The 56,557-nt window shown below is 62.1% G+C and carries 51 protein-coding genes (2 of these 51 only partly in view); 22 read left to right on the forward strand and 29 right to left on the reverse strand.

Features of this window, described 5'->3' with window-relative positions:
• The 4 genes from ACELLULO517_RS15140 to ACELLULO517_RS15155 all read left to right on the forward strand — a co-directional run.
• Window positions 1-3,583 carry the 3' portion of a glycosyltransferase gene (locus ACELLULO517_RS15140; protein ID WP_227308250.1) on the forward strand. The gene continues 197 nt to the left of window position 1, outside the view, so 3,583 of the gene's 3,780 nt are visible here — the last part of the coding sequence; its start codon lies beyond the left edge, outside the window; its stop codon occupies window positions 3,581-3,583.
• A gap of 33 nt (window positions 3,584-3,616) precedes the next feature.
• On the forward strand, window positions 3,617-4,816 hold the full coding sequence (locus ACELLULO517_RS15145; protein ID WP_227308251.1) for a low temperature requirement protein A: 1,200 nt from the start codon (window positions 3,617-3,619) through the stop codon (window positions 4,814-4,816).
• A gap of 190 nt (window positions 4,817-5,006) precedes the next feature.
• The gene (locus ACELLULO517_RS15150; protein WP_227308252.1) at window positions 5,007-5,729 is read left to right on the forward strand and encodes a glucosamine-6-phosphate deaminase; all 723 of its coding nucleotides are present in this window, start codon (window positions 5,007-5,009) and stop codon (window positions 5,727-5,729) included.
• Window positions 5,726-6,184, forward strand: a complete 459-nt coding sequence (locus ACELLULO517_RS15155; protein ID WP_227308253.1) for a hypothetical protein — start codon at window positions 5,726-5,728, stop codon at window positions 6,182-6,184. Before ACELLULO517_RS15150 ends, ACELLULO517_RS15155 begins: the two co-directional genes overlap by 4 nt.
• A 3-nt stretch (window positions 6,185-6,187) precedes the next feature.
• Here ACELLULO517_RS15155 and ACELLULO517_RS15160 read toward each other — a convergent pair whose 3' ends face one another.
• Window positions 6,188-6,634: a hypothetical protein gene (locus ACELLULO517_RS15160; RefSeq protein ID WP_227308254.1), complete on the reverse strand. Its 447-nt coding sequence runs from the start codon at window positions 6,632-6,634 to the stop codon at window positions 6,188-6,190.
• A gap of 154 nt (window positions 6,635-6,788) precedes the next feature.
• On the opposite strand from ACELLULO517_RS15160, the gene ACELLULO517_RS28915 reads away from it, so the two are divergent.
• A complete protein-coding gene (locus ACELLULO517_RS28915) occupies window positions 6,789-8,561 on the forward strand; it encodes a GGDEF domain-containing protein (protein WP_227308255.1) in 1,773 nt (590 codons plus the stop codon).
• A 46-nt stretch (window positions 8,562-8,607) separates the two neighbouring features.
• Here the strand turns inward: ACELLULO517_RS28915 and ACELLULO517_RS15170 are convergent, their stop codons facing one another.
• The 12 genes from ACELLULO517_RS15170 to ACELLULO517_RS15225 are packed head-to-tail and all read right to left on the reverse strand — an operon-like array spanning window position 8,608 to window position 20,256.
• On the reverse strand, window positions 8,608-10,080 hold the full coding sequence (locus ACELLULO517_RS15170; RefSeq protein ID WP_227308256.1) for a protein adenylyltransferase SelO: 1,473 nt from the start codon (window positions 10,078-10,080) through the stop codon (window positions 8,608-8,610).
• A gap of 30 nt (window positions 10,081-10,110) precedes the next feature.
• Window positions 10,111-10,944 (reverse strand): class I SAM-dependent methyltransferase, encoded by an 834-nt coding sequence (locus ACELLULO517_RS15175; RefSeq protein ID WP_227308257.1) that lies wholly within the window; start codon window positions 10,942-10,944, stop codon window positions 10,111-10,113.
• 51 nt (window positions 10,945-10,995) lie between these two features.
• The gene (locus ACELLULO517_RS15180) at window positions 10,996-11,775 is read right to left on the reverse strand and encodes a cysteine hydrolase family protein (protein WP_227308258.1); all 780 of its coding nucleotides are present in this window, start codon (window positions 11,773-11,775) and stop codon (window positions 10,996-10,998) included.
• Window positions 11,772-12,200 (reverse strand): cupin domain-containing protein, encoded by a 429-nt coding sequence (locus tag ACELLULO517_RS15185; protein WP_227308259.1) that lies wholly within the window; start codon window positions 12,198-12,200, stop codon window positions 11,772-11,774. The genes ACELLULO517_RS15180 and ACELLULO517_RS15185 overlap by 4 nt, the downstream gene beginning before the upstream one ends.
• A complete protein-coding gene (locus ACELLULO517_RS15190; RefSeq protein WP_227308260.1) occupies window positions 12,197-13,861 on the reverse strand; it encodes a CocE/NonD family hydrolase in 1,665 nt (554 codons plus the stop codon). The genes ACELLULO517_RS15185 and ACELLULO517_RS15190 overlap by 4 nt, the downstream gene beginning before the upstream one ends.
• Window positions 13,858-14,874, reverse strand: coding sequence for an LLM class flavin-dependent oxidoreductase (locus ACELLULO517_RS15195; RefSeq protein WP_227308261.1), 1,017 nt, complete (start codon window positions 14,872-14,874; stop codon window positions 13,858-13,860). The genes ACELLULO517_RS15190 and ACELLULO517_RS15195 overlap by 4 nt, the downstream gene beginning before the upstream one ends.
• Complete coding sequence (locus ACELLULO517_RS15200; RefSeq protein ID WP_227308262.1) at window positions 14,871-15,638, reverse strand: ABC transporter permease; 768 nt, start codon at window positions 15,636-15,638, stop codon at window positions 14,871-14,873. Before ACELLULO517_RS15200 ends, ACELLULO517_RS15195 begins: the two co-directional genes overlap by 4 nt.
• A complete protein-coding gene (locus tag ACELLULO517_RS15205; protein ID WP_227308263.1) occupies window positions 15,635-16,399 on the reverse strand; it encodes an ABC transporter permease in 765 nt (254 codons plus the stop codon). Before ACELLULO517_RS15205 ends, ACELLULO517_RS15200 begins: the two co-directional genes overlap by 4 nt.
• A complete protein-coding gene (locus ACELLULO517_RS15210; RefSeq protein WP_227308264.1) occupies window positions 16,396-17,796 on the reverse strand; it encodes an amidohydrolase family protein in 1,401 nt (466 codons plus the stop codon). The genes ACELLULO517_RS15205 and ACELLULO517_RS15210 overlap by 4 nt, the downstream gene beginning before the upstream one ends.
• Before the next feature lie 11 nt (window positions 17,797-17,807).
• On the reverse strand, window positions 17,808-18,836 hold the full coding sequence (locus ACELLULO517_RS15215) for an ABC transporter substrate-binding protein (RefSeq protein ID WP_227308265.1): 1,029 nt from the start codon (window positions 18,834-18,836) through the stop codon (window positions 17,808-17,810).
• 50 nt (window positions 18,837-18,886) lie between these two features.
• Window positions 18,887-19,708 (reverse strand): ABC transporter ATP-binding protein, encoded by an 822-nt coding sequence (locus ACELLULO517_RS15220; protein ID WP_227308266.1) that lies wholly within the window; start codon window positions 19,706-19,708, stop codon window positions 18,887-18,889.
• The gene (locus ACELLULO517_RS15225) at window positions 19,705-20,256 is read right to left on the reverse strand and encodes an ureidoglycolate lyase (protein ID WP_227308267.1); all 552 of its coding nucleotides are present in this window, start codon (window positions 20,254-20,256) and stop codon (window positions 19,705-19,707) included. The genes ACELLULO517_RS15220 and ACELLULO517_RS15225 overlap by 4 nt, the downstream gene beginning before the upstream one ends.
• A 174-nt stretch (window positions 20,257-20,430) precedes the next feature.
• Between ACELLULO517_RS15225 and ACELLULO517_RS15230 the strand changes: the two genes are divergently transcribed.
• On the forward strand, window positions 20,431-21,249 hold the full coding sequence (locus ACELLULO517_RS15230; protein WP_227308268.1) for a creatininase family protein: 819 nt from the start codon (window positions 20,431-20,433) through the stop codon (window positions 21,247-21,249).
• Window positions 21,250-21,444: 195 nt separating this feature from the next.
• Here the strand turns inward: ACELLULO517_RS15230 and ACELLULO517_RS15235 are convergent, their stop codons facing one another.
• Window positions 21,445-22,350, reverse strand: a complete 906-nt coding sequence (locus ACELLULO517_RS15235) for a LysR family transcriptional regulator (protein ID WP_227308269.1) — start codon at window positions 22,348-22,350, stop codon at window positions 21,445-21,447.
• 143 nt (window positions 22,351-22,493) lie between these two features.
• Between ACELLULO517_RS15235 and ACELLULO517_RS15240 the strand changes: the two genes are divergently transcribed.
• Window positions 22,494-23,528 carry an aromatic ring-hydroxylating dioxygenase subunit alpha gene (locus tag ACELLULO517_RS15240; RefSeq protein ID WP_227308270.1) on the forward strand — a complete coding sequence of 345 codons (1,035 nt, stop codon included), beginning with the start codon at window positions 22,494-22,496 and terminating at the stop codon, window positions 23,526-23,528.
• A 1-nt stretch (window position 23,529) separates the two neighbouring features.
• The gene (locus tag ACELLULO517_RS15245; RefSeq protein WP_227308271.1) at window positions 23,530-24,894 is read left to right on the forward strand and encodes a cytosine deaminase; all 1,365 of its coding nucleotides are present in this window, start codon (window positions 23,530-23,532) and stop codon (window positions 24,892-24,894) included.
• Window positions 24,895-24,897: 3 nt separating this feature from the next.
• Here ACELLULO517_RS15245 and ACELLULO517_RS15250 read toward each other — a convergent pair whose 3' ends face one another.
• The 6 genes from ACELLULO517_RS15250 to ACELLULO517_RS15275 form a co-directional block, all read right to left on the reverse strand.
• Window positions 24,898-25,221 carry an EthD family reductase gene (locus ACELLULO517_RS15250; protein WP_227308272.1) on the reverse strand — a complete coding sequence of 108 codons (324 nt, stop codon included), beginning with the start codon at window positions 25,219-25,221 and terminating at the stop codon, window positions 24,898-24,900.
• A gap of 109 nt (window positions 25,222-25,330) precedes the next feature.
• Window positions 25,331-25,912: an NAD(P)H-dependent oxidoreductase gene (locus ACELLULO517_RS15255; protein WP_227308273.1), complete on the reverse strand. Its 582-nt coding sequence runs from the start codon at window positions 25,910-25,912 to the stop codon at window positions 25,331-25,333.
• Entirely contained in the window at window positions 25,912-27,318 is a 1,407-nt protein-coding gene (locus ACELLULO517_RS15260; protein ID WP_227308274.1) for an FAD-binding oxidoreductase, read from the reverse strand. The genes ACELLULO517_RS15255 and ACELLULO517_RS15260 overlap by 1 nt, the downstream gene beginning before the upstream one ends.
• Before the next feature lie 13 nt (window positions 27,319-27,331).
• Complete coding sequence (locus tag ACELLULO517_RS15265) at window positions 27,332-28,153, reverse strand: ABC transporter permease (RefSeq protein ID WP_227308275.1); 822 nt, start codon at window positions 28,151-28,153, stop codon at window positions 27,332-27,334.
• On the reverse strand, window positions 28,150-28,959 hold the full coding sequence (locus ACELLULO517_RS15270; RefSeq protein ID WP_227308276.1) for an ABC transporter ATP-binding protein: 810 nt from the start codon (window positions 28,957-28,959) through the stop codon (window positions 28,150-28,152). The genes ACELLULO517_RS15265 and ACELLULO517_RS15270 overlap by 4 nt, the downstream gene beginning before the upstream one ends.
• Window positions 28,959-29,969, reverse strand: a complete 1,011-nt coding sequence (locus ACELLULO517_RS15275) for an ABC transporter substrate-binding protein (RefSeq protein ID WP_227308277.1) — start codon at window positions 29,967-29,969, stop codon at window positions 28,959-28,961. The genes ACELLULO517_RS15270 and ACELLULO517_RS15275 overlap by 1 nt, the downstream gene beginning before the upstream one ends.
• 356 nt (window positions 29,970-30,325) lie before the next feature.
• Between ACELLULO517_RS15275 and ACELLULO517_RS15280 the strand changes: the two genes are divergently transcribed.
• Genes ACELLULO517_RS15280 through ACELLULO517_RS15300 form a run of 5 tightly spaced genes read left to right on the forward strand, consistent with a single transcriptional unit; the run spans window position 30,326 to window position 37,428 of the window.
• Window positions 30,326-31,885, forward strand: a complete 1,560-nt coding sequence (locus ACELLULO517_RS15280) for an ABC transporter substrate-binding protein (RefSeq protein ID WP_227308278.1) — start codon at window positions 30,326-30,328, stop codon at window positions 31,883-31,885.
• Between the two features lie 21 nt (window positions 31,886-31,906).
• The gene (locus tag ACELLULO517_RS15285) at window positions 31,907-32,866 is read left to right on the forward strand and encodes an ABC transporter permease (RefSeq protein WP_227308279.1); all 960 of its coding nucleotides are present in this window, start codon (window positions 31,907-31,909) and stop codon (window positions 32,864-32,866) included.
• Window positions 32,867-32,879: 13 nt separating this feature from the next.
• Complete coding sequence (locus ACELLULO517_RS15290; protein WP_227308280.1) at window positions 32,880-33,713, forward strand: ABC transporter permease; 834 nt, start codon at window positions 32,880-32,882, stop codon at window positions 33,711-33,713.
• A gap of 3 nt (window positions 33,714-33,716) precedes the next feature.
• A complete protein-coding gene (locus tag ACELLULO517_RS15295) occupies window positions 33,717-35,363 on the forward strand; it encodes an ABC transporter ATP-binding protein (protein ID WP_227308281.1) in 1,647 nt (548 codons plus the stop codon).
• Between the two features lie 58 nt (window positions 35,364-35,421).
• On the forward strand, window positions 35,422-37,428 hold the full coding sequence (locus ACELLULO517_RS15300) for a CocE/NonD family hydrolase (RefSeq protein WP_227308282.1): 2,007 nt from the start codon (window positions 35,422-35,424) through the stop codon (window positions 37,426-37,428).
• Window positions 37,429-37,432: 4 nt separating this feature from the next.
• Here the strand turns inward: ACELLULO517_RS15300 and ACELLULO517_RS15305 are convergent, their stop codons facing one another.
• Window positions 37,433-38,110 (reverse strand): pyridoxamine 5'-phosphate oxidase family protein, encoded by a 678-nt coding sequence (locus ACELLULO517_RS15305; protein WP_227308283.1) that lies wholly within the window; start codon window positions 38,108-38,110, stop codon window positions 37,433-37,435.
• Between the two features lie 82 nt (window positions 38,111-38,192).
• On the opposite strand from ACELLULO517_RS15305, the gene pdxR reads away from it, so the two are divergent.
• Both pdxR and ACELLULO517_RS28920 read left to right on the forward strand, forming a co-directional pair.
• A complete protein-coding gene (gene pdxR, locus ACELLULO517_RS15310; protein ID WP_227308284.1) occupies window positions 38,193-39,632 on the forward strand; it encodes a MocR-like pyridoxine biosynthesis transcription factor PdxR in 1,440 nt (479 codons plus the stop codon).
• 333 nt (window positions 39,633-39,965) lie between these two features.
• Window positions 39,966-40,973, forward strand: a complete 1,008-nt coding sequence (locus ACELLULO517_RS28920) for a Hint domain-containing protein (RefSeq protein ID WP_227308696.1) — start codon at window positions 39,966-39,968, stop codon at window positions 40,971-40,973.
• On the opposite strand, the gene ACELLULO517_RS15320 is transcribed toward ACELLULO517_RS28920, so the two are convergent.
• On the reverse strand, window positions 40,958-41,554 hold the full coding sequence (locus ACELLULO517_RS15320) for a TetR/AcrR family transcriptional regulator (protein WP_227308285.1): 597 nt from the start codon (window positions 41,552-41,554) through the stop codon (window positions 40,958-40,960). The two genes, ACELLULO517_RS28920 and ACELLULO517_RS15320, sit on opposite strands and share 16 nt — an antisense overlap.
• Before the next feature lie 167 nt (window positions 41,555-41,721).
• Between ACELLULO517_RS15320 and ACELLULO517_RS15325 the strand changes: the two genes are divergently transcribed.
• The 3 genes from ACELLULO517_RS15325 to ACELLULO517_RS15335 all read left to right on the forward strand — a co-directional run bounded on the left by ACELLULO517_RS15325 (window position 41,722) and on the right by ACELLULO517_RS15335 (window position 43,669).
• Window positions 41,722-42,663, forward strand: coding sequence for an SDR family NAD(P)-dependent oxidoreductase (locus ACELLULO517_RS15325; protein ID WP_227308286.1), 942 nt, complete (start codon window positions 41,722-41,724; stop codon window positions 42,661-42,663).
• 211 nt (window positions 42,664-42,874) lie between these two features.
• Complete coding sequence (locus ACELLULO517_RS15330; RefSeq protein ID WP_227308287.1) at window positions 42,875-43,342, forward strand: FkbM family methyltransferase; 468 nt, start codon at window positions 42,875-42,877, stop codon at window positions 43,340-43,342.
• A gap of 9 nt (window positions 43,343-43,351) precedes the next feature.
• A complete protein-coding gene (locus tag ACELLULO517_RS15335) occupies window positions 43,352-43,669 on the forward strand; it encodes an FkbM family methyltransferase (protein WP_227308288.1) in 318 nt (105 codons plus the stop codon).
• A 44-nt stretch (window positions 43,670-43,713) separates the two neighbouring features.
• Here the strand turns inward: ACELLULO517_RS15335 and ACELLULO517_RS15340 are convergent, their stop codons facing one another.
• Entirely contained in the window at window positions 43,714-44,964 is a 1,251-nt protein-coding gene (locus ACELLULO517_RS15340) for a D-amino acid dehydrogenase (RefSeq protein ID WP_227308289.1), read from the reverse strand.
• A gap of 22 nt (window positions 44,965-44,986) precedes the next feature.
• Entirely contained in the window at window positions 44,987-46,114 is a 1,128-nt protein-coding gene (gene alr, locus ACELLULO517_RS15345; RefSeq protein WP_227308290.1) for an alanine racemase, read from the reverse strand.
• 142 nt (window positions 46,115-46,256) lie between these two features.
• On the opposite strand from alr, the gene ACELLULO517_RS15350 reads away from it, so the two are divergent.
• Window positions 46,257-46,721 (forward strand): Lrp/AsnC family transcriptional regulator, encoded by a 465-nt coding sequence (locus ACELLULO517_RS15350; RefSeq protein ID WP_227308291.1) that lies wholly within the window; start codon window positions 46,257-46,259, stop codon window positions 46,719-46,721.
• A 79-nt stretch (window positions 46,722-46,800) separates the two neighbouring features.
• Here ACELLULO517_RS15350 and ACELLULO517_RS15355 read toward each other — a convergent pair whose 3' ends face one another.
• Entirely contained in the window at window positions 46,801-47,247 is a 447-nt protein-coding gene (locus ACELLULO517_RS15355; RefSeq protein ID WP_227308292.1) for a GNAT family N-acetyltransferase, read from the reverse strand.
• A gap of 54 nt (window positions 47,248-47,301) precedes the next feature.
• Window positions 47,302-48,633, reverse strand: coding sequence for an aspartate aminotransferase family protein (locus ACELLULO517_RS15360; protein ID WP_227308293.1), 1,332 nt, complete (start codon window positions 48,631-48,633; stop codon window positions 47,302-47,304).
• Window positions 48,634-48,779: 146 nt separating this feature from the next.
• Here ACELLULO517_RS15360 and ACELLULO517_RS15365 point away from each other — a divergent pair, with 146 nt between their 5' ends.
• The 3 genes from ACELLULO517_RS15365 (at window position 48,780) to ACELLULO517_RS15375 (ending at window position 52,339) form a co-directional block, all read left to right on the forward strand.
• The gene (locus ACELLULO517_RS15365; protein ID WP_227308294.1) at window positions 48,780-49,328 is read left to right on the forward strand and encodes a cupin domain-containing protein; all 549 of its coding nucleotides are present in this window, start codon (window positions 48,780-48,782) and stop codon (window positions 49,326-49,328) included.
• 738 nt (window positions 49,329-50,066) lie between these two features.
• On the forward strand, window positions 50,067-51,482 hold the full coding sequence (locus ACELLULO517_RS15370; RefSeq protein WP_227308295.1) for an AAA family ATPase: 1,416 nt from the start codon (window positions 50,067-50,069) through the stop codon (window positions 51,480-51,482).
• Window positions 51,479-52,339 carry a DUF4435 domain-containing protein gene (locus ACELLULO517_RS15375; RefSeq protein ID WP_227308296.1) on the forward strand — a complete coding sequence of 287 codons (861 nt, stop codon included), beginning with the start codon at window positions 51,479-51,481 and terminating at the stop codon, window positions 52,337-52,339. Before ACELLULO517_RS15370 ends, ACELLULO517_RS15375 begins: the two co-directional genes overlap by 4 nt.
• A 520-nt stretch (window positions 52,340-52,859) precedes the next feature.
• Here the strand turns inward: ACELLULO517_RS15375 and ACELLULO517_RS15380 are convergent.
• The 3 genes in view from ACELLULO517_RS15380 to ACELLULO517_RS15390 are tightly spaced (at most 58 nt apart) and all read right to left on the reverse strand, a layout consistent with a single transcriptional unit that may run on beyond the window.
• The gene (locus tag ACELLULO517_RS15380) at window positions 52,860-53,249 is read right to left on the reverse strand and encodes a RidA family protein (RefSeq protein ID WP_227308297.1); all 390 of its coding nucleotides are present in this window, start codon (window positions 53,247-53,249) and stop codon (window positions 52,860-52,862) included.
• A gap of 17 nt (window positions 53,250-53,266) precedes the next feature.
• Window positions 53,267-54,769 carry a glycosyltransferase family protein gene (locus tag ACELLULO517_RS15385; RefSeq protein ID WP_227308298.1) on the reverse strand — a complete coding sequence of 501 codons (1,503 nt, stop codon included), beginning with the start codon at window positions 54,767-54,769 and terminating at the stop codon, window positions 53,267-53,269.
• Window positions 54,770-54,827: 58 nt separating this feature from the next.
• Window positions 54,828-56,557 carry the 3' portion of an NADH:flavin oxidoreductase gene (locus ACELLULO517_RS15390; protein WP_264481525.1) on the reverse strand. The gene runs 319 nt beyond the window's last position, so 1,730 of the gene's 2,049 nt are visible here — the last part of the coding sequence; its start codon lies off the right edge, out of view; it ends in the stop codon at window positions 54,828-54,830.

Raw genomic sequence — 56,557 nt, forward strand, 5'->3', positions numbered from 1 at the left:
CCTGCATCACTACGCGACCTTCGGCGCGCAGGAGGGGCGTGACCCGCATCCGCATTTCGATGTCAATTTCTACGCCAGTCAGGTGCCGGAAGCGGCTGAGGAGCCACTCCTTTATCATCTGCACGTCGGTCAGGCGCTGGGCCTGCCGACCCGACGCCCTTTCTCCATCACCCAGGCCATGCCGTCGCGCGGTGTCTTCCACGAGCCGCCGGCCGAGGTCGCGGTCGATATCGTCATCCCCGTCTATCGTGGGCTTGAGGAAACGCGCAATTGCCTGCGCAGCGTGTTGCGGGACCGTCGTCCCGGACGTCCGGGGCTGCTTCACCGCATCGTCGTCATCGACGATGCTTCTCCTGAACCCGAACTCTCGCGCTATCTCGATCGCCTCGCCGCGCGGCGTTTCATCCATCTACTGCGCAACCCGCGCAATCGCGGATTTGTCGCTTCGGCCAATCGCGGCATCAAGGAAGCGGGCAACCGCGATGTCGTGCTGCTCAACGCCGACGCGGCGGTACCATCCGGCTGGCTGAGCCGCCTGGCGGGGCAGGCCTATAGCCATCCCAAGGTCGCCAGCGTCTCGCCCTTGTCGAACAATGCGACGCTCTGCTCCTACCCCGGTGTGCCCGGTGGGCCGCTACCCTTTGGCGAAAGCCTGGAGGCGATCGACGACGCCTGTGCCGCGGCCAATGCCGGCCGTGCCGTCCCCGTGCCGACGACGGTCGGCTTCTGCATGTATCTCCGCCGCGATGCGCTGAACGAGCTGGGGGTGCTGGACGCCAAGACCTTCGGACGCGGTTACGGCGAGGAAAGCGATTACTGCATGCGCGCCAATGCCGCCGGCTGGCGGCATCTGCTGGCCTGCGACCTCTTCGTCTATCATCGCGGCGAGGTGAGTTTCGGGGAGCATGTACCCGAACGCGCGGCCAATGCGGCGCTGCTGCATGCGCGCTGGCCTGACTATCAGCGTCGCGTCGGTCTGCATTTGCGGTTGGATGAGGCGCTGCCTTTCCGCGTTGCGACCACGCTGCAGCTTTTCGCGACCAATGGCCTGCCGACCGTCTTGATGGTGCAGCACATCTATGACGGCGGCATCGGCCAATATATCCGCGATCTGACCTTGCGCTGCCTGGGGCGCGCCAATGTTCTGGTTGTGCGCGCCACGACCGATGGGCGCGGCGTAGCGCTGGCCGTACCGGCCGCGGCCGATCATCCGGAATACGTCATTCCGCTGCCGAAGACCGAGATCGAAGATCCCGATCTGGCGGACCTTGCCGCCCAGGATGCGGTGCTGAAGGATGTGCTGTCGCTGCTGGCGCCCTTACGCATCGCCCGCGTTCACGTGCAACACTGGATCAATCTGAAGCTTGATCTGCGCGCATTGATCCGCGCGCTCGACGTGCCGTTCGATGTCACGGTGCATGATTGGTTCGGCATTTGCCCGCGGATCAATCTGCTGCCTATGGCGGATGGGCCAAGCTGCGGCGAACCTGCCGCCGCTGTCTGCAACCGCTGCATCCAGACCCGCGATGATACGGCCGCGCATGATATTGCGGGCTGGCGGGCGGAACATGCCTGGCTGTTCCGGCTCGCGGATCGCGTGCTCTGCGCGACCGAGGACAGCATCGAAAGGCTGGCGAAATATGGCCTCGCCAGCCGCGCCGTGCTGGCGCCGCTGGAAGCGATGCCCGAGCTTGTGCCGCCATGCCCGACCGCCAAGCCTGAACCGAAGCCCATCCGGGCCCGTGCGGCGACCCGGCCTCTGCGTGTCGCCGTGCTCGGCGTGCTTGCCGACCATAAGGGCGCGCAAAACGTTTTGGCGGTGGCGGAACTGGCCTCCGCCGACCGTCTCGCCATCACCCTGATCGGCAAGTCCGAACGCGGTATTCCTGAGGCCGCGCGCGCGGTGCTGAGCGAAACCGGCGCTTACGAGGCCGACGAACTGCCGGCGCTGATCGACCGGGTCGACCCGGATGTGATCTGGTTTCCGGCGACCTGGCCTGAGACCTGGAGCTATACGCTGACCCAGGCCATCCTGTCCGGCCGGTCGATCCTGGCGTCAGACATAGGCGCGTTTCGCCCGCGTCTGGCAGGCCATCCCCGCGCGCGGATGATCGCACCCGATACGATGCCCGAGCAGGTGATCGCTGCCTTGTCGACCCTGGCCAGGGTGAGCCAGGCCCCGCGCGGGCGGACGGATGATCGGCAGGCGCCACCCGCGCCGCTAAGGCCGAGCTATTACGATGGTGCCTATCAGGCGCCGCTTTCGGCCCCGGCCATACGCGCGTCCAAGTCGCGCATGCCGGTCGATTTGCGGCGGGATGGCAAGCTTTCGGTAGTGCTGGTGCCGGAACGGCTTGATATCGGCGTGCTGAGCGGTTGCACTTATATTCGCGGCCTCTTGCCGCTGACGCATGCGGCGGCGGGACGGGATATCGAGGTAACCTTGGCCTCGGCCGAGGAAGCGCTCGGTCTCAAATCCGATATCCTGATGGCGCAGCGCTTCGCCGTGCCGGATCAGGAATCTGCACGGCGGCTGCTGGTCCATGCCCGCAATAGCAGGACGCCACTGCTCTATGATCTGGACGACGATCTTGTGGATCTCCCCGCCGACCATCCCGAAGCAGAGCGACTGAGGCCCCTGGCGGCCGGCATTGCCACGCTTCTGTCCGGGGTGAGCCGCGTGCATGTCTCGACCGCCCGCCTGGCGGAGCGGCTGGTGTCGCTGGTGCCGGGGGGAAGGGCTGCGATCGATATCGTTCCGAACGGTCTGGATGAAGAGCTCTGGTCGCTCGGGCTGGGGGACCAAGGCAAGCCGGAGATGGCGGCTCTCGCGGCGGCCGGCGTGCAGATGGGGCCGGTGCGCATCCTGTATATGGGCACGGCGACCCATGGCGCGGATCTCGACCTCATTCTGCCGGTGCTTCGACGTCTGCATGAGACTTTCGGGGACCGGATCGCGGTCGACCTTGTCGGCGTCACAGGTCCGGGAGAGCTGCCGTCCTTCGTCAACCGGGTGGTCGTGCCACGCCGGGCCGGCCTCTCCTATCCGGCCTTCGTCGGCTGGCTGATGGAGCGGCATCGGCGCGAGCCCTGGGCCATCGGTCTCGCCCCATTGGTCGATACGCCGTTCAATCGCTGCAAATCCTCGATCAAGATGCTGGACTACGCGGCGCTGGGCCTGCCGACGGTCGCGTCCGATATGGCGGCCTATCATTCTGGCGAGGGCCTGCCGCTGGCGCAGCCGCTGAGCCTTGAGGGCATCGAAGCCGGCGGCTTTCTCGCCGCCGATGAGGCGCAGTGGTACCACGCCTTGGCCCAGCTTATTCGGCGCCCGGATTTGCGGCTGGCGATGGCAACGCAAGGGCGAGAGGCGCTGCTGCGCGACGGCGTGCTGGCGGCCCAGGCCGGGTCGCGCCGCGCTGGGCTGGAGGCCATCGCCGCTTCGCAGGCGACCTGGGGCCAGGCCAGTTCAGGCAATCCCAGACCGAGCAAGGCAATCTCGCCGCCGCAAGAGCAAGATGCGGAGAGTTTACCCGTCAAGCCAACCTCCAAGAGGCGTGTGCTTTCCTCCGGCCGGGCTTAAACTTGCTCCGGTTCCGACACCGGAGTTTAGGTATTGCTGCAAGCTTTGACCAAACGCTTCCTTGCCCCGCGCGAGGATCTCTCTCGCCGCCGGGATAATCCGGCCGGTCAGAGGGTGACGAATATCGAGCTTTTCTTCGATCTCGTTTTCGTCTTTGCCGTGACCCAATTGTCCCACAGCTTGCTGCCTGAGCCCACCGGCACGAAGGCCCTGCACACGCTGCTGCTGTTCGGAGCCATCTGGTGGATCTGGATCGACACCAGCTGGGTCACGAACTGGCTGGACCCGGACCGGCCGCCCGTGCGCCTGATGCTGCTGGCGCTGATGCTGGGCGGGCTTGTGCTGGCGGCGTCCATTCCCGATGCCTTCGGCGCGCGCGGTCTTGTCTTCGCATTGTGCTACGCCGTCATGCAGGTCGGGCGTTCGCTCTTCATGCTCTGGGCGCTGTATGGCCGCAGCCGCAGCAATTTCCGAAATTTTCTGCGCATCACCATCTGGATGGCGGCGACCGCGGTGTTGTGGATCGCGGGCGGCCTGGCGGGCGGCGATCTGCGTTTTGTGCTTTGGCTGCTGGCGCTCGCCCTCGATCTCGGTTCCGCCTGGGCCGGATTTTGGGTCCCGGTGCTGGGCCGGTCCGTCACATCGGACTGGGATATCGACGGCGCGCATCTGGCGGAACGCTGTGCAGGCTTCGTGCTGATCGCGCTCGGTGAGTCGATCACCGTGACGGGCGCGACGTTTTTTGAAACCGCCTGGTCGCCCGCCGTGCTGTGGAGCTTTCTCGCGGCCTTCCTGGCGACGGCCGCCATGTGGTGGATCTATTTCGATACCGGGGCCGAGCGCGGTAGCGAGCATATCGCGCGTGCCGAGGATCCGGGGCGCATCGCGCGCGTCCTCTATACCTATGTTCATGCGATTATCGTCGCGGCCGTTATTCTGGGGGCTGTCGGAGACGAGATGACCCTGGCCGAAGCCAGCAAGCCCGCCGGTGCGCCGGCGCTGCTTGTCCTGCTCGGCGCACCCATCCTGTTTCTGATGGGCAATATCGCATTCAAACAGGCGCTTATCGGGCGGCTACCACTGTCGCATCTGGTCGGCCTTGCTCTCATGATCGTGGTCGCTTTGTGGTCGGCGGGGCAGAGCATGCTGGCCGTCAATCTGGCGACCAGCGGTGTGCTGATCGTCGTCGCGATCTGGGAAAGCCGGTCCTACCGCCGGCCGATGTCGCGCTGAGACAAGCCGGCGCGGTTTGATGAGGCGGCCCGGCATCGCTAGAGCAGATCACAGTCAGATGGAATCATCTGACTGTGTGAAGATGCTCGCAAAAACAATAATCTAGAGCGGTATCTGCGAGTGTAAGCGAGCAGGAAACGCTCTAGAAGACGCGCTATCGGATGCCATCGGATTTTTGGGACGGGATTTTATGCAGATCGAATGGACGGCAGGACCAGAGGAATTTGCCGCGCGGGCGGCGGCCCATGTGGTTGATTGTCTGGCCGAAATCGACACACCGGCGATCGCGCTCCCGACCGGCATGACGCCCGTCGGGCTCTATCGGCAGTTGCTTGCCCTGCAAGCGGAAGGCGAGGTCGATCTCGGCCAGGGCTATTACTTCAATCTCGATGAATATGTCGGTGTCGCGCAGGCCGACAGCCACAGCTTTGCGACGTTTCTAGGCCGGTATTTTCTCGACGCATCCCTGATTCCGGCGGACCATATCCGCCTGCTGCAAGGTGACGCAGGCGATATCGCGGCCGAGGCCCGCGCCCATGACGCGGCGGTTGCCGCGCGTGGCGGGCTGGACCTGGCGATCCTGGGCCTTGGCGGCAATGGTCATATCGCCTTCAACGAGCCGGGCGTCGCCTGGACCGACGGCACCCATATCGTGCCGCTGACGGACGAGACGCGGGCCGCCAACGCTGCCTATTTCGAGGACGGATTCACGGTGCCGAGCCAGGGCGTGACCATGGGTATCGGCATGCTGCGCTCGGCGAGGCGTATTCTGCTGATGGTCTCGGGCGCCGCGAAGGCGGAAGCGCTCACCATGCTGCTTGCCGGCAAAACGGATCCGGCCTGGCCGGTGACGGCGCTATGCGGCCATCCCGATCTGATCCTGGTGGCGGATGAGGCCTTGCGCCCGGCATGAAACCGATGGTTGCGGCGGTCGGCTTTCTGCTGCTGAGCGCCATGCCGGCGCTGGCCGCCAATATGGCGCTCTGCGGTCCGACCGAGACCGATGCGGCGCCGCGACCGCTGCCGCAAAGGCTGATCGACATGGCGCGCACAAGCTTCGGCTATACGCAGATGCCGGCTGATGTCGTCACCCGCATGACGGTTTTCCGCTGTGCGGCAGGGCAGCCATTGCTCTGCAGCCTGGGCGCTAATCTTCCCTGCGGCAAGGCGAATGCGGCCAGCAGCCTGCCGGCCGTCACTCAATATTGCGCGGCCAACCCGCAATCGGATGTCGTACCGGCCTATGTGGCCGGCCATGACAGCCTCTACCAATGGCGCTGCGCTGACGGCCGCGCCCTGGCCAGCAGCCCGGCCGCCTTAGACGCCCAGGGCTATTTTGCCGAGTATTGGAAAGCAGTTAACCCGTGAGGGTTACTCGGCCGGCGGCGTCATCGGGCCGCAGAGCTTAGCCAGCTCCTCGTCGGGATCGTAATAGGGTGCATCGACACCTTTGGTGTGATGGGACGTCCATTCCACAAAGAAGGGGCGCCAGGCGGTCTGAGTATTGTGCTTGTCGCGATAGGTCACGAATCCGCAGAGCGCCACGCTTTTGCCGTCCGATTCGAACGCGCCGGTGAATTTGGCGCTGCTCGGATGCGCGACTGAACTCGCGATATAGGCTTCGGCCAGATCCTGCACCTTGCCATGCGGCGGCGTCACGATCGTGCGCGCCTTGAAGGCGGCCTGGCTCTCGGGCGTTACCTGAACGGCGGTGGCCTTGCTGATATAGGGCTGGGGATAGACCTGCGGGCCAGAACCGGCGCAGGCAGCGAGTGGGCCAGCAAGCAGAGCGAGCATTGCGATCGGACGGTAGTTCATGACGCGCTTCCCCAGAAAGCCGATAGAGTGAATCGAACTTCTTATCGAGCTTTGCTCCATAAGGGATCGCTGTGCCTAGCCCAAGACTCAGCTTTCTTGTTTATTCCCCCCGCGATTGGGCTATAGGAGCATCCGTCCTAAGCGAGTAGGTCTGGTGGCCGTTACTGACCCAGAGATTATTATCCGTCTGACGAAAACCCTGCCCAAAGCCCTTACGGCAGGGCTAGGTTTCGTGCGGCACCGTCTCGCTATTTTCATCATTGCCCTCATTGCCGTTATGGGTGCCTCGACCCTCGTCGCTTTCTTCGTCAGCCGCGACGATCAGGCTCAGCTGCGCGACTATATCTGGACGACCCGCGACATCCGGATGTTGCAATTCGCGCTGCTCGATACCCAAAGCGGTGTCAGTGGCGTTGTCCTGTCAGGCAGCCAGTCCACGGCCTTCGCCACATTCGTCCGCGGTATGAGCGAGCTCAACGCCGTCGATGCCGGTGTTTTTCAGGTCGTCGACGATCATGCTTTCCATAGTGGCGGCGGTGGCCAGACCCCGCACCCGGTGACGGATCGCGTCAACACCTTGCGGGATGCCTGGGCGACCGCCGTCATGCTCGGCATGGACCATCAGCAGGCCGCTGCCCAAGCGGTGCTGGACAAGGCCCATACCGCGCAGGTGATGACTGAGCTGCAAATGATCATGCGGTCCTATCTCGGCTACCGGAGCGACAAGGTCGATGCGGAATGGGACCGGATTGCCGAAGGTGAGGCGCTTGTTCTGCTGATCAATCTCCTCGGCGCGATGATTGCGATTGCCGCCACCTCCTTCGCCTTTGCGTCCAGCCGGCGGGAGGCAAAGGGGCGCGAAGCCGCGATCAGTGCCAGCCTGTTGGCGCGGCGGGAGGTCGAGACCTTGTTCGGCATGACGGAAATCCTGCAAAGTGCGGCGAGCAGCGAGGATGCCTACGCCGTGCTGCGGGCAACGGCGCTGGATCTTCTGGGCGATTTCGGCGGTGCGCTATACGTCTTCAACAATTCCCGCGACCGGCTTGATTTCGCGACCGAATGGGGGCCGTCGGCCGCCGATACGCCGCCGCTTCATATTGCGCCGGACAGCTGCTGGGCGCTGAAGCGCGGCAAGCCGCATCTGAACGGGCGCGGGGAGCAGGCGCTGCGATGCGCGCATACCGATTGTTCCAGCATCGCCTTCGAAATCCCCATCGTCGCGCGCGGTGAGATTCACGGCCTTCTGGTGCTGCGGGGCGACGGGCTTCGGGATGCCGAGACGCTGAAGCGTATTCAGCCCATCGCCATCGCGTTGGCCGACGCCATGTCGCTTGCGCTGTCGAACATCGTGCTCAGAGAGCGGTTGCGGAACCAGGCCCTGCGCGATCCCTTGACCAGTCTTTATAATCGCCGCTTCCTCGAAGAAATGCTGGAGCGTTTGACGACGGATGCCGAGCGGCGTCGGGCGCCGGTCGCGGCTATCATGATGGACCTTGACCACTTCAAGAACCTCAATGACCGCTACGGCCATGCCGCCGGCGATCTGGCGCTGCGCGACACCGCAAGCGTGGTTCTGGCGTCTCTCCGGCCAGCCGATATCGCCTGCCGCTACGGTGGTGAGGAATTGGCGATCCTGCTGCCCGATACGACGCTGGATGTGGCGATGGCCCGTGCCGAGCAGATCCGCGTCGCGATCAGTGCGACGACCTCCAACGGCATCACGGTCACGGCCTCCTTCGGCGTCGCCTCAATGCCCGAGAATTGCAGCCGCGCGAGTGAGCTGCTGCCGACGGCGGACAAGGCGCTTTACCGCGCCAAGGACGAAGGGCGGGATCGGGTGGTGGGCGCGCCCTTGCGGCCGTCCGCCGAGATTCTGCAGCTTACCCATGCCGGCTGGAACCTGGACGGCAAGCGCGCCGGGGACTGAGCGGCGACTATTCTGTCGGACAAAGCGCGCGGGGTCTTCGGTCGCGTTAAGTCCCGCAGAAGGTCTGCAGCACGCGCTCATCCGTGACGGGCGGTAGGGTGTAGTCCTCCTGGCCGGGTTGATCATCATAAGGCTTAGCCAGAACCGTCAGGAAACGTTCGAAGGGGCCGAAATCCTGTGTCTCAACAGCTGCGGCGATGACACGCTCCATCTGATGATTGCGGGGAATGAAGGCCGGGTTGACGGCGCGCATTGATTCCCGAACTTCGGCCGGGTCGCGACCGTCGGCTTCCTGCAACTGGCGCCAGCGCGGCAGCCAGCTATCCAGCGCTCCGGCATTCTCACCAAACAGAGCGCGCAGCGCCGCATCCTCGCCCATCACCACATCACCGAGCGCCCGGAAGGTGAGCGTGAAATCGGCCGCGTGTTGTGACATCAGCGTCAGCAGGGCATGGGCGCAGGAGACATGCTCCTCCCGATCCGGCGAGAGGCCGATCTTGCGGCAGAGCCCGGCATCATAGGCGGATTGAAAACGCGGCACATAGACGCCCAAAGCGTCCTTGGCTTCGGCGAGGCCCGTTTCCTCGTCTGCGCCCAGCAGCGGGATCAGCGCTTCGGCCAGCCGGGTCAGGTTCCAGAACCCGATATTGGGCTGGTTGCCATAGGCGTAGCGGCCCTGATGGTCGATGGAACTCAGCACACGCCGGCTGTCATATTCGTCCATGAAGGCGCAGGGGCCAAAATCGATCGTCTCGCCCGAGATCGTGGTATTGTCCGTATTCATCACGCCATGGATGAAGCCGATATGCAGCCAGCGGGCGATGAGATCGGCCTGCGCCAGACAAACGCTTTCCAGTAGGGCGCGATAGGCATTGTCGGCCAAAGCGGCCTGCGGATAGTGGCGGGCGATGGCGTAATCGGCCAGGATCTTCAACGCTTCGGTGTCACCCTGTGCCGCGAAATACTGAAAGGTGCCGACGCGCAGATGGCTGGCGGCGACGCGCGTGAAAATGGCGCCGGGCAGAAGCCGTTCCCGCCGCACCGTTTCACCTGTCAGGACAGCCGCGAGTGCCCGCGTCGTTGGCAGGCCGAGCGCGGCCATGGCCTCGCTCACCACATATTCGCGCAAAACCGGCCCGAGGGCCGCGCGCCCGTCACCCCGGCGGGAGAAGGGGGTCGGGCCTGACCCTTTAAGCTGGATGTCCCGTCGACCGTCGCGCCCGACCACTTCACCCAGCAGCATGGCGCGGCCGTCACCCAATTGCGGAGAGAAGCCGCCGAATTGATGTCCGGCATAGGCCTGGGCCAAAGGCTCCGACCCCTTCGCCACCGCATTGCCGGCGAGGATGGCAATACCCTCCGGGCTTTCCAGCTGCGCCGGGTCAAGCCCCAGGCTTTCCGCCAGCGCGTGGTTGATGCGGATCAGGCGCGGGGCAGGCACAGGCTCTGGCACCATCTTCACATAGAAGCGGTCCGGCAGACGGGCATAGGTATTGTCGAAGGGGATCTGCACGGACATGGACCGAACTCCGGTAACGGGCGATAAGGCCTAGGCATTGGCCGCACTGACGACCCAGACCGCAGCCGGCATCATCACGCCCTCCGCTGTCAGATAGGCGGACAGAGCCTCGCGGACAACGTGCTGCACAGGACCGGCAAGGTCCGGATTTTCGCGCAGCACGGCGGCCAGCGGCCCGACGCGGCCGGTCAGCGCCAGGGTTTCATCCAACCCGCCGCTGCCGATCAGCGTATCGAAGGGCGTGATAGTGATGGCGCTGAAACCTGCATCGGACAGAATGCCGCGCACGCGATCCGGGTTGGCGAAGGCAAAGGGGCCGGGGGCCAGCGGATCACGCTCCGGCTGCGGCGGCAGCAGGGGGAGTGCGGCCTGAAACGGTACGCTCATCCATGGGTTTTCCGTCGCAGGGCGCCAGCAGACGAATGTGATGCGCCCACCCGGTTTGAGCATACGGCGGATATTGGCGAAGGCGGCGGTTGGGTCGTTAAAGAACATGACGCCGAAACGGGAGAAGGCAGCATCGAAGCGGGCTTCCCCCAGGTCCGCCGTCTGCGCATCGGCCAAGGTAAAGACTGGCGCGGCTGGGCTGTCCGCCGCGCGGGAGCGGGCAACCGCCAGCATGGGCTCGGAAATATCGAGGCCGAGGACGGAGCCTGTTTCGCCGACGGCGCCAGCGAGAGCGAAACTGGTATCGCCGCAGCCACAGCCGATATCCAGCACCGCCTCGCCCGGCTGGGGTGAGAGGACCTGCATGCCGGCCGCGCCCAAGGGCCGCAACTGCCGGTCAAGCTGGGCCTGATGTTCTGCCCAGGTCAGCCCAGCGACCGTGTTCCAGAATTCGGTCTGGGCCGCATTATCGCTCATGTCTCATCCCGCTCCGCTTTGCCGGTGCAGGATGGCACGCTGCACGATGCGTTACGAGGCTGCCGCCTCCGTCAGAAATTCCGAGGATTGCGCCACGAAGCCGAAGCACTGTTTCACGTTATAGACGGTTGCGGCAAAGCAGTAGTCGGGCGAGGTGGTCGCACTGCAATCTTCCAGAAGAATGCAGTCATAGCCGAGGCAACTGGCGTCCAGCAGCGTGCCCAGCACGCATTGATCGACATTCACGCCCGCGAATAGCAACGTGGTGACAGCGAGATTGCGCAGAATGCTGTCGAGTTCCGTATCCCAAAAGCCCGACATGCGGAATTTGGCGACATGGATGTCGCCCGGTTCGGGTGCCAGTTCATCGACCACGGCGGCGGACCAACTGCCGTCTTCCAGCACATGCGCGCCGGAACCGGGCAAAGGGTCGCCGATGCCGGTGCCGATGCCGGTCGGCTTATAGACATGCAGCAGCTTGGGCGGCAGGTTGAGCCGATCCGGCCGGTTGCCCCAGTTAAGCCAGAGCACAGGCACATCGGCCTTGCGCAAGGCGGGCAGAAGCTTCGCCAGATGCGGGATGGGCGCCCGCGCGGGTGTGACATCAACCCCGATATGGCCAAGCCAGCCTTCCGGGTGGCAGAAGTCATTCTGCATATCCACGACGATGATGGCGGTTTTTGTCAGATCGAGCGTCAGACGCTGGGGTGCTGCCTCGATCCGCAATGGACGCTCTGCCATCGGCGTGCGGCGAAGATCGACCTCGGTGGCCGAGACGCGCCACTGGTTGCGCGGGCTTGACCCGAGCGGGATCAGGGTCGCGTCACTCACGGGACGGAGCCTCCGAGCACGGCGAGGTCTTCCGCGTCCAGTTCAACCGGCGAACCGCTGCGAATAAGCTCCGCAAAACCCTCGTTCGGCGTCATCACCGTCAGGCAATAGAGTTTTGCAGTGCCGGTGTTGTGAACGATGTGTTCATTGCCCGGATGCAGCAGCAAAGCGTCGCCCTTCTTTAGCGGTGTTTCCTGGTCACCGCAGCGGGCAATGCCTTCGCCGGACAGGACATAGAAAAATTCATCGGCATGGGAATGTTCGTTGGGCGGCGTGGCGCCGCCGGGCGTGAAGATTTCGATGACGAAGACGTTCTTGATGGAGTCCTTCTCGGGGTCGAACAGGACCGCGAAATAATTGGTATCATTGGGGCCGATGCGAAAGGCTTTCGCGGTTGCTGCTGCTTCCTTGCCGAAAGTCATCATTGTTTGAGGCTCCTTAAAGGGGCGGTCGAAAGATCGGATCTTGCCTTGGTCCAAGGCAGGATGATGTGGGACGGCGTCTCACCGCCATGGGCGACGCTCAGCGTGATCACCTGTGCTTCGTCGATCCGCGCCGTCGCGGGCGGTGCGCCGGTGCCGGGGTTGACCGGATGCGCCGGATAGCTGGCCCCCGCCAGCGACAGACGCAGAGCGGCGCCGGGCTTTATCGTGGCGCAGATGGCGCGGAGCGATATGCGGATGGGCAAAGCTTCCCCGCTCGTCACGCGGCGATAGCCTTGCGTCAGCACCACGGCCCGACCCTCCGGTGTCACTTCCGACAAAACCGCGGAGACATCGAATGATAGCGCATCGGCGGTGACGAACAGATCCAGATCGACCGCGCCGACCAGCAGCCCTTCCGCGACGAAGGGGGCGGACGTGTAGCAGGCAACATCGGCGCGCTGGTCGACGGCGGTACGATCCTGTCGGCCCATCGGCGCCGCGTCATGCCCGCCGAGGGAGGGCACCGGCCGCCAGGGATCATGCACGATATCATCCTGTGCGGTGTCTCCCGGCTTGTCGGACAAAGCCCCGTCCAGCACGGTTGCCACCGCAAGGCCCGTGCTGCCGAGGTGGAAAGATCGCGTGTCACCGGGCCAGTCCGGAAAATGCCGCCAGCCCTTTGCCGTGACATCGAACAGATCGAGCCCTGCGGCGATCGTGCCTTTATCTTTCAGGAATGCATCAAACCAGTCGCGTTGTAATTCGTCGATGGCGCCATCCGCCGCCGGGCCCATATCGCCACCCGAGGCGCGGCCCCAGGGCAGATGCGGCCAAGGCCCGACAACCAGACGCTGGGGCTTGTCGGAGGTCGCGAGCGCGGTCGCATGACCGTCCAGCGTGCCCATCAGCATCGTGTCATACCAGCCGCCGATATGGAGCATCGGCACATCCATGCGGCGGCCCGCGAGAGCCCCGCGCGGGGAGATGCCTTGCCAATAGGGGGCGTCTGCGCTGTCATGCTCCACCCAATCGGCGAAATGCCCGAGCGTGCGATAGCGGCGCAGAATATCGGGGAAGGATGGCGTGTCATCCGTCAGCGGCAGGGACTTGGCGGCGCGAGACAGCGCCTTGAAGGCTTCCGTTTCACCATCATGGCTCGCACGGATGGCAGCCATCTGAATGCCCCAGCCGATGCTATCGGACAGGCGAAACGCGCCGCCCTCATAGGCCCAGTCGCCGTGCACGTCCCAGCCAATCATGACCGGACAAAGCGCGCCGAGCTTCGCGCCACCGGCGAGTGCGAGCAGTTGTGTCATGCCCTGATAGGAAAACCCATACATGCCGACAAGGCCTGAGGAATTGGGCAGCGCTGCCGCCCAGGCCACCGTCTCGGCGCCATCCGCCTGTTCCGTCTCGAAGGCGCGGAAGCGACCTTCCGAGGTACCGGTGCCGCGCACATCCTGAATGACGACGATATAGCCCTGCGCCGCATACCAGCGCGGATGCGCGAAAACGACGGTGGAGGCGATGCGCCGCCCGTAAGGTTGGCGCATGAGCAGAACCGGATAAGGCCCGCCTTCGCTGGGACAATAGATATCGGCGTCCAACCGCACGCCATCGGCAAGTGTCAGGCTTTGCGTGATGGGCCCTTCGATTGTCATGCCGCTTCTCGCTTTTCGGGGAACCGCAGGCGCGGCCGGACCTCGGTCGCGATCAGGCGCAGGGATCGTGCCACGGCCTCCGTGCGGATGCCGGGCAATTGCGGCATCACATCCAGCCTGTCGATCCCGGTCAGCGCGATATGGTCATTGAGCATCTGGGCCACATCATCCGGCGTGCCGGCCAGGAAATCGACCTGCCGGCGCTTTTCGGCCGGGCTGTCGGCGGTCTCGGGCAGCAGACCGGCCGTGATCCCGTCCGCATGATAGCCCTTGTAGCCGAGCAGGCCGAAGTAAAGCTCGGTCGCTTCCGCGCATTCGGCCTCGGCCTCGGCACGGGTTTCGGCCACGAAGACCAGCCGCACGCCACGCGCTTCGCCGCGCCCCCCGGCAGCCCGATAGCGCTGCACGAAGCGGGATTGCGCGATGCCGTTCTCGGCCTGACCGACCACGAAATTCAGCCCCTGGGCGGCGGCGAAATCGATGCTCGCGTCATCCCGCGCGGCGACCCAGATGCGCTGGGCCAGATCCGGCGCGGGCGCCAGCGATAGCGGTTTCTCTCCCACGCGCACGACGCCGCGAAGATGGTCGAGCAACGCGGTCATCTGCGCACGAAACCGCAGCGCCTTCTCGGTGCGGGTCTCGGTGCTGTCCGGCAAGGTCGGGCCCTGGCCGATACCGAATTCCACACGATCGGGCGCCAGGAGGTTGAGGGTCATCATCTCCTCCGCCGCACGCCGCGCATCGGTCGCGAAGAGTTTGACTCCGGTGCCGAGGCCGATGCGCCGCAGGCGGCCGGAGAGGTGCCCTAGAAACACTTCCGCCGCCGGCACGCGCCCGTAGAAGCCGCCGGTGCCGGGCGGCAGATGATGTTCGCCGATCCAGATGGAGGCGAAGCCGAGCGCCTCGGCCAGCACCATCTCCTCGATCGCGGTGTTCAGGATCGTGGCGTCGGCAACGCCGGCTTGTCCCCACATCTGATTGAAGATGCCCAGCGGGCGCGGGTGATCCATCATGTCAGGCCCTCCGTCGGATCATTCGCCCAGGGCATCACCCGGCGCTCCAGCAGCACGACGAGACCGACCAGGATCATGCTGCTCAGCGTGCCGATCAGCACCGCCGCCCAAACCTCGTCAGACCGGTATTGCGATCCAGCGAAAACGATGAGGTAGCCGAGGCCCTTATTGGCCGCGACCCATTCCGCGACGATGGCCGCGACGAAGGAGGAGCAGGCCGAGAATTTCAGCGCCGTGAAGATGAAGGGCAGGGCGGCCGGCAGCCGCACCATCCACAGCCGCTGCCACGCGCTGGCATCCAGGCTGTGCATCAACTCGCCGACTTCGGCATCCGCGCTGCGCAATCCGCGCATGCCGTTCACCAGCATCGGGAAGAAGACGAGGAAGGTCGCGACCAGGATCTTCGGCTCCATCCCGTCGCCAAAACCGATGATCAGTGCGGGGGTGACGGCGACGATCGGCACGGCTTGCGCTGCCATGGCCAGCGGCAGCACGGCGCGGCGGCCGGACGCGGAACTGACGAAGATGATCGCGAGCAGCAGCCCGCAGGCATTGCCGAGGATGAGGCCGATGATGGCTTCGGTCGCCGTAATGCCGGCATTGGTCGCCATCAGCCAAGGCTGGTTCCAGAACACGCCGAAGACAGCGACGGGCGAGGGCAGAACCAGCGGATCGACCCAGCCGAGACCGGTAACGAGCGCCCAGAGCGCGAGCAGGCTGAGCAGAACGCCCGTCGGGCCGCCGATGCGCCAGGCGCGGCTCATGACCCATGCTCCGTCGCCGCCCAAGGCGTCATCACACGTTCCATCACGGCCACGATGCCGACCAGGATCAGCGTCAAAGCTGCCGTCACCACGATCGCGGCCCAAAGCGTCGGCATCTTGAAATACTGGCCGGATATGACGACGAGATAGCCGAGGCCGATATTGGAGCCGATCCATTCACCGACGATGGCGTTGATGAAACAGGCGGTCGCGGCCACGCGCAGGGCGGCGAACAGGTAAGGAAACGCGCCCGGCAATTCGACGATGGCCAGTCTCTGCAAACGGCTGGCTGACAGACTGTGCAGTAGCTCATGATAGCCGCGATCGGCGACACGCAGGCCCCGCGTCATATTGATCAGCATCGGGAAAAAGGCCGTGATGGAAACCAGCGTCAGGATCGCCGGCATGCCGCGCCCCATGACAAGGACGATCAGCGGTGTCACGGCGATGATGGGAATGGCCTGGGTCGCCAGCGCCAGCGGGAAAAAGCAGGCGCGCAACCGGCGGGAAAAGGACAGCACGACGGCCGCCAGCAGGCCCAGCACGCTGCCGATGACATAGCCGCTCAGCGCTTCCTCCGTCGTCGCCAGACCATGGCGCAGCAGAACGGAGCGGTCCCCCACCAAGGCGCCGGCCAGCTTGCCGGGTGAAGGCAGCAGATAATTCGGGATCATGCCTTGCGCGCTCATCCAGCCCCAGAGGGCGATGGTGGTGCCGAGCAGGATCACCGGCGGTAGCACGAGGGCAGCGAGCTGTTTCATGACCGGGAGACCCCGACCGAGCGCCAGGGGCGGCTGCCCAGATGCGCGATGCCGGCGCGGGTCGCCAGCGCATCGGCCGCCGCGCGGGACCGCGCGCGGACGGCACGTTCATCGACAGACGTCACCACGCTGTCCCGCATAACGACGCGCCCGTCGATGATGACGGTCGAAACCTCATGCCCCAGCGCGGAATAGACGAGTGCCGAGACCGGGTGATGAACCGGCGCGATGGCGAAGCTATCGGTATCGATGACGGCGATATCGGCCTTCTTGCCGATTTCGATGGAGCCGATCTCTTTGTCCAACCCGATGGCGCGCGCACCGTCGATGGTCGCCATTTCCAGCGCCTTTTCGGCGGTGATGATGGTGGGATCGCGGTGATAGCCTTTCTGGATGAGGGCCGCGAATTTCATCGCCTGAAACAGGCTGTGATTATTGCTGCTCGCCGGCCCGTCCGATCCCAATCCGACTGTCACCCCGGCCGCCAGCATTTCCGAAATCGGCGGCACGCCGGAGGCCAGATATAGATTGCTGCAGGGGTTGTGGGACACGCGGGTATCGTGGCGGCGCAGCAGGTCGATATCGGTCTTGCCGCATTGCACGCAATGAACGGCGAGGACATCGGGGCCCAGGAAACCGATCTCGCTCAGCAATTCCGTATCTGTGCATTGAAAGCGCGATTGCGACTGCTCAATCTCGAATGCGGTCTCGGCCACATGCGTGGTGATAAAAGCGCCTTCCTCATCCGCGAGCTTGCGCGTCGCGCGCAAAGTCTCAGGGTCCAGCGCCCAGATCATGCTGGGGGCGAGCCCCACCTGCACGCGCCCGCCCGGCCGGTTATTGGCGCGGATCACGGCGCGCGCGTCACCCAGCGCCTGTTCCGGCGTTTCAATCAGCGGCACGGGAATATCGAATTCGGCACCGGTTGTCAGAAACCCACGACAGACGCGGCCACGGATGCCGCTCGCCTGAAAGGCATCGACCACAGGCTGCGTCAGGCCAGGGCGCGGATGCGCATACATGAAATCGACCAGGGAGGTCACGCCGGAGCGGATACTCTCCACGCAACCATGCAGCGCGGCGGCCGAGACATCTTCTTTCGTCAGTTCCACGGCGGCCGGACCGGTCATGCAGGTGAACCAGTCCTTCAGCACGCGGTCATCGCCCAGACCCTTCAACAGGGTCTGGAACAGATGCGTATGGGTATTGACCATGCCGGGGATGACGATCTTGCCCTTACAATCGATCACCTCCGCCATCGGCTGCGCGGCGGCAAGCATCGCCCGGCTGCCGATGGCCGCGATGCGGTCACCGCGCAGGAGGATGCTGGCCTGTTCCAGCACCTCCCGCTTGGGGTTCATGGTTACGACCCAAGCGTCCGCGAGGATGATCGTCATCACTTTAGTCCTCAGAACTTCGGCATATCGGCTTGTTCGAGAATGGAGGTCGTCAGCAACCCGTCCAGCGGCACGAGGGATTTGTTGACGCCTGCCGCGACCAGATTGGCGTCGGTCTCAGCCCAGATCTTCGGATCAAGCCAGAAGATGCCCTTCTCGGCGGTCAGCGGGCTTTTCATGAACTTCACCTGCTGCTCGGCCTGGAAGACCTGCTGCGTGCGGTCCAGACCGTCCACGAAATTGCCGTCTATGATCCAGTTCGCCGCCGCCTTCGGGTCCTTGTAGAAGCTGACCCAGCCTTTGGCGGTCGCGCGCATGAACTTCACCAGAACGGCCTCATTGCCGGGCTTGGAGAAGAAGGTGTCCTTCACGAAGAAGGAATCGACCTGGGAGTTGAGGCCGTAATCGCCAAGCGGCAGAACCGTGGTCGGCACGCCGGCCTGCTGCACGATCAGCGGCTCGTTGAAGGCAAAAGTGGTGATCTCGCAAGCGATACGCCCGGCGATGAGCAGCGAAACATCGTTCGGCCCGATCGTCGTTGTTTTTACCTTATCAGCCGGCACGCCGTTCTTGGACAGGAACAGCTTGAAATAGGGATCGGCATTCACCTTCACGCCGACGGTCTTGCCGACGAGATCGGCGGGTTTGGTGACGCCGCTATCCTTGCGGCAGGTCATGGCGATCGGCTGGGTCTGAAACTGCCCTGCGAAAACCTTGAACTTTTCGCCTTGGCCGATGCCGGCCAGAATCTGTTCGGGATTGGCGATGCCGATCTGCGCGATGCCGGCGGCCACCATCTGGATCTGATCGACGCCCTGGCCAGCCGGGATCAGTGTCACGTTCAGGCCCTCGGCCTTATAGTAACCCTGTTTCAACGCGTATTCCGGGCCATACATCTCAACGTCCGGGATATAGCCCAGCACGACGTTCAGCTTGGTCATGCCGGCCGCATGGGCGGTGCCCGCACCCAAGCCCAGAATGGGGCCCAGCATGGCCGCACCCGCGAGCAGCGAGTTCATCCAGAATTTGCGCAAACGCATGTCAATTCCTCATGTGATAAAAGGGCAGGCCCAATTCTTAGAAATAATCTTCAGTGATGCTCATCGCCCATGCTGTGACCCAGCGCGTGGCGAAGTTCGGATTCCAGCCGGCCGAAACGTGGATCGTCGCGTATGGCGGGGCTGCGGTTATGGCCGAAATCGATGTCGATTTCCTGGGTGATGCGGCCCGGGCGCGGTGACATGACAACCACCTTGTCGGACAGGATGATCGCTTCCGAAATCGAATGCGTGACGAGCAGCAGCGTCGCCTTCGTTTCTTCCAGAATACGGAGGAGTTCGAAGTTCAGCCGGTCGCGCAGCAGCTCGTCCAGCGCGCCGAAAGGCTCATCCATCAGCAGATAGGCGGGTTTCAGCGTCAGCGCGCGGGCGATGGCGGCGCGCTGGCGCATACCGCCTGAGAGTTCCGACGGATAGGCGCGCTCAAACCCGCGCAGCCCGACCATTTCGATCGCTTCCTCCGCGCGGCGCCGACGCTCAGCCTTTGGCACGCGGGCCACTTCCAGCCCCAATTCGACATTGGCCAGAACCTTGCGCCAGGGCAGCATGACGGCGTGTTGGGACACCAGGGCGAAACGCCGCTCGGCCCGCGCCTCCGTCGGCGTCAATCCGCCCAGCAGCGCCTGACCGGAGGTCGGCTGCACGATATCCGACAAAATGCGCAACAGCGTCGACTTGCCGCAGCCGGAGGCACCGATGAGCGAGACCCAGGATCCGGCTGGAATTTCCAGATTGCAACCGGCGAGCGCTGTCGTGGTCTGGACGCCACGGCGATAGACCATCTGCACGTCACGGATGGAAATGCCGTCGGCACGGGCGCGCAAGGGCGGCTGGTTGGCAAGCGCAGCGCTCATGCGGCCGGGCGCAGGTCGAAGGTCAGACCGAATTGCGCGGCCAGGTCGCAGGTGTCGTGATCCACGATATTGGTGTCTTCAAGTTCGAGATTGAAGAAACTCATCTCGGCCGTTGAGAAATAGGGTCCGGCGTGCCAGGTGCCGCGATCAAGCAGAACCGCGACATGGCCGGGGACGGTGAAGGCGCGGATGGCGGCGGGGTCTGGCGCATTGCTCGCGGCATTGCCGGGCGCGACCGCGAGCAACCAGGGCAGGCCGCCGACAGCAGCCAGAACCTGCGTCGCCTGGGCATGGCGCGTGATGCCCGAGACGGTGAGCGGCCGATGCGTCAGCGCCATGATATAGAAGCGCGGACGCCCACCCGAGAGGTCCAGCGCATGGTCGATCTCACCGGCCGGGGTGCCGTCTGCCGTCGGTTCCACCAGCTTGCCGAAGGGCGCGAAATTCGCGGCCGTGATCGGTTCAGCGATGAGTATACGTACGTCAATTGATGAATAATTAGGCATATGAACCGGTTCGGGGATCGCCTGCGCCATCGCTTGCCTCATATTTCTGCCTAGTTGAGTGGCGAAGACTGGTATGCTGACCCAGTGTGATGAAAAAAGGAACAACCTTTTTGCGTGCGTTGTGATGCCTATTTGGCAGCGGTCAGACCCGAAAAAGCATCGTATGGAGGTGCGGTCGCGGGCCGCTTCGCCCGCCCTAGATGGAAGGCCTGATCGATGACCTTGCTCCCTTCGCATTGGTGGTGGGACCTCTCCACCCGGGACTTCGCTGGTCTGGATATGAGCGAGATTGTTGCCATCCTGCCGGTGGGCGCGGTGGAACAGCACGGACCGCATCTGCCGGTAAAGGTGGACGCGGCGATCAATGCCGGCATCGTCGCGCGCGCGATGGAGCTGATGGCGCCCGATTTCCCGGCCCTCGTGCTACCCATGATGCCGGTCGGCAAATCGAACGAGCACACGGCTTTCCCCGGCACGCTGACGCTGCCCTATGACCTGCTGACGCGGCTGTGGTTCGAGGTCGCCAAAAGTGCATGGCGCGCCGGCGTACGCAAAATCATCCTGTTCAACTCCCATGGCGGCCAGCCGCAGGTGATGGAAATCGTCTGTCGGGAGCTGCGCGTGGAACTGGGCATGTTCGCGGTCGGCGCCAGCTGGTTCCGCACCATCGACAGCAGCGATCTCTATTCGGCCGGCGAGTTGCAGCACGGCATTCATGGTGGCGAGTCCGAGACCTCCGTCATGCTGCATCTTCACCCCGATCAGGTTCACATGGAGCATGCCCAGGATTTCGTCTCGCGCTCGGTCGCCATGGAACAGACGAACACATGGCTGACGCCGGAAGGCGGCGTCGGTTTCGGCTGGCAGGCGCAGGATCTGCATCCGGCGGGCGCCTGCGGCAATGCGGCGGCGGCGGACGCCGCGCGTGGCGCCACACAGGTGGAACGCGCCGCGAAGGCTTTGATCGGCCTGATCGCGGAGGTCCATGCCTATCCGATGGAAGCCGTGACGGCGAAGACCGCGTTTAACGCTTAAATTATCTGACCCGGCTTCTCTGTCGTCGCCCGCGGGCTCGTCCCGCGGGTCTACCCGTTCGGACAATCTGACGGCGTTTGGGCGCCTGGCTGGCCGCGCCACAACGGGTAGGTGCGCGCAACGAGTGCGCGCATGACGATTAGAAACTGCGCGGGCGACTAAAAGAAGGAGCCGGCGGGCGACAGGAAAGCGGGTTTAACCCCCCGCAGTCGTGGTGATGGCGGCTTTGATCTGCTCGGCCATCAGGCTGGTCAGCGCATCGACGCCGCGATCCCGCCCGATCAGCATCAGCGTCTGCACGCGGCCGCGCAGCTCATGCACCGGCACATAGGCCAGCCGGCCGGCGCGCTTTTCCCATTCGATATCGAAGGGCGTGAGGAAGGTAATGGCCTGATCCAGCATCGCCGCGTGGCGCATCACCTCGATGGAATTCGTCTCCAGCGCCGGCTCTACCTGCAGCTGAATGGCCGAGAAGGCTTCGTTCAGATAGGGGCGGATCGCCATGCCCTCCTCGGCGATGATCAGCGGATAATCGGCGCAATCGCTCAGCCGCAGCTGGTTGTGGCTGGCCAGCGGATGGTCCGGCGCCATTACCGCACCCAGCCGCCCGACGCCGGAGGCCAGCACGCGCAGGCTGGGGTCGCGCGGAAAGTCGAAGCCGAGACCAAGATCGGCCTCACCGGCCGAGACCGCCGCCATGATATCCTGCCCCGAGGGCAGCAGCCGCATGGTCAGCTTCACGCGGGGGGAATTGCGGCGGAAATCGACCGCGATGCGCGGCACCATATTGGCGGCAAGGCCGCTCATGATCGCGAGCGTAATCTCGCCCCGCCGCAACCCTTTCAACTCCTCGATACGGCTCTGCACCCGCTCCATATCTTTCAGCACCTGCCGGACATGGCGGATGACGATCTCCCCCGCCGTCGTCGGCATCAGCTTGCGCGGCAGGCGCAGAAACAGCGGTGTGCCGAGTTCGGCCTCCAGCGCCAAAATCTGGCGATTGATGGCGGAGGACGCGACATTCAGCCGGGCGGAGGCCTTTCGCATCGAGCCGGTGCGCGCCACTTCGTCCAGATAATGCAGCAGGCGGTTATGCAGCATGGGACCTCGGTCAGGCAGCGGATGATCGGCAACCGCTCTCATTAAGGCAGCGGTGCGGACTGCATTCAATGCTTTTCCCGGGCTTTTGCTTCCGCTTCTATGGCAAGAGGTTGCTATCCTCTTTTTGTGGGAGTGCTGGGCCGATGTTGACGACGAAGCAAAAGACCCTGCGGCATTTCTGGTATCCGACTCTGAGGTTGGATGAGGTCGCATCCGGCCCGAAATCCTTCCGGCTGATGGGGGAGGATATCGTGGTTTTCGTCACTGCGGATGGAACCCCGGCGGCGCTGGAAGATCGCTGTTGCCACCGCACGGCCAAGCTGTCCAAGGGCTGGTGCGATGAAAGCCTGATCGTTTGCGGCTATCACGGCTGGGCCTTTCAGGCGGACGGCCAGCTTGCCCGCATTCCGCAATTCGATCCCGAGACGCCTTTCCCCAAGCATCGCGTGAAGTCCTATCACGCGGCGGCAAAATACGGTTATCTATGGGTCGCGCTGGATGACCCGATCGCGCCGATTTTCGATATACCGGAGGAGGATGATCCCGGTTTTCGCCGCATCTTCCAATTCTATGAAAGCTGGGACACGGCGCCTTTGCGGCTGATGGAAAACTCCTTCGACAATGCGCATTTCGCCTTTGTCCATGCCGGCACCTTCGGGGACATCAAGCAGCCGAAACCCAAGGTCTATTCCATCGAGGAGACCGATTACGGTTTCAAGGCGACGACGGTGGTGGATATCCTCAACCCGCCGGCGGCCCATGCCGTGACGGGCACGACGGACCCCACCACGACGCGCAGCATGGTCAACCACTGGTATCTGCCGTTTTCGCGGCGGATGGATATGACCTACCCGAGTGGCATTCGGCATATCATCATCAATGTCGCGACACCGGTGGAGGACGGTAAAATTCAGCTCATCCAGCTGCTATACCGCAATGACCGGGAAGAAGATTGCTCAACCGAAAAGCTCATCGCCTGGGACGCGACCATTGTGCATGAAGATCGGGAGGTGCTGGAATCGACCAGCCCGGACGCGATCCTGGATGTGCAAAGGCGGATCGAGGCGCATATGCCGTCAGATCGGCCGGGCCTGATCATGCGCAAACGCCTGCTGTCGCTGTTGCATGCGCATGGCGAGCAGGAAGTGACATATGACTATCCGGCTCATGGAGTGTGAGATGACAGGTTTTGCCATTCCGACCACCAGCACCTTTTGGCTGCGCCGCGCCGCCATTCCTGCCGGCACGCTCTCGGTCGATGCCGCTGCCAGCCTCGGCGAGCCTCGCCACGGCTATCTGTATGACGCCGATATCCTTATCGAGAATGGCCGCATCGCGGCGATCGAACCGGCCGGGACGGTGGGGGAGGGGACGGATCTGCAAAGCCGCATCGTCTTTCCGACCTTCGTCGATATGCACACGCATCTCGATAAGGGCCATGTCGTGGCCCGCACACCCAACCCGGACGGCAGCTTCACCGGCGCGCTGACTGCGACGGGGGCGGATCGTGCGGCCTATTGGACGGCGGAAGACATCGCGCTGCGCATGGATTTCGGCCTGCGCTGCGCCTTTGCCCATGGCGTCGGCGCCATCCGCACGCATCTCGACAGCTTCGCCGAACAGGCCGAGATTTCCTGGGGCGTGTTCCGGGATATGCGCGCGCGTTGGCAAGGCAAGATCGCTCTTCAGGCTGTCGCGCTGACCACCATCGACCAGTATGACACGCCCTTCGGCGCAGACCTCGCAGCACTTGTCGCCCGGTCAGGGGGCATCCTCGGCGCGGTAACGCGAATGTCGGGTGTCGATCACGGTGCGATCGTGGAAATCGACCGATTGCTCGATCTGCTCTTCGCCCAGGCCAAGCGTTACGGTTTGGATGTCGATCTGCATGTCGATGAAACCGATGATGTCGCGGCCTTCACGCTGCCGCGGATTGCCGCGGCTATCGAGCGCAATGACTTCACCGGCAAGGTCACCTGCGGCCATTGCTGCAACCTCGCTTTGCAGCCGGACAGCGTGGCGGCCGAGACCATCGCGCATCTGGCGCGGCTGGGCGTCACTGTCGTGTCACTGCCCTCGGCCAATATGTATCTGCAGGATCGGCATGCCGGGCGCACGCCGCGCTGGCGCGGGGTGACCTTGGCGCATGAGCTGAAGGCCGCCGGCGTTCCCTTCGCCTTCGCCACAGACAATTGCCGCGACGCCTTCGTGCCTTACGGGGACCATGACACGCTGGACAGTTTCCGCTTCGCGCTGCGCGTGTCTCACCTCGATCACCCTTACGGCGATTGGGCGGGCGCCATTACCCAGGTGCCGGCGACGACGATGGGCCTGACGGATTGCGGCCTGATCGCGGTCGCGCGCACCGCCGATCTGGTGCTGACGCGGGCGCGCAGCTTCGACGAAATCACCTCTCGTCCGCAGGCGGACCGGGTCGTGCTGCGCGGAGGTAAGGTTATTGACCAGACCTTGCCGGACTATGCGGAGCTTGACGGGCTGACGGAGGCCGCACCCCGCACGCTGGCGGGGCCGAGTGCCGCCTGACGGTCAGACCCGCTTGCCTCGGATATGGACCGGCATGATGTCCGTGAAATTGCCGACATCGGCGGCAATGCCGGGCATGCCGGCTGAGGTCATGCAGGCGGTGAAGGCGTCTTCGTCGCGGTAGCGGCATTCGCAGATGGCGATGGTGCCGGTGCCTTGTGTCGGCGGAAAGAAGACCTCGGCGCTGGTCAGTCCCAAGGCCCCGAACAGCCGGCGCAGCATCGGCAAATGCCGCTCCACATAATAGCTGCGGTCGAAGCGGGATTCCGCGCTGCCCTGATAGGTGACGAACATGATCACCTCGCCGTTCCGGCCGTATTCCGTCATATTCCTGTCCTTCGGGCTTAAGTAGCCCGCATGCGGCCTACTTCCATCGCTTGAGCCTGGACCAGTTATGCGGCTCTTTGAAGGCGGGGCCAGAGCGCGGCTGACCCGGTCAGAACGCTGAGATCCGCCGCTCGACCCTGGCCAGATGCGCCGTCAGCTGGGCCTCCGTCGCCCGGTTCATGTCATAGAAGGCGAGGTGTTCCACCGTCGCGCCGGGCTTGATGGTGACGCGCAACACGCGCGTCACCATCTTGCGGGGCGGATCGCCGGCCAGAAAGGCGCGCGTGCGATTGCCGCCATAGGTCAAGCAGGCCGTCAGCTTGCCGATATTATGCAGCATCGTGGCGACCTTGCCGTCCACCATGTCGAAGGAGACGCCGGGCAGGAACACGCGGTCGAAATAGCCTTTCAGTATCGCCGGGAAGCCGAAATTCCAGACCGGGGAGACGATCACCAAAGCCTCCGCCGCCTGCAGCCGCGCCACATAGTCGGCCACCGGAGCGCGATTGGCCGGACTGTCGTGATAGGCGAGCCGCTCCGCCCGCGTCAGCACCGGCTGAAACCCTTCGGCGTAGAGGTCGCAGTTATCGATCGTGTGACCGGCGCGGCGCAGGCCTTTCAAGGCGGCCTGATGTACTGCCGCATTGAAACTGGTCTCGACCGGATGGGCGTAGAGGACCAGGACTTTCATCAGGCGGCCGGCTGGCTGAACAGATAGGGGCGGGGGTCGGAAAAGTCGAAATCGGGATTGTCCCAGGCGATCATCTTGCCGGGGTTGAGCAGGCCTTTGGGGTCGACCTCCCGCTTGAAGGCAAGCTGCCCAAGGTCCGAGCGCTTCATGCCGCCCTCTTCCAGCGTATAACGATGCGGATTGAAGACGAGGCAGCCATTGTCTTCGAAGATGCGAATGATCTCGTCCAGCCGCTCCTCGGTCGTGAAGCGGATCAGCGGCAGGCCGGAACAAACGATGTTGCTGTCGAAGCGGATGAATTCCAGATGATCCATCATCTCATCGCCGATCAGCCTGCCCATTTTCGCCACGGCCGCCACGTGATCGGGGTAGGGATAGAGGGTCTGCAGATAGGTCAGCGCCGGCTCGACGCGGCGTGCCACCAGCGTCGTATGGTTCCAGGTCAGTTCGAACAGCGGCGGCAGGGACTTGGCTGTCTCGGCGTCGATAAGGTCTGACCGAAACACCGTCTCGCCGCGATGGCGTCGGGTGAAGGCCTCCAGCGCGGAGGCGGAATGGGGCGCGACCATGATCAGCACGGCCGCCTGATCGGCGGTGAGGAAACGTCCATGCTGGGAAAAATAGCGGTGCCCCACGCCCGGACCCATGACGGAGAGTTCCTTGAGCAGAATGCCGTCCTCCCGTCCCAGCGCATCGGCGAAAGCGGTTGCCCGTTCCATGCCGTCGAAAGCGATGATGGCGTCGATCCAGTCATAGGCCACCGTCAGCGGCACTTCGCATTCGGTGATGATACCGTTGGTGCCATAGGCATGGGCGACCTTGGCGATATCGTCGCCCGTCAGGTCCAGCACGCGCGGGTGCGCCTCCATCGTGACGACGCGGGTGCGCGTGACATTGCCGAGGTTGCGCAGGCCACCCCAGCGGATGGACCCGACACCGCCGGACCCGCCGGCGATGAAGCCGCCGATGGAGGCTGTGCGATGGGTGGAGGGAAACATCCGCAACTCCTGCCCCGAATGGGCGCGGGTGGCGGCGTCTATCTTGCCAAGCAAGGCGCCGGCTTCCGCAATCACGTAGCCTGGGCCGATGTCCTTGATGCCGCTCAGTTCATGCAGGTCCAGCACCATGCCGCCGGCAAGCGGCATGGCCTGGCCGTAATTGCCGGTGCCGGCGCCGCGCGGGGTGACGGGAATATCGAGCGCGAAGGCAGCGGCCAGCGTGCGCACCACCTCGTCCTCGGTCTTCGGCGTCACCACAATCTCACCCAGGACGCTGTCCAGCACGCGCTTCAGAACGGGCGAATACCAGTAGAAGTCGCGGCTTTTTTTGCGCACCAGGGCCGGGTCATCCTCGACCGCGATGCCGTCGAGCCTGGTTTTAAGGGCCTGGATTTTGGCACTATCCATTCGGGAGTTTCCCTCAATTCTCGCGCCGCACGGCGCTTTCATGCCAATGCCGCAGGGCCAGATATTCGATCAGGCTCATGACACCGAAGATCAGAATGCCGAGCACGGAGAGCAGGCCAAGGGCCGCGAACATACGCGGAATATCCAACCGATTGCCGGCTTCGATGATACGCCAGGCCAGACCGGTGGAGGCCCCGCTGCCGGCGACGAATTCCGCGACCACCGCACCGATCAACGACAGTCCGCCGGAAATCTTCATGCCCGCCAGGATAAAGGGCAGGGCGCCGGGAAACTGGATTTCCGTCAGCACCCGCCAGCGCGAGGCACCGTAAAGCTGCATGAGGTTGCGCAGGTTGTGATCGGTCGAGCGTAGACCCAGCGTCGTATTCGACAGGATCGGAAAGAAAGCGACCAGCCAGGCGAGGATGAGCAGAGCCAGGCGCACATTGTCATAGCCGACCCAGATGATGATCAGCGGCGCGATGGAGACAACCGGCGTCACCTGCAGGATCACGGCATAGGGAAAGAAGGCGGTTGCGATCCAGCGTGATTGGGCGAACAGCACGGCCAGCGCGACACCGCCAATGACGGCGGCGATGAAGGCTTCCACCGTGACCGTCAGCGTGAACCAGAGCGAGCCCATGAGGCTCCAAAAATTGCCGATCAAGGCCTGCCAGATCAACGTCGGCGCCGGCAGCACGAATTTCGGCACGCCGAGGGTCGTGACGACGATCTGCCAAACGATCAGGAAAATGGCACCGACCAGCAGTGGCAAAGCGACTTTCAGAACCTGACCATAGATGTCGGGCGGATGCTGGATGGGGGCTTCGCTCATGTCATCGTCTCATGCAAGGCGGCGGAGACGAGGCGGCAATAGTCATTGTAGCGGCTGGAGAGCCGAAAGGCCTCGGAACGCGGATAGGGTTCATCGATGCGGATATCGGCTGTCACCCGGCCTGGGCGCGCGCCCATGACCACGATGCGGTCGGAGAGATAGACGGATTCGTAGACGCTATGGGTGACGAAAATCACCGTCCAATGCTGACCTGCCCACATGGCGAGCAGATCGTCATTCAGGCGAAACCGCGTGATCTCATCCAAGGCCGCGAAAGGCTCGTCCATCAAAAGAACACTGGGCCGGGTGATCAATCCGCGCGCGATGGAGACGCGCATTTTCATGCCGCCGGACAATTCGCGCGGATAGGCTTTTCCGAAATTTTCCAGACCTACTTTCGTCAGCGCGTCGCGGATGATTGGCGCCGCCTGGCGGCGAGACATGCGTTTGAGCTTGAGCGGCAGATAGACATTGTCGAACACCGTCGCCCAGGGCATCAGCGTCGGCTCCTGAAAGACGAAGCCGATATCGTGCTCAGGCTCGCCGCGCGCGGTATGGGCTGTCTGCGGCCAGTCGATACGCCCGGCGGAAATCTCGCCCAACCCCGCGATCAGCCGCAGCAGCGTGCTTTTGCCGCAGCCCGAAGGGCCAAGCAGGCTGACGAATTCGGATTGGCCGATGGCAAGGTCAACATCGCGTAGCGCCGTCGTGCCGTTCCCATAGGTCTTGGTGACGCCGTTCAGCGTGATGATCGGCTTCGCCGTGTGCGGCGAGGCGCTTGCCGCTTCCGGCGCGAACATCTGCATCAATGGCTGGCAGCCAGGGCAAGGCCCTTATCGACAAAGCGCAAGGTATAGCCAGCCTTGTAATCGAGATTGGCGGGATAGACGCCTTCCTTTGACATGACATCGAAGAAGGTTTTCCAGCGTGCATCCGTCATGGCGCCGATGCCGAGCTTGGCCGCATCGCCGCCTTCGATCATGCCCTCGGCCTTCATCGTCTTGATGGCATAGGCAATGACACCGTCACTCTCATCCGGGTCATCCTTTTCGATGAGCTTATCGGCGGGTGACGGATCGGCATGCAGATAATCGTACCAGCCCTGGATACTGGCATCGACGAATTTCTGAACGACGTCCGGATGCGCGTCGATCATTGTCTGCGAGACCATGACGAGCGAGGCGTAGGACGGATAGCCGGCATCGGCGAAGAGGAAGACCTGCGGTTTAAAACCGCCTTGCTGTTCCACCAGATAAGGTTCGGAGGAGATATAGCCTTGCTGAATGGCGTTCTTGTTCACCAGAAAGGGCGCCATGTTGAAGGTATAGGGGCGGATCTGGCTGTCGCTATACCCGTATTTGGCCTTCAGCCAGAGAAAGAAGGTATCGGCGGAGCCGGCGGCGATCATCACCGGCTTGCCCTTGATATCGGCGAGGCTTTTGATATCGGGACGTGGATGCGTCATCAGGCATTGCGGGTCTTTCTGCGACGCCGCCATGACGGCCACGACATGCGCGCCGGCCTGGACGAGGTTGAGCGGTCCAAAACTATTGGAGCCGATGGCGAAATCGACCGCGCCGGCGGCGAGCAGCTGCATATTGTCGATGCCCGGGCCGCCCTGGCGGATCGTTACGTCCAGCCCGGCTTTTTTATACAGGCCGAGCGCCAGCGCCTCATAGAAACCGCCATGTTCGGCCTCGGCCTTCCAGTCGGTGACGAAGGTGATTTTCGTATCGGCCGCCGCCGCCGGGCGGAGATGAAGGGTGAAGGCAGCGGCCAGTGCGATCATTGCGGCGCGTTTCAGCACTCGGCGCATCACGTCATCTCCCTAAGAGCAGATTTGTCCGAATAGAGGCCTAAATTTTCATCATTTAACGCCGTTAAGGCGCCTTGCTCCCAGAGCAGCATAAATAACGAGCACTGCCAAAGCATCAAAATTTGCACGGAGCGATGCCTTTTTGAGATCGGCTAACGCTGCCGTGTTGCGTGGTTGTCGGCTGCACGCCCTCACTCTGTCGTGAACAGACAAAGACGTGCTTCGCTGAGCTCGCTAGTCTTCGTAAATCTGATATGCACATGCGTCATGGCCCATCGCAAGGCATGAAGCGTGCATTTCGTCCTGCGTGCACAGCCTCTGCCCACAAAAATGACTTCTCATCTCGGGAGCTGAATATGAGCAAGCCTCATTCCATGATCGATCGGCGTCAGTTTCTGGGCGCGGCTGCGCTGGCGGGGGCGGCCGCCGGCCTTTCCTCCTTTCCGCTGATCGGTCAGGCGCGAGCGGCGGATATGCCGACCTCCGGCGGTCATTTGCGCCTTGGCATGGGCGGCGGCAGCACCACCGACAGCCTGGACCCCACGACCTATCTGCAATGGGTCCCGGTCAATATCGGCTATCAGATCATGAACGGCCTCATCGAGATCGACGAGCACAATAAGGCGACGCCCGAACTGCTGATGAATTGGGAGTCGAAGACCGGCGCCGCCGATTGGGTTTTCGATGTCCGCAAGGACATTACCTTCTCCAACGGTAAGGTGCTGGACGCCGACGACATCATCTATTCCATCAACCTGCATCGCGGAAAATCGGCCTCGCCCGCCAAGCCCTTCCTGGCCGCGATCACCGATATCAAGAAGCTCAGCGCGAACCAGATCGGGATCACGATGAGCCAGGGCAATGCCGATCTGCCCTTCCTGCTCTCGGACTATCACATCCTGGTGGTGCCGAACGGCTTCACGGACTGGAAGAATCCCATCGGCACGGCGGGTTACGTGCTTGAACATTATGAAGCCGGTGTGCGTTGCATCACCAAGAAGACGCGCCCTTATTGGAAGACCGGCTGCGGCAATGTCGACAGCATCGAGACGCTGATCATCAACGACGTCTCGGCCCGCACGGCGGCGCTGCTCTCCGGCCAAGTCGATGCGATCAATCGTCTCGATGCGCGCACGGTTGATCTGTTGAAGAAGCGCCCGAAGGTTCATGTCATTCAAAGTGCGGCCGGTCAGCACGGCGTCTTCGTCATGAATTGCACGGATGCGCCCTTCAAGGACAACAATGTCCGCATGGCGCTGAAATACGCCATCAACCGCCAGCAGATCGTCGATACCGTGCTGCGCGGCTATGGCCATGTCGGCAATGACCAGCCGATCCCGATCACGAACGAATTCTACGACGCCTCCATCCCCCAGCACACCTACGACCCCGATAAGGCGAAATTCTATCTGAAGCAGGCGGGTGAAAGCACGCTGGCGGTGGACCTGAACGTCTCCGACGTCGCCTTCACGGGCGCGACGGACGCGGCCGAGCTTTTCCAGCAATCGGCACAGGCCGCCGGTATTACGGTCAACCTGAAGCAGCAGCCCGCCGACGGCTATTGGGACAATATCTGGATGAAGGCGCCCTTCTGCGCCTCCTATTGGGGTGGCCGTCCGACGGCCGATCAGATGCTGACGCTGGCCTATAAATCCGACGCCCCCTGGAACGATACCTTCTGGAAGAATGCGGATTTCGACAAGCTGCTGCTGGAAGCCCGCGTCGAGCTTGACCAGTCCAAGCGTAAGGCGATGTATGGCCAAATGCAGGGCATGATCTCCTCGACCGGTGGCGCACTCATTCCGATCTTCATCGATTACCTGGAAGCCGGATCGAACAAGGTGCATGGCATGAAGCCGAACCCGATGTTCGACTTCATGGGCCAGCGTATCGGCGAAAAAGTCTGGATGAGCTGACGGCCGGGCGGGTTCAGGGTTTTGGGCATTCTTCGCTTTATCGCGGCAAGGGCGGCGCTGGGGGTTTTGACCCTCTTCGCTGTCTCTATTCTCCTTTATCTCGGCACGCAGCTTTTGCCGGGCGATGTGGCGAGCGCGCTGCTCGGGCAATCCGCGACGCCCGACGCGCTGGCCGTATTGCGGGCGAAGCTTGGCCTGAACGAACCCGCCTATCTGCGCTATCTGCATTGGCTTTGGGGCGTGCTGCACGGCAATCTCGGCAATTCGTTGACGACCGGCACACCCATCGCCGGCGAGCTGATGCCGCGACTGATCAACACCTTGTTTCTGGCGGGCTATGCGGCGATCATCGCCGTGCCGCTCGCGGTGGGATTGGGTATTCTGTCGGCCATCCGCGAAGGCAGCCTGATGGATCGGCTGGCGAGTATCCTTAGCCTCGCTGCCATCTCCTTCCCGGAATTCTTCGTCAGTTATATCCTGATTGTCGTCTTCGCATCCCAACTCGGCTGGCTGCCGAGCCTCGCCACCGTCTATGACGGCATGGGCTTCTGGGATCGGGTCGATGCCACAACCCTGCCGGCGATTACGCTGACGCTCGTCGTCGTGGCCCATATGCTGCGCATGACCCGCACCTCCACCTTGGCGGTGATGTCCGCCCCCTATGTCGAGACTGCCTTCCTGAAAGGCCTGTCGCGTAGCCGCGTTGTGCTGAGCCACGCGCTGCCGAATGCGCTGGCGCCGATCATCAATGTCGTCGCGATCAACCTCGCCTATCTTGTCGTCGGTGTCGTCGTCGTCGAGGTCGTCTTCGTCTATCCCGGTGTCGGGCAGTTGATGGTCGATGCCGTGACCAAGCGCGATCTGCCGACCGTCCAGGCTTGCGGGTTGGTTTTCGCCATCGTCTTCATCGGCCTCAATACGATCGCCGATATCTGCTCGGCTCTGGCCAATCCGCGGCTGCGCAGCCGCAAACGGCAATAGGGAGGGGCGCGCCATGAAAATCGCCGGTCGCAAAGTTCCCTTCACCGCCTATATCGGCGGCGTCATCGTCGTGCTGGCGCTGATCATGATCCTGTTCGCGCCCTGGATCGCGCCTTATCCGCAGACCAAGATCGTCGGTGGCGTCTGGGATACGCCCAATCCGCATGACTGGCTGGGCACGGACAGTATTGGCCGCGATATGCTGTCGCGTCTTATCTATGGCGGCCGCACCTCGGTCAGCATCGCGCTGATCGCGACATGCCTGACCATGATCATCGGCGTCGGGCTTGGCTTTGTCGCGGCTTCCACCAGCAAGCTTGTCGACAATATCATCTCCCGCGTCGTCGATATTCTGCTTGCCATGCCGATCCTCATTTTCGGCCTCATGGTCTTCGCCGTGCTCGGCACCTCCATCCCGATCATGATCATCACCATTTCCGTGCTCGAATCGACGCGGGTATTTCGTCTGGCACGCGCCGTCGCCATGAACATCACGGTGATGGATTACGTGCAGGTCGCAAGACTGCGCGGAGAAGGCATCGGCTGGGTGATTTTTCGTGAAATCTTGCCGAACGCCTTGCCGCCGCTGGTCGCGGAATTCGGCCTGCGCTTCTGCTTCACCTTCCTGTTCATCGCCTCCCTGAGCTTCCTGGGCTTGGGCATTCAACCGCCGGCGGCGGATTGGGGCAGCATGGTGCATGACAATGCCCAGGCCATCGCCTTCGGCGGCTATGCGCCGCTATTCCCCGCAGGCGCTATCGCCATTGTCACCATCGGCGTCAATCTGGTGGTCGATTGGCTGCTCTCCATCCACGCTTTGCCGGCCGGCGCCGGCGCGGAGATCTGAGGCATGAGCGCCGCCAAAAACGACATGCTTCTGCAAATTCGGGGATTGCGCATCGAGGCCAGCAACGGCGCGGTGCTGACGGACGGCATCGATCTTGACCTGCGGCGGGGCGAGGTTCTGGGGTTGATCGGGGAATCGGGCGCCGGCAAATCGACGCTGGGCCTGGCGCCGCTGGTCTATGCACGGGCCGGTTGCAGCATTACCGGCGGCGAGATTTTGCTGGCGGGGCAAGATCTGCGCAAGCTCGACACCAATGGTCGCCGCAGCCTGCGCGGCGTGCGCGTGGCCTATGTCGCGCAAAGTGCCGCTGCCGCCTTCAACCCGTCCATGACCCTGATGGCGCAGGTCTGCGAGGGGCCGATCCGCCATGGGCTGATGAACCGCCGTGAGGCGGAGGCCAAGGCGATCGAGCTTTTCGCGGCCCTCGACCTCCCGGAACCGAAAACCTTCGGCCAGCGCTATCCGCATGAAGCCTCGGGCGGGCAGTTGCAGCGCGCCATGGCCGCCATGGCCATGTCCTGTCAGCCGGATCTGCTGGTGCTGGATGAGCCGACAACGGCGCTGGACGTGACGACGCAGATCGAGGTTCTGGCCAAGCTGCGCGAGCTGATCCACGAGCATAATACGGCTGCCCTTTACGTGACGCATGATCTGTCGGTCGTGGCGCAGATCGCCGATCGCATCATGGTGTTGCGCCACGGCAAAATGGTGGAGACCGGCACCACCAACGACATTCTGATGACGCCGCGCGAGGCCTATACGACAGCGCTGGTGGCGGAACGCAAGGCCGCGATGAGCGGTCATGGCGTGGCGGAGGCGGCACGCGGGGAGACGGTGCTGACGGTCGATGACGTGACCATCAAATACGGACCAGTGACGGCGGTAAAGAACATCTCCTTTACAGTCAGCCGTGGAGAGACGGTGGCGGTGGTCGGTGAATCAGGGTCAGGCAAATCGACGCTCGCCTATGCCGCCATCGGGCAGATCGAGGCAGCGGGCGGCGCCTTTCGCTTCGGTCAGGCCGCATTGCCGCCGTCCTTCAAAAAACGCAGCCTGGAACAACGTCAGCGCATTCAGCTGATCTATCAGCTGCCCGATATCGCGCTCAATCCACGCCAGAAGATCAGCGATATCCTCGGCCGGCCCGTCGCCTTCTTCGAAAAGCTGTCGGGTGCGGCGGTGAAGGCGCGGGTGGCCGAGCTGCTGACCCTGGTCGGTCTGCCGCTCGATTATACCGAGCGCTTTCCGGGCCAGCTCTCGGGTGGGCAGAAGCAGCGTATCTGTATCGCCCGCGCTTTGGCGGCGCGGCCGGAACTGGTCATCTGCGATGAGGTGACATCCGCACTCGATCCCCTGGTCGCCGAAGACATTCTAAAACTGCTCAAGCAGCTGCAGGATGAGCTGGGCGTGTCATACCTGTTCATCACCCATGATCTCGGCACCGTGAAGCGCATCGCGCATCGCGTCGTCGTCATGCTCAAAGGACAGATGGTGGCGGAAGGTGCGACATCGGACATTTTCGAGACGCCGCCGGACGATTACACCAGGAAGCTGCTGCTGTCGGTGCCGGAAATGCGCACCGATTGGCTGGATGAGGCTTTGACCAGGCGCGATATCTGGCGCGCTGGTCCCGCAGCCTTGCCGGCATAAGACAGCGGTTCTTTTTGTAAAAAGAACCAAAAACTTTTTTCGATGAGTGAGTGGGCTGATGGCTATAACATTGACCGAGCATCTATTCGTGCCGCTGAGCGACGGCACGCGGCTGGCCGCGCGTCTCTGGCTGCCGGAGGGGGCAGAGGCCAAGCCCGTGCCGGCCATCCTGGAATATATTCCCTATCGCAAGCGCGACGGCACCCGCGCGCGGGATGAGCCGATGCATGGCTATTTCGCGGCGCAGGGCTATGCCGTCCTGCGCGTCGATATGCGTGGCTCCGGTGAATCGGACGGGTTGCTGGATGACGAATACATCAAGCTTGAGCAGGATGACGCGCTGGAGGTGATCGCCTGGTTGGCCGAGCAGAGCTGGTGTGACGGCGCTGTCGGCATGATGGGTAAAAGCTGGGGTGGCTTCAATTGTCTGCAGGTCGCCATGCGCCGGCCGCCGGCCCTGAAGGCGATCCTGACCGTGTGTTCCACAACCGACCGCTTCGCCAATGACATCCATTACATGGGCGGTGGTCTGCTCAACGATAACCTGTGGTGGGGTGCGATCATGCTCGCCTTCCAGGCGCGCCCGGCGGACCCGCTGCTGCGCGGCGATGACTGGCGCGCGCAATGGATCGAGCGTCTGAACCATATGCCCTTCTGGCCCGCACTTTGGCTCGCCCATCAGCGGCGGGACGCCTATTGGAAACATGGCTCGGTCTGCGAGGACTGGAACGCCATTCAATGCCCGGTCATGGCGGTCGGCGGCTGGGCCGACAGCTATACCAATGCGGTGCCGGAATTGCTGGAACATCTGACTGTGCCGCGTCTGGGCCTGCTCGGTCCCTGGGCGCATATCTATCCGCAGGACGGCGTGCCGACGCCCGCCATCGGCTTCCTGCAAGAAGCGACGCGCTGGTGGGATCATTGGCTGAAGGGCGAGGATCGCGGCATCATGGCCGAGCCCATGCTGCGCGCGTTTGTGGAGGATGGGCAAAGCCCGGTCTCCTCCAGCAAACCCGCTTCCGAAGGCCGTTGGCGCGGTGAGGCTTTTTGGCCGAGCACTGCGATTGCCGACACGGCATTTTATCCGCAATCGGGCGGTACAATCTCCAGCCAAGCAGGCGCGGGGACAACCAGCATTCGGTCGCCGCTCTATACCGGCACGGCCTGCGGGGAATGGATGGGTACCGGGGTGATCGGCGACATGCCGGGCGACCAGCGCATCGATGACGGGTTGTCCCTGACATTCGATAGCGCGCCGCTGACCGAGGATTGCGAAATTCTGGGCCAGCCCGTCATCGACCTGCTGTTGAGCAGCGACAGACCGCTGGCACAGATGGCGGTGCGTCTATGCGATGTATCGCCAGACGGCGCCAGCCAGCGCATCAGTTACGGCGTGCTCAACCTCGCGCATCGGGACGGATCGGAAGACCCGAAGCCGATGGTGGTGGGGCAAGCGACACCCATCCGCATAAAACTGAAGATGTGCGGTCATCGCTTCGCGTCCGGCCATCGCATCCGCTTCGCGATTTCGACTGCCTATTGGCCGATCCTTTGGCCGGCACCGGAAGCCGCGACCTTGTCGGTCGATCTCGCGGGCAGCCGCTTCACCCTGCCGGTGCGGGCGCGCGATGCTGTGCCGCTGCCGGTGTCATTTGCCGAACCGGCGCATGGTCCCTTCGCGCCGATCACGCAACTCAGCCAAAGCAAGCTTGGCCGCAGCGTCAGCATCGACACGCTCACCGATACGGCGACCTATATGACGGTGGGCGAGGGCGGGTTGTTCGGTGAGGGCGTCTTCCGTTTCGATGAGATCGATCTCACGCTCGATCACGGCCTCAATCGCACACTCACCGTGCAGGCGGATGATCCGCTCTCGGCGCGCTCATCGATCTCGCAGTATTTCGATCTGGGGCGTGAGGGCTGGCAGATTCGCATCGAGACGGAGACAGCCATGACCGGCACGGCGGATGAATTCCATCTGACCGGCTCGGTTCGCGCCTTCGAAAACGGTGAACTGGTCGTGGAACGCCTCTACGACCAGTCCTTCCCGCGGGATCATCTGTAAGACGTCAGCGCAACCGGCCGGAGGCGATGAGGGCTGCCAGCGGCGCCGGCAGCGTGCAATCCTCCGGCACCTCAGGCGCGGGCTTGGCCACACCCAGGCCGATATGCATGGGAATGGTGCCGGCCCAGACCGGAAAATCGCTTTCCACCGCGTCGCCGGGTCCGCCGGTCCGCGCCTTCATCACCGCCTCGTCGATCTCCATCCATAGGACGGAGGTCGCCTTCAACTCCTGCGTGGTCATCGGCCGCAGCGTCTCCCACCGGCCGGGAAACAACCCGTCCGTGAAATGCTGCAGCGCTGCCGCGGCTTCTTCCGCGTCTTCGATCTTCTGCGCCGTGCCGAAGGCCATGACGGAGCGATAATTGACCGAGTGGTTGAAGGCCGAGCGGGCCAGCACATAACCGTCCATCAGGCTGACGGTGATGCAGACCGGCATGCCTTCGGACTGGCGCAGGAAGCGGCTGGCGGCCGACCCATGCCAATAGATGCGGTTGCCGACGCGCCAATGCAGCGTCGGCGTCACATAGGGCGCGCCGTCGATGACATAGCCGACATGGCAGAGCGGGGCGGCGTCCAGCAGCGCGTAGACGGCGTCCTTGTCGTAGCTGCCGCGGTGATGTTCGCGCCGCACGCGGCTGCGATTGGTGACGGGAAAGCGCGGGTCGGTCTCGGCGTCAGACATGGCGAGGCTCCTTGATCCTTCGCAGCTTGGACCATTTGCGGTATGGTGGATAACGCCAGTTTCAAGAAAATGAGCAGACCAGTTGGTAACGGACGCCAAGACGGCCCTTGTCTCCATCGACCGCGCTGCGGGTGATCTGGAAGGCCAACTCTATAGGGCCTTGCGCGGGCGCATTCTGGCCCGGGTTTTGCCAGCCGAAGCAAGGCTTCCCTCCACACGCCAGCTTGCCCTGTCACTTGGCCTCGCGCGGTCCACGGTCGTCAGTGCTTATGGGCGGTTGAAGGCGGAAGGCTATCTGACCAGCTTGGCCGGCGGGGCGAGCCGTGTGGCGGCCATCGCCTCTCCGGGTGTCGCTGTGGTTCAGCCGACGCCCGCTATCAGCGCGGCCGCCGCTTTGCCGTTGCTGCCTTTGACGCCGGGCGTGCCCGATCTGGCGTCATTCCCGACAGCGATCTGGGGACGGCTGTTGGCGGCCCGCGCGCGTCGCGTCTCGGCGGCCGACCTCGGCTATGGCGCGCCACTGGGCCTGCCAGCGCTGGCGGAAGCGATCCTGGCCCATATCGCGGTCAGCCGTGGCGTGGTGGCGGACCCCGATCAGTTGGTTTTGTTTCCCTCCACTCGGGCGGCGATCGGCCTGCTGGCGCGCCTAGCCTTGCGCGATGCGGCGCCCGGCCATCATGCAGCCTGGATGGAAGAGCCCGGTTATCTCAGCGCCCGGCAGATCCTGCAGGATGCGGGGGCTGATCTGGTCCCGGTTCCGGTCGATGAAGCCGGGATGAATGTGGATTCGGCATCAGGCGCAGCGTCGCCAAAACTGATCTATGTCACGCCCTCTCACCAATATCCGACCGGCATGACGATGAGCCTCGCGCGGCGGCTGGCCCTGCTGGCGGTCGCGCAAAGGACCGGTGCACTCATTCTGGAAGACGATTACGACAGCGAATTCCAGTTCGATGGGCGGCCGATCGCGGCTTTGCAAGGGATCGATCAATCGGGCGTCGTCGCCTATCTCGGCACCTTGTCCAAGGTTTTGGCGCCCGGCGTCCGGCTTGCCTATGCCATCGTGCCGCGCAGCTTGTTGCTTGCCGTGCAGCAGGCGGTGCGGTTGCAGGGCCTGTCGGTGCCGATCCATATCCAGGCTGCCTGTCTCGAATTTCTGCGCGAGGGACATTTCCGCGCGCATATCCGGCGGATGACGCCAATCTATGCTGCGCGCATGACAGCGTTCCGCGATACCGTGCAGTATTGTTGCGGGGATGCCATCGCAACCGGACCCGGCACCGGCGGTTTGCAACTCGCTTTGTGGTTCAGGGACGAAGCGAAGGATGATGAGGCTATAGTGCAAAGGCTGCGATCCCAGGGCTATGGTCCGCAGGCGCTGTCCTCCATGCATCTGGCGAAAGGACGGCCAGGGTTGCTGTGCGGCATTGCGGGCCTGCACGCGGACAAGGCCGAGCATGCGGCGCGCGCCATCGCGGCGGCTCATCAGGAGCAAAGATTAATCAACGGCGCAGCATCTTAATGCCGATAGAACCAAAAAGGGCCATCTCAACAGCGCATTCAGTGGTTGGTACTGGGCGTTAAGCCGCTTAGACAGGTCGTAACAAAACCCTTTCGAGAGCGCTCCCATGGCAAACCAGGTCGTTTCCTCTGGCCAAACGTCCAGTTCCCTGGTCGCGACATCCAATAGCCCGATTATCGTTTCCAGCGGCGGCGAGACGCTCTCCTCCTTCATTCAAAGCGGCGGAACCGAGGTCGTCTTTCTCGGCGGCGTCAGTTCGGATGCCATCATTTCCAGCGGTGGAAACGTCGTTTTGAAATTCTCTCTCGCGGCGGCGATGAGCGTTTCACGACAATTTCCGCAGGCGGTTCGCAGGCGGTCGATTTCGGCGGTGTCGCGAGCTTCACGACCGTCGCGGCCGAGGGCACTGAGACGGTTTTCAGCGGCGGTACCGCGATCGATACGACGATCAGCGACGGCCGGATGGTGCTGAGCGCCGGCGCTGTTACGACGCAAGGGATCACCTTCGCCGGCAATGACGGTACGCTCGACATTGTGGACAGTTCCTCGCTGCCGACAACCACCATCTCGGGCTTCGCTTTGGGCGACAGTATCGGCCTCGATTTCCTCGCCTACTCCTCCAGCGAAAGCCTATCGGTTTCCGGCGATACGGTCACGGTTTCGGCCGGCGACACAAGTTTTGCGCTGACCATCGCGGGCGCATCCGATACCGGGATGGTGCTTGAGCGAGAGAGCGACGGCACGGCGGCCATTGTGGTCTGCTACTATCCTGGCACCCGCATCCGCACGCCGAGCGGCGATGTCGCTGTCCAAGACTTGGCCTTGGCTGATCTGGTGATGACGGCGGCGGGGCTTGCCATGCCTATCCGCTGGATCGGCCGCAATACCGTCTCCACCCGTTTCGCCGATCCGCTGCGCGTCCTGCCCATTCGGATCTGTGCGGGTGCGCTGGCGGAGGGATTGCCGGAGCGTGACCTGCTGGTCTCACCCGCGCATGCGGTGCTCGTGGATGGGATTCTGGTCCAGGCCGGCGCGCTGGTAAACGGCACTTCCATCATCCGTGAAACGAATGTGCCCGAGACTTTCACGTATTTCCATGTCGAATTGTCCGAGCATGCGCTGATCCTGGCCGAAGGCGTTCTTGCCGAGACCTTCGTTGACAACATCGCACGCACGGCCTTTGACAATTGGGCCGAGCATGAAGCGCTTTACGGAGAGGAACCGATCACCGAGATGCCGTTCCCCCGTGCGCAATCACGCCGCCAGGTGTCGGCGCAGACGATGGAACGCCTGCGCGCCCGGGCGGTGGCGCTAATGGATCGCCCTCAAAGCGCTGCCTGAGGGCTGTCCATCTGTTTGATGCCGGCGATCAGGATATCGACCACCCGCAGAGCCGCAGCCTGCCAACCGGGTCCGGCGCTGGTATTATAGGCGACGCCGACCAGCGCCATCATCAGATCCATAGGTTCCGCATCCGGCCGGATGGCGCCATCGGCCTTGCAGCGGTCCAACAGCAGCGCGATCGCATTCGTGATGAGCGGGCCCGATGCCGCATAAAGCTCGGTCGTGCCGCCGGCGAGCGAATTGAGTGCCGAGGCCATGATTTTCTTGGCGCCGATATAATCCACGAATAACCGCATCCAGGCGCGCAGCGCGTCCAGCGGCGGGTGGCTGTCCAGCAGCTCGGCGGCGGCCCCGGCCAATTGCCCGACCTCGCGGCGATAGACATCGGCGATGATCGCATCCCGGTTCGGGAAATGGCGGTAGAGCGTGCCGATGCCCACACCGGTACGGCGTGCGATCTCCTCCAGACTGACATCCGGCCCCTGCGCGGCAAAGGCGTCCTTGGCGACCGAGAGCAGCTTCTCTCGGTTGCGCTGGCTGTCGGCGCGGGGCTTACGGATGGGGGCAGGGGGCGTCACGGCAAAATCTCTCTTGATAAACGGAGGGTTCCTCCGTATATAAAGCGGAGACATCCTCCGTTTACACCATGCGTGCCGTTTAGGCAAAAACTTTGCCTGTCATCGGGCGCATGCGGCGGATGCATCAACCGGGTCTCATTGAGACCGGATAACAACAGGAGGCCAGGATGGCTCAACAATTTGGCGCGACCTCGACCACGGAAGACGTGTTGGCGGGTGTCGATCTGACCGGCAAGCGCGTGCTCGTCACCGGCGTTTCGGCGGGTCTGGGGATCGAAACGGCGCGTGCGCTGGCAGCCCATGGCGCGACCGTCGTCGGCACGGTGCGCGACATCGAAAAGGGTCAGACGGCGACCGCCGGCATTCCCGGCATCACGCTGGTGCAGATGGATCTGGCCTCGCTCGCCAGCATTCGCGCGGCGGCGGACAAACTGGTCGCCGACGGCAAACCGCTTGACCTCATCATCGCCAATGCCGGCGTCATGGCTTGCCCGAAAAGCGTCACGGCGGATGGGTTCGAGATGCAGTTCGGGACCAATCACCTGGGGCATTTCGTTTTCGTCAATCGCATTGCCTCCCTGCTGCAGCCGGGCGGAAGGCTGGTCAATCTTTCCTCGGCCGGCCATCGCTTTTCCGATGTGAACCTGGAAGACCCGAATTTCGAGCATACGGATTACACGGAATTCGGCGCCTATGGCCGATCCAAGACGGCGAATATCCTGTTCGCGGTGGAATTCGATCGGCGGCACAAGGCGCGCGGCGTGCGCGCGACGGCCGTGCATCCCGGTGGCATTCAGACCGAACTCGGCCGTCATCTGGCCGATGGTACGATCGAAGCGATGATCAAGCAGATCAACGAAACCAACGCGGCCAGCGGTCAGCCGGCTTTTGCGTGGAAGACGATCCCGCAGGGGGCGGCGACCTCCGTCTGGGCCGGTGTCGTGGCAAAGGCCGAGGATGTCGGCGGTCTGTATTGCGAGGACTGCCATGTCGCTCTTCCGTCCGAGGAGGAGGGTCTGCGCGGTGGCGTGCGCGGCTACGCGCTCGATGCCGATAGTGCGCGTGCGCTTTGGGCAAAGAGCGAAGCGATGGTCGGCGAGCGTTTCTAAGATCGATCGTTCAAAGTCAGCGTGGTAGATCGCTCCTGCATACCAGTCTTCATTCATAACTATTGCATTAATATTTGATAAGGCAAAAATTATTCTAAAATAAAATCATAATTGCAAATCCTTTTCTTAACATCGGATGAGGATTTGCAATCGTGGCATCTCTTAGACTATGCCGGGACCGTCAATATTCCAGCATAGGAAGACGATAGGCTTGTCCTCGACCCAAAAGCAGAAAATCGCGTTCATCCTTGCGGCCACGGATCACGGTACCATGATCCTCAACCGTTTGGACGTTCAATATCGAGATGGCGGCCTATACGGTGTTGGCGGCGAAATCCTCGCCTTTGGGGCCTTCGATGGCGGCACGGGCGCGCGCATCGGCCAGTTGATTCAGGCGCGCCGTAAGCGATGTGGCGATGGCGTGGTCGTGATCGACTGCGGTGCCAATATCGGCGTGCTGACCGTCGAATGGGCCAAAATGATGCAAGGCTGGGGAAGTGTCATCGCCATCGAGGCGCAGGAACGCATATTCTACGCCCTGGCCGGAAATGTAGCACTGAACAATTGCTTCAACGCCCGTGTTCTCAACGTCGCCGCGGGCGCGGAAGAGGGCGTCATTGAGGTCGCACTCCCCGACTACACCATGCCGGCCAATTTTGGCGGGCTGGAGCTTCGGTAGCACCAGAATATGGAATGGATCGGGCAGGATCTTCTTCAAGACGCCAGGTCAACGCGGATCAAATGCATCACGCTTGATTCGCTGGAGCTTCCGCGTGTCGATTTCCTTAAGATCGACGTTGAAGGCATGGAACTGGAAGTATTGCAAGGCGCCATGAAATACATGGCCATGCGCCCCATCGTCTATGTCGAGCACACCAAGGTCGGTCGAGATAAGCTGCAGGCATTTTTCGAACAATTCGGCTATGTCATGTTCGCCCAAGGCATGAACATGGTCGCGATCCACCCGGAAGATCCCGTCTATCAGGATATAACGATCGTCAAATAGTTCTCTGTCATGTCGCGCGAGGGCGATTGCCTTTCCGGCGTCTGTCAGTTGTAGCGCGCGATTGCATAATCCTCGCGCGCGAGGTCAGTCTTCTGGCCTTCCATGACCTGGGCGATATGCCGGGCGGAGCCGCAGCTCATGGTCCAGCCCAGCGTGCCGTGGCCGGTATTGAGATAAAGGCCGCGGATAGGGGTCTCGCCGATCACCGGTGTGCCGTCCGGGGTCATCGGGCGCAGACCGGACCAGAAGGAGGCTTTCGTCAGATCGCCGCCGGGGAAAAGATCGCTCACCGAATGTTCCAGCGTGCGGCGGCGCGCGACCGGCAGGTCGGTCGTGAAGCCGGAAATCTCGGCCATGCCGCCCACGCGAATACGATCACCCAAGCGCGTGATGGCAATCTTGTAGCTCTCATCCATGACGGTCGAGTCCGGAGCGCGTGACACATCGGCGATGGGGATTGTGAGCGAATAGCCCTTCACCGGATAAACCGGCAGCTTGATGCCGAAGCGACGCAGCATGAAGGGCGAATAGCTGCCGAGGCAGACGACGACGGAATCGGTCGGGATCACACCACGGTCGGTGGCGACGGATTCGACCTTGCCGCCTGACGTCACGATCTCCTTGATGCTGCTGCCATAGACGAAGCTGACACCGAGCAATTTGGCTTTCTCGGCCAGCTCATTGGTGAATTTGAAACAGTCGCCCGTTTCATCGGTCGGTGTCAGCAGGCCGCCCTTGATCTTGTGACGGACATGGGCGAGCGCGGGCTCAATACGCACACAGCCATCGGCATCGACCACTTCGTAAGGCACGCCGTCGGCGGCCAGAGCCTTCACGTCTTTCGCCATGGCCTCGACCTGCTCGTCCTTGCGGAATAGCTGCAGCGTGCCCTTCATACCGCCGTCATAGGCGATGCCTGTCTCGGCCCGCAATTCGGCCAGCGCTTCCCGGGAAAGATCGGACAGGCGCAGCATGCGACCCTTGTTGACCGCGTAACGCTCGGCCGAGCAATTGGCGAGCATCTTGATCAGCCAAGTGATCATCGCCCAATCAGGCTTGGGCCGCAGGATGAGCGGCGCATGCTCCTCGAACAGCCATTTCAGGGCTTTCATCGGAATGCCGGGCGCGGCCCAGGGACCGCAATAGCCGAAGGAGACCTGGCCGGCATTGGCGAAACTGGTTTCCAGCGCCGGCCCTGCCTGACGGTCGATAACCGTCACGCTATGGCCGGCCTTGGCGAGTTGATAGGCCGTGGTGACACCGACCACACCGGCGCCGAGAACAGTGATCTTCATGCTGCGTCCAAAGGTCAGAGTGTCAGCGATAGTCCCGGCGGTAACGATGGCCGAGGCTGGTCAGAATTTCATAGGCGATGGTGCCGGCATCTTCCGCCAGCATTTCCAGCGTCTGATGCGGGCCGATGACCTCCACCAGACTGCCAAGATCAAGTGCGCCCTCCGGCAGATCGGAAATATCGACCGTCATGCTGTCCATGGAAACGCGGCCGACGATCGGCAGGCGCTGGCCTTGGAGATAGACGGCGCCGCGGCTGCTGAGGGAGCGGCGAAGCCCGTCCGCATAGCCGGCGGCGAGCGTGGCCAGCCGCGTCTCACCGGTCGTCACATGCGTGCCGCTATAGCCGACGGCGGCGCCGGCTGGCACGGTATGGGTCTGCACCACGGCGATGGAGAGGCTGACGACCGGCTCCATCGGGTTCGCGCTGCCGGCATGGGGGGCGCCGCCATAAAGCGCGATGCCAGGGCGGGCGAGGGCGCCGTGATAGTCGGCCCCCATCAGCACGCCGCCGGAATTGGCGAAGCACAGCGGCAGCGGCGCGAATTCCGCAGCCACCTTCCGCATCTCATCCAGCTGGGCTTGGTTTTGCGCGCTGTCAGGTTCATCGGCCGAAGCCAAGTGGCTCATGACATACAGGATCTCGATCTCGGGGCTGTTCTGGATGTCGGCATGCAGCGCGATGCGGTCGGATGGCGAAAAACCCAGGCGGGACATGCCGGTATCGAATTGCAGCAAAGCCGGCAGACGCTGACCTTCGATCTTCGCCTGTGCGCGCCAGCGGGCAAGCTGGGCGAAGGAATTGATCACGGGAATGCAATGGGCGGCGGCGACAGCGGCTTCCGCACCCGGCAGCAAGCCGTTCAGCACGACAAGACGCGCATCATCCGGCAGATGGGGGCGCAGTGCGATCGCTTCGCCGGCATGGGCGACAAAGAAGTGGCGGCAGCCGGCCTCCGCCAGCGCTTCCGCGACCCGCGCGGCACCGAGGCCGTAAGCATCGGCTTTGACGACGGCCGAGACTTCGGCCGGTGCGGCCATGGCGACCAGCCGCGCGTAATTCCGGGCAAGCGCGCCAAGGTCGATCGTCAGGTAACCGGGATAGCCTAAGGTTTCGGCATTCATCAGGCTGCGCCAGTCAATGCTGTCCATTTCTGTTCCGGTTCGACTCTGTGCATCATCAGGTTAGGACAGGAATCGCGGAAATTCCCACGAATTTGTGCTTGAAAATGCGAATGAACCGTGCGGATTAGAAGGAACTGCGAAGGTTTGGAATATTCTGCATGACATCGCTATGACATCGGTGGATGCCATCGACCGCAACATCCTGCGGCTGCTGCGCGTGAATGCCCGTATGAGCAACGCTGCGCTGGCGCAGGAGGTCGGGCTTTCACCCTCAGCCTGCCTGCGGCGGATCAAATTGCTGGAAAATGCCGGGGTCATTCGCGGCTATACGGCGCTGGTCGAAACCGGGGCGAGCGAGCAGGGGATTGCCGTTCTGATCAATATCACGCTGGACCGGCAGACCGAGGAATACCTCAACCGGTTCGAACAAGCGGTGCGCAAACATCCTGAAATTCAGGAATGCTATCTCATGACGGGTGGTTCGGATTACTTCCTGCGTGTGGAAGTGGCGAGTGCCGGCGCGTTCGAGCGCATCCATAAGGAGGTGCTCTCAACCTTGCCCGGTGTCTCGCGCATCCATTCCAGTTTTTCGATCAAGAACGTGCTGGCGACAAGGTCGAAGGGTCGGCGCTGACAGGCCCTCTCGTCCTGCGCGGCTTCATGCCGCGCATCTAGCCGCCCGGGTCAGGCGATCTCGTCTTCATTGGATAGGATCACGCTGCCTTGTAGATATCGGCTCTCAGGATTTCCATGAAGCGGGCCGGGGCGCCCAGCGGTTGGAATCCGAACTGACTGTAAAGGCCATGGGCGTCGGATGTCAGCAACAGATGCCGCCGCAACCCCTGCAATTCAGGATGGCTTATGATGCTTTGCATCAGGCATTTGGACAGGCCCTGTCCGCGATGGCCGTCCAGCACGAAGACATCGGCGATCAGCGCAAAGGTTGACTTGTCGGTCACAACGCGCGCGAGGCCGACCTGCGTGTCGGCGTGGTACAGGCCGAAGCAGAGCGAGTTCGCCATCGCGCGCTCCACCACATCGCGCGGCACGCCCTGCGACCAGTAGCTTTCCGCCGTCAGGTAATGGTGGATCACCTCAAGGTCGAGGCGCGCGGGATCGGTCGAGATCTCGTATCCCGCTGGTAGCGTCATCATGGTCATAGGTCGCGTCTTCGTTCGGACCGGCAGCGATACTGCCGGTCCTTGGAAAAAGACTCAGGCGGCGCGCTTCAGCGCGTCACCCAGGATGGAGACGAGGGTCGCGATTTCCGTGCGTTCGATGATCAGCGGCGGGGAGAGGGCGATGATATCGCCGGTCACGCGGATGAGCAGGCCCTTGTTGAAGCAATCGACGAAGACGTCATAGGCGCGGGCACCCGGCGCACCGGCGCGGGGGGCAAGCTCCACGGCGCCGACCAGGCCCAGATTGCGGATATCGACGACGTTCGGATGATCCTTCAAGGAATGAAGGGCGGCTTCCCATTCCGGCGCGATTTCGGCAGCGCGGGTGAGCAGGCCTTCTTCCTCGTAGATTTCCATCGTCGCGAGGCCTGCGGCGCAGGCGACCGGATGGCCCGAATAGGTATAGCCGTGGAATAGCTCTATGGCGTTTTCCGGCCCGGTCATCATGCCGTCATAGACATGGCGGCCGGCGAAGACCGCGCCCATCGGCAGGCTGCCATTGGTGATGCCCTTGGCGGTGGTGATCAGATCCGGCACCACGCCGAAGAAATCGGTGGCGAAGGGCTTGCCGAGGCGACCGAAGCCGGTGATGACCTCATCGAAAATCAGCAGGATGCCGTGCTTGGTGGCGATGGCGCGCAGACGCTCCAGATAGCCTTTCGGCGGCAGGATGACGCCGGCCGAGCCGGACATCGGCTCCACCACCACGGCCGCGATGGTCTCGGCGCCATGCAGGGCGACCAGACGCTCCAGATCGTCAGCCAGATCCGCGCCCTGTTCCGGCATGCCCTTGGTGAAGGCGTTGCGCTCCACATCCAGCGTATGGCGCATATGGTCGGCCGGGATCTGCGGGAACATGCGGCGGTTGTTGACGAGGCCACCGACCGAGATGCCGCCGAAGCCGACACCGTGATAGCCCTTCTCGCGCCCGATGACGCGGGTGCGGGTGCCCTGGCCGATGGCGCGCTGATAGGCGATGGCGATCTTCAGCGCGGTATCGATCGATTCCGAACCCGAGCCGGTGAAAAAGATGCGGTCCAGCTTCGCGTCCGGGCCGCCCGGCGCCATGGAGGCAAGCTTCGCCGCGAAGTCGAATACGATGGGGTGGCCCATCTGGAAGGTGGGGGCGAAATCAAGGCTCATGAGCTGACGCTGCACAGCGTCCGCGATCTTGCGGCGGCCGTGGCCGGCATTGCAGCACCAAAGGCCGGCGGTGCCGTCCATGACCTTATTGCCGTCGACATCCGTGTAATACATGCCTTCCGCGCCGGCGAGCAGGCGGGGCGCCGCCTTGAACTGCCGATTGGCGGTGAAGGGCATCCAGAAATTGTCGAGGACAGGCGCGTTGGGGGCGATGTGATTCATGGAGCACTCCGATGCAGATGTCTTATCCTCGCGCCTTTCGGTGTGTCGGAACAAGTCTCTTTCTTTGAGACAGTAAGTCATTGAAAAAATTAGGGTGATCAAGGTAAGTGTTCGAGATATCGAACAGCTAAAACGGGAGCTATGCGGTGACGGTCGATATCGGTGGTAGGCTTCGCTACCTGCGCATGGCGCACAATCTGTCGCAGCGGGAATTGGCGAAGCGCGCCGGGGTGACGAATTCCACCATCTCGCTCATCGAATCCAATGCCACCAACCCGTCCGTGGGTGCGCTGAAGCGCATTACGGACGCGATCCCGATCGGCCTGGCGGAATTCTTTTCCTTCGAGCCGGATCGGCCAAGGCAGGCTTTCTATACGGCCGAGGATCTGACCGAGATCGGCAAAGGGCCGATCTCCTACCGTCAGGTGGGTCATAACCTGTTCGGGCGCAGCCTGCAGATTCTCAAGGAATGCTATCAGCCCGGCGCGGATACGGGAAAGATCCCGCTGACCCATGACGGGGAGGAGGGCGGTATCGTCCTATCCGGCCGGCTGGAAGTAACGGTCGAGGATGAGCGGCGGATTTTAGGGCCGGGTGACGCCTATTACTTCGACAGTCGCCGTCCGCATCGGTTTCGTTGTGTGGGGGCCTCAGTATGCGAGGTCATTAGCGCTTGTACACCGCCGAGTTTTTGATAATGAAATGCAAACCAGAAGCGAGAGAAGCAGCGGTGTTTGGCCGACGGCGATAACGGCCGTGTTGGGGGGGAGCGGTCATTGAGGTTATCAGCCGGATATGTCCGCTTCGCGCCCATGGCGGTCATTCCGATGCTCCGGCTAATCGCCCAACAGCGGACATACCTATGACTAGAAGCCTTAAGAGCGGCTGGGACGGCCTAGCACCCAGCGTCGTCATTCGGCGGACACTTCCACGCCCCTGGAATCTGCCATTCGTTCATGATCTGCCGGGTTATGTAGGAGGACCAAGCCTGAAAATTACTGCGGATTGCAGTGAAGAGATCGCGATTTCCGCTTTGCCATTTCTTTATCGCGTGACAGGCTTAACTGCAGTCTAGCGCTAACGCCAAAATCACGCCAAAATTTTAGAAAGTCGAAGCCGGAAGGAAATCAGAATTGTGACGAGCATACTGGGCAAGCCTCTGATCAGCAGCGTTAATTTTCCGAGGAAGGGCGGAAGGCCATGAAGGCTGTTAAGTTACTCGTCGACGTTGGCAGCGTCGGTATGGGATCAGCAAGGGGTGCTTCCAACCTCTGCGGATCCTTGCGTGGGGCCGCTGGCGTTGTCACGGCATCAGGCGATGCTCGCTCTGTACTTCCATACGAATCAGATATTTTCAATCCTTGCATACGTGTCGGAAAGCTTTTCATGCGGGTTATGCTAGGTATAATGGCTATGAAGCATTGAGGTGGCACATGGATTTAGGAAAGAAGATCGCTCAGGTTACCGTCGAAGGCCTGCAAGACATCTTCGATTATGCTGTGACCTTCCCAGAAGGAGCTGATACTATTATCCTTATTGCGCCGAATGGGTTTGGCAAAACGGCGCTCCTTTCTTTGTTGAAAGATTGCGTAACTCTTAACCTGCGAAGAGTCGCGAGTCATACGTTCAAGCAGCTTGAAATTGAGTTTCAAGACAAAACAAAATGGAAGTTCATCAGGTCTTTCGACGGAGACCGTCTTCGAAGCGAAGATTTGCGCCGTAGACGGGCTCAAGAAGAAGCATTGTGGTTATCTTCACGTCATGCTCACTTTCCTGAAGATGCCCGCGTGGTTTCGTTTAAAAGGTTTGATAAATCTGGAAAAGAGGTTGAGGAAAAACTGCCGGACTTTGACAAGATAAATCCACGGGTCTTGGCCAGAGCCTTAGATCGACTTCCCTTTTTAAATACGCTGTCAACGTCTCTAGTTAGAGACATGCGTAATGGCGAAAGTATGTCCGTTGCGGACGCCTTTAGAAACAATTTCTTAGAGATAAAATCTAATCCCGCAATCAGGGAAATGCTAGCGATTTCTTCTCCATCGGCAGTATGGGAAGGCATTCCAGAAATTAGGTGCGTATTTATTGAAACACAGAGATTGCTTTACTCAAAATCTGCCCAGGAGGATGGTGAGAAGCAGACTTCGCAGGAAGAAATTACCAGGCAAGCACAAAGCCTGTCCGCTCTCCTGCACAAAAACTACTCCGACTATGCTGCGACCTCCCAGGCGCTTGATAGATCGTTTCCCAACAGATTAATTGCTCGTGCACGGGAGGGAGTTACGACTAACACAGACGAGCTGCGAAATTCGCTTATAGATGTAGAGAAGAAAAGAGCTGCATTAACAGAAGCTGGTATTCTTGTCGAACAGGCGGATACAATTATTGCTACTGATGATGAGCTCTTACCAAAGGTTGTTGACGCCCTTCAGATATATGTTGAAGACTCGCAAAAAAAGTTAAGTACGTACAACGAGATATATCCAAAGATATCTGTATTCAGAGAACTCATGGCTAGCAAGCTCAAGCCAAAGAAATTGTCAATAGGACGAGAATTTGGTGCGGCTGTATCGCGAGACAAAAGCCCCCTGAAACTTGAAGGGCTAAGTTCTGGAGAGAAACATGAGTTCATCATGCTGTTTAAGCTAATATTTGAGACACCTAGCGAGTCACTTGTTCTCATCGACGAGCCCGAGATATCGCTACATGTTGTGTGGCAGCTCGAATTCATGTCGGACCTACGCCGCATTCAATCAGCAAATCCTTTTCAGAGCATAATCGCAACTCACTCTCCGCAAATATTTCAGGGATTTAAGCACCTGCTTGTTGACCTTGCGGATCAGGTGAAATGAATTCTGTCGACAGGCATATAAATGCAGAGGGCAAAGCCGCTACGCTACTAGCAATGCGCAGTGCGCGAAAGGAGGTGCTTCTCGTTGTCGAGGGCGACACAGACGTTGATCTCTTCTCAAATGTGCTGAGCATTCCACGATCCAATATATTAAGCTGCAATGGCAAAGAAACGTTAATGTTAGTATACAGTATGGGGCCACAAAAGGGGATAGATGCTGGGTCAATATTCGTGAAAGATAGAGATAATGATCAGATTTCATCAGGCGTCAATAACGGCGTGCTAATTGTTGTAACTCAGTTATATGATATAGAGATGGAGCTTCTCAAAAAAAGGCTTTTTGCCCGTATTCTGTCGGAGTTCCTCAAAGAGCCGCTGGCACCCGTCCGGGTAGAGATGGAATTTGAAAAGCTATGCCGAGCCGCATCGTATATCGGAGCTATACGACTTTACTCTCAGCGGAATGATATTAACCTAGACTTTGATGACCTTAAGTACACGAAGTTTATTGAGCCCTTTGACATGAGTGTAAACCTTGAAGAATCGCTGCGCTATATTTTTGCTAAATCAAAAGTAGCTCTTGTGGACAAGAACGCTATTCAGCAGGTCATAAAAAATCTGATGGCGGAAAAGCCGGCGGTGGAGATTGTATGCAGCAAGGAATTTCTAGACATTCTGCACCTGTCTCTATCCAGACACTATGACGCCTGCCCCTCAGGGGAGTGCGTCCCAAGCATTCTCGGTAGGACAATTCGCATATCCGCGATCCACGATGACCTAAAGGGGATGACAATGTATCAACCACTAAAAGCCCATGTGGCAGCATGCGGATACCCGTGGGTCGGTGCGCCCTTATAATACACTTTAGGCCGGGCGCCCCGTGGTTAGGTAGTCTCGCAAAACACAATACATCTCACGCTCTCCCGATGAGGCCTCTTATGGACCGCTCCGAGCCTCATCGCTGAGTTGGAAAAATTTAAGTCGGCAGGTAGTGATAGAAAGTGCGCAAGCAAGACATCGATCGCCGCTGATACTTGCCACGACCCTCCGGCTGAACTGTGTCATCCCGTAGTCCCTTGCGAACAGCGTCCGCTTTCTAGGCCAGATCGCCAATAGCTGCCGGACGGCTATCGGCCCAAACTCGACATAGTGGCTGCGTTGCCTAATATCTTAGTTGGGTCGAAGGCCGCCATCCGAATCAGTTTTATCTCTAACGCGACAGATCGTCCCCGCATCATCGCCTTGTCCCAGCGTTCATCGCCGACTCGCATTGATGACCAGCGAACGCCTTCCAACAGAAACCCCAGCCGCTCATAGATGCGGATGGCGGCTGTGCTCCAGGTATAGGCATTCAATTCCAGCCCTTCGATCTGCGCAACTACCCTCGTCTGACAGCCATTGCCGTCACCTCAACGCGCATGGCGGGGTCGGCCAGTGCGCTAACGCCGACGGCGCAGCGAACGGGATAGGGCTTGGCGAAGAAGCGGCAATAGACTTCGTTGAAAGCCGGACGGTCTTCCATATCCGTCATGTAGATCGTCAGATGAATGACGTCTTCCAGGCTGCTGCCGCATTTTTCGAGCGAAGTCTTGAGGCTCATCAAGGTGAGTTCGCTTTGTGCGGTAATATCGCCGTCAAGACCCATGCTGCCGTCCGCATGCATGGGAACCTGGGTCGTGACCAGCAGGTTGCCGATGCCGGACACATCCGAGGAAATGGCGTCCTCATCCGTATCGGGCAGGAAAAACGGCGCATTCGCATTCGTCATGAATTGTCTCATCTGGCTCAAGGATAGGGCGCCAATCTGTCGCGGATGACATAGGCGCGGGCGGCCGGCGGATAAACCAGCGAGAACGGCGCGGCATGCTGCGGCTGGCAGAAGGATGCGGGCCTTGTCCAGAAGCAGACTTCAGGTCCGCGCGGCTTGAAAGCGGCCCAGCTTGGCTGGGCGCAGGCGCCGAGCGTGAAGCCGGCCGGAATCTCGATCCCTCCCTTATGCGCGACGATGGCATCCGCATAGGCCGCTCCCGTCGCATCCGTAAACTGCGTCGGCCCGCCGAAGACCGATATGATCGGCCAGAAACCTCTGTCCAGTGATGCGATCGCCACCAGGCAGGGGTTATGGGTCGCCAATTCCGCGTAGAGACCCGAGGCGCTTTGCTGCCATCCCAGCAGCCTGAAGAATGACGGGCTCAGATAAGGTCCCGTGAGCAGAAGTATGACAATCAGCGCGTTGCGGCTTGTCTTGCCTGTCTGCCAGACACCGGCAAGTCCGATGCCGGCCAGGGGCACAAGCAGCACGACGGCGGGGAATATGAAACGGAAATCCTTATGCGCAATCAAACTATGTTCCGCGATGATGACCAGCGCCACCCATCCTGCCAAAGGGAAGTTTTTTGCGCCGCGCCAGGCAAGCCAGGCGAGGGGGATTGCGCCCCACAGCCAAACATAGAGCAGTTCAAGCGGGTAATAGACCGGCGAGGCGGCGCCGAAAGATCCCCGGGCGATGCCGACAACGAGGTTGAGATAAGGATCGAGCCAAAAGCTGCGGAATGGCTCGCCCCAGGTGAACCAGTCCAGCATGCCAGCGGCGATGACCGGAAGCAGTGCGATGCCGACGGCGAAAATCCAGTTTTTAAGATGGCGCGCGCAGAGATAGATCCCGATGATGGCGATCGCCGGCGCCATTTGCTCGCGCAAGACAAAGGTCATGCCGAGCAGAAATCCTGAGGTCAGAAGACGGGCTTGGCTTGGTGACCGTCGGTGCAGGAAGGCCAGGTAAAGCGCCGGCATCAGCGTATAGGCGGCGAGAGCATCCTCCAGCGGATGGGGCGCCATCATCCAGAAGTCAGGCCATACGGCGGCCAGCAGGCCCGCAAACCAGGCGCCGCGATGCCCCTGCGACAGCTGTCCCCAACGGACCGCGCACCAGACGACGGACAAGGATCCGATGCTGCACAAAACGCGGATCAGCACGAGGCCGAACAGTGGCGAAGGGCTTAACCACCGGGCGACCTCCATGGGAACCGCGAGCACCAGGGGGATCAGCCAGGAGCGCAATCCGACCTGAAACTCCCAAGGCACATAGCCTTGGTGAAACACCAGCCGATGGGCCTGTTCGATATATTGGTACAGCTCGTCGGCCGCGTAATAGGTCTGCAGGCCAAAGGCGGCCAGCAGGCGCGGCACCAGCGCGACCGCGAGGCAGCACAGTAAAGGATGGGGCGCCAGCCGCGATCGGGCGGCCGTGACCCAGCCCGATAGGGTCGATCCGAGCGAGCGGTTCATCAAGATTCCAGGTGGTTAAGGGATAAATGGCCGCTGTCAGAGCGATCCCTCTATCATCCTAAAGCGCTTTCGCGAAGCGCAGCCCGTCATAGATCGCGGCGTGGATATTGCGGCTGGCGACGGCATCGCCGATGCGAAACAGCCGGAATTGTCCGGCCGGATTGCGCAAGCTTTCCTGCGGCTGTCCCGCTACCAGCGCTTCGTAATCGACGGCGCCGAGATTGAGGGAGGCCGGTTTCAGCGCCTCATACAGCGTCTCATCCGGCAGGGTGCCGTGATCGACGACGATCTGGTCCACCCGCCTTTCGGTGATCGCGTCACCGTAATCGCTGCCGAGGGCGGCCACCAGTTCATTGCCCTCGCGCCTCGCCGAGACCAGGCGGGTATTGATGGTGATGCGCACGCCCCGCTGCTGAAAGCGGCGGGCGAAGGCCGCGTGGTTGAGCCCCCCCATCTCGGGCGCGAAGAAGCGCTCGGGCGTGACGATTTCGACCGATGATCCAGCCTCGGCCATCATCTCCGCCGCCTGCATGGCCGGATAGGCACCGTTATCGTCAAAGACCAGAACTCGCTCGGCCGGTTTCACCTGGCCTGAGAGAATATCCCAGGCGGAGACGACCAGCGCATTGCCGTCACGCAGCACATCCGTATCCGGCAATCCGCCGGTCGCGAGGAAAATCACATCGGGCGCTGCGGCTTCGACATCGGCGGCCTCCGCATAGATGCCGAAGCGGATCTCCACGCCCAGCCGCTGCAATTCCTGTACGCGCCAGTCGATGATGCCGATCAGGTCCCGTCGCCGGGCGTGGCGGGTGGCGAGCAATACCTGCCCGCCGGGCTTGTCACTCGCTTCCCAGACCGTCACCCCATGGCCGCGCTCGGCCGCGACGCGTGCGGCCTCAAGCCCGGCCGGGCCGGCGCCCACCACCAGCACGCGTTTCAGCGCGCCTGTGCTTTTCGCGATGACATGCGGCATCGACGCCTCACGGCCCGTAGCCGCGTTGTGGACGCAAAGCGCGTCTTGCCCTTCATAGATGCGGTCCAGGCAATAGGTGGCGCCGACGCAGGGGCGGATGCGGTCTTCCTGACCGCTGAGGATTTTTTTGACGATATGCGGATCGGCGATATGGGCGCGGGTCATGCCGACCATATCGAGCTTGCCCTCCGCGATCGCGTGGCGGGCGGTCGCGACATCGGCGATGCGGGCAGCGTGAAACACCGGAATCTCAGCTGCGGCGCGCACCTCTCCGGCAAAATCCAGGCTGGGTGCGGAGCGCATGCCCATGACCGGGATGACATCGACCAGGGCATTGTCGGTATCGATATGACCGCGAATGATGTTCAGGAAATCGACCATGCCGCTGGCCTTGAAGCGACGCGCGATCGCCAGACCGTCCTGGCGTGTCAGGCCCGTCTCCCAATCCTCATCGGCCACCATACGCAGCCCGATGATGAAATCGGGGCCGACGGCATGCCGCATCGCCTGCAACACACGGAGCGAGAAGCGCATGCGATTGTCGAGCGCGCCACCATAATCGTCATCGCGCCGATTGGTGGCGGGGGACCAGAATTGGTCCATCAAATGGCCGTAGGCCTCGATCTCGATCCCGTCCAGCCCGGCCGCCTGCATACGCTGGGCGCCGGCCGCGTAATCCGCGATGATGCGCTCGATATCCCAATCCTCGGCGGCTTTGGGGAAGGCGCGATGGGCTGCCTCTCGCACCCGCGACGGCGCCAGAACCGGCAACCAATCCGCCTTGTTCCAACCCGTGCGCCGGCCAAGATGCG

This window comes from Acidisoma cellulosilyticum, from assembly GCF_020621385.1.
Classification (GTDB): Bacteria; Pseudomonadota; Alphaproteobacteria; order Acetobacterales; family Acetobacteraceae; genus Acidisoma; species Acidisoma cellulosilyticum.

Excerpts from the sequence above, each read along its gene's own strand:
- ACELLULO517_RS15195 (WP_227308261.1), bottom strand. The coding sequence starts at position 14,874 with ATGATGGATCACCCGCGCCCGCTGGGCATCTTCAATCAGATGTGGGGA.
- ACELLULO517_RS15235 (WP_227308269.1), bottom strand. The coding sequence starts at position 22,350 with ATGCTGCATAACCGCCTGCTGCATTATCTGGACGAAGTGGCGCGCACC.
- ACELLULO517_RS15200 (WP_227308262.1), bottom strand. The coding sequence starts at position 15,638 with ATGAGCCGCGCCTGGCGCATCGGCGGCCCGACGGGCGTTCTGCTCAGC.
- ACELLULO517_RS15250 (WP_227308272.1), bottom strand. The coding sequence starts at position 25,221 with ATGACGGAATACGGCCGGAACGGCGAGGTGATCATGTTCGTCACCTAT.
- ACELLULO517_RS15175 (WP_227308257.1), bottom strand. The coding sequence starts at position 10,944 with ATGAGCGATAATGCGGCCCAGACCGAATTCTGGAACACGGTCGCTGGG.
- ACELLULO517_RS15220 (WP_227308266.1), bottom strand. The coding sequence starts at position 19,708 with ATGAGCGCTGCGCTTGCCAACCAGCCGCCCTTGCGCGCCCGTGCCGAC.
- ACELLULO517_RS15300 (WP_227308282.1), top strand. The coding sequence starts at position 35,422 with ATGGCTATAACATTGACCGAGCATCTATTCGTGCCGCTGAGCGACGGC.
- ACELLULO517_RS15385 (WP_227308298.1), bottom strand. The coding sequence starts at position 54,769 with ATGAACCGCTCGCTCGGATCGACCCTATCGGGCTGGGTCACGGCCGCC.
- ACELLULO517_RS15160 (WP_227308254.1), bottom strand. The coding sequence starts at position 6,634 with ATGAACTACCGTCCGATCGCAATGCTCGCTCTGCTTGCTGGCCCACTC.
- ACELLULO517_RS15155 (WP_227308253.1), top strand. The coding sequence starts at position 5,726 with ATGAAACCGATGGTTGCGGCGGTCGGCTTTCTGCTGCTGAGCGCCATG.
- ACELLULO517_RS15225 (WP_227308267.1), bottom strand. The coding sequence starts at position 20,256 with ATGAGGCAAGCGATGGCGCAGGCGATCCCCGAACCGGTTCATATGCCT.
- ACELLULO517_RS15240 (WP_227308270.1), top strand. The coding sequence starts at position 22,494 with ATGTTGACGACGAAGCAAAAGACCCTGCGGCATTTCTGGTATCCGACT.
- alr (WP_227308290.1), bottom strand. The coding sequence starts at position 46,114 with ATGGACAGCATTGACTGGCGCAGCCTGATGAATGCCGAAACCTTAGGC.
- ACELLULO517_RS15355 (WP_227308292.1), bottom strand. The coding sequence starts at position 47,247 with ATGACCATGATGACGCTACCAGCGGGATACGAGATCTCGACCGATCCC.
- ACELLULO517_RS15380 (WP_227308297.1), bottom strand. The coding sequence starts at position 53,249 with ATGACGAATGCGAATGCGCCGTTTTTCCTGCCCGATACGGATGAGGAC.
- ACELLULO517_RS15265 (WP_227308275.1), bottom strand. The coding sequence starts at position 28,153 with ATGAGCGAAGCCCCCATCCAGCATCCGCCCGACATCTATGGTCAGGTT.
- ACELLULO517_RS15150 (WP_227308252.1), top strand. The coding sequence starts at position 5,007 with ATGCAGATCGAATGGACGGCAGGACCAGAGGAATTTGCCGCGCGGGCG.
- ACELLULO517_RS15350 (WP_227308291.1), top strand. The coding sequence starts at position 46,257 with ATGACATCGGTGGATGCCATCGACCGCAACATCCTGCGGCTGCTGCGC.
- ACELLULO517_RS15275 (WP_227308277.1), bottom strand. The coding sequence starts at position 29,969 with ATGCGCCGAGTGCTGAAACGCGCCGCAATGATCGCACTGGCCGCTGCC.
- ACELLULO517_RS15335 (WP_227308288.1), top strand. The coding sequence starts at position 43,352 with ATGGAATGGATCGGGCAGGATCTTCTTCAAGACGCCAGGTCAACGCGG.
- ACELLULO517_RS15375 (WP_227308296.1), top strand. The coding sequence starts at position 51,479 with ATGAATTCTGTCGACAGGCATATAAATGCAGAGGGCAAAGCCGCTACG.
- ACELLULO517_RS15305 (WP_227308283.1), bottom strand. The coding sequence starts at position 38,110 with ATGTCTGACGCCGAGACCGACCCGCGCTTTCCCGTCACCAATCGCAGC.
- ACELLULO517_RS15360 (WP_227308293.1), bottom strand. The coding sequence starts at position 48,633 with ATGAATCACATCGCCCCCAACGCGCCTGTCCTCGACAATTTCTGGATG.
- ACELLULO517_RS15325 (WP_227308286.1), top strand. The coding sequence starts at position 41,722 with ATGGCTCAACAATTTGGCGCGACCTCGACCACGGAAGACGTGTTGGCG.
- ACELLULO517_RS15245 (WP_227308271.1), top strand. The coding sequence starts at position 23,530 with ATGACAGGTTTTGCCATTCCGACCACCAGCACCTTTTGGCTGCGCCGC.
- ACELLULO517_RS15290 (WP_227308280.1), top strand. The coding sequence starts at position 32,880 with ATGAAAATCGCCGGTCGCAAAGTTCCCTTCACCGCCTATATCGGCGGC.
- ACELLULO517_RS15255 (WP_227308273.1), bottom strand. The coding sequence starts at position 25,912 with ATGAAAGTCCTGGTCCTCTACGCCCATCCGGTCGAGACCAGTTTCAAT.
- ACELLULO517_RS15205 (WP_227308263.1), bottom strand. The coding sequence starts at position 16,399 with ATGAAACAGCTCGCTGCCCTCGTGCTACCGCCGGTGATCCTGCTCGGC.
- ACELLULO517_RS15270 (WP_227308276.1), bottom strand. The coding sequence starts at position 28,959 with ATGCAGATGTTCGCGCCGGAAGCGGCAAGCGCCTCGCCGCACACGGCG.
- ACELLULO517_RS15185 (WP_227308259.1), bottom strand. The coding sequence starts at position 12,200 with ATGATGACTTTCGGCAAGGAAGCAGCAGCAACCGCGAAAGCCTTTCGC.
- ACELLULO517_RS15295 (WP_227308281.1), top strand. The coding sequence starts at position 33,717 with ATGAGCGCCGCCAAAAACGACATGCTTCTGCAAATTCGGGGATTGCGC.
- ACELLULO517_RS15170 (WP_227308256.1), bottom strand. The coding sequence starts at position 10,080 with ATGTCCGTGCAGATCCCCTTCGACAATACCTATGCCCGTCTGCCGGAC.
- ACELLULO517_RS15190 (WP_227308260.1), bottom strand. The coding sequence starts at position 13,861 with ATGACAATCGAAGGGCCCATCACGCAAAGCCTGACACTTGCCGATGGC.
- ACELLULO517_RS15340 (WP_227308289.1), bottom strand. The coding sequence starts at position 44,964 with ATGAAGATCACTGTTCTCGGCGCCGGTGTGGTCGGTGTCACCACGGCC.
- ACELLULO517_RS15215 (WP_227308265.1), bottom strand. The coding sequence starts at position 18,836 with ATGCGTTTGCGCAAATTCTGGATGAACTCGCTGCTCGCGGGTGCGGCC.
- ACELLULO517_RS15260 (WP_227308274.1), bottom strand. The coding sequence starts at position 27,318 with ATGGATAGTGCCAAAATCCAGGCCCTTAAAACCAGGCTCGACGGCATC.
- ACELLULO517_RS15210 (WP_227308264.1), bottom strand. The coding sequence starts at position 17,796 with ATGACGATCATCCTCGCGGACGCTTGGGTCGTAACCATGAACCCCAAG.
- ACELLULO517_RS15370 (WP_227308295.1), top strand. The coding sequence starts at position 50,067 with ATGGATTTAGGAAAGAAGATCGCTCAGGTTACCGTCGAAGGCCTGCAA.
- ACELLULO517_RS15230 (WP_227308268.1), top strand. The coding sequence starts at position 20,431 with ATGACCTTGCTCCCTTCGCATTGGTGGTGGGACCTCTCCACCCGGGAC.
- ACELLULO517_RS15280 (WP_227308278.1), top strand. The coding sequence starts at position 30,326 with ATGAGCAAGCCTCATTCCATGATCGATCGGCGTCAGTTTCTGGGCGCG.